This is a genomic window from Gemmatimonadales bacterium, assembly GCA_036265815.1.
In the GTDB taxonomy this organism is placed as follows: Bacteria; Gemmatimonadota; Gemmatimonadetes; order Gemmatimonadales; family GWC2-71-9; genus CAVVWJ01.
In genome coordinates this window covers 113,799-162,405 of the sequence record DATAOI010000064.1, presented here as the reverse complement: position 1 = coordinate 162,405, position 48,607 = coordinate 113,799, and the positions used below count along the sequence as shown (strand labels likewise).

Genomic DNA, 48,607 nt, shown 5'->3' with positions numbered 1-48,607 from the left:
GGTGGGGCCCTGGCCAGCGCCTCGGTGACCGTGGAAGGCACCGGCCTCGCCGCCGTGAGCGGCGGCACGGGCGAATACAAGATTACCGGCGTCCCCGCGGGTCCTCATACGGTCTACGTCCGGCTCATCGGCTATCGGGCTGCGAGAAGTGCGGTGACCGTCCGTGCCGCGGACGTTACCCGGCTCGACTTCACCCTGGTCAAGAGCGCCGTCCAGCTCGCGCCGATCGACGTAGTCGTCGGCTCCCGGGCGCGCCACACCGCCGCGGAGGAGCTGGCGGTCCCGGTGGACGTGTACCCAGCCGAGCGGCTGCAGCAGCAGGGGTCGACCGAGACCAGCATCATCCTGGAGACCGTATCGCCCTCAGTCAACTTTCCACGCCAGTCCGTCAACGACGCGACCGACATCGTGCGGCCGTTCACCTTGCGAGGGTTGAGCCCCGACCACACGCTGGTGCTGGTCAACGGCTGGCGTCGGCACCAGACGGCCCTGGTGAACAACTTCAGCTACGGCAGCGCAGGGGGCTCGAGCGGCGTGGACCTGAACGCCCTGCCCGCCAGCGCGCTCGATCGGATCGAGGTCCTGCGTGATGGCGCGTCGGCACAGTACGGCTCGGACGCCATCGCCGGCGTGGTGAACCTGGTGATCAAGGACGGCACGTTCACCCCGTTCGTGAACGGCGACGTCGGCCGCTACACCACCGACGATTATCCGGACGACGGCACCACGGCGAACGTCAACGGCGGCTGGGGGGTCAAGCTGGGCCGCGGCTCGCTGGGGCTATTCGGCGAGTTCCGCGACCGGCAGCCGACCAATCGCGCCTGGGCCGACCCCGCGGAGACCAGTGTGACCGGCGTGGCCGACTCGATCGACTCGTCCGATGGTAAAGTCATCGAGAAGCGGAACCCGGTGCCTCAGCCCAATTACCACTGGGGTGACGGGCTGGAGAAGGACGTGCTCACCTTCGCCAACTTCCGTCTGCCGCTGAACGAGGCCGGAACCACCGAGGTGTACAGCTTCGGCGGCTACAGCCACCGGAAAGGCAGCGGCAACGGCTACCGCCGCTACGCCGACGGCTCCAACAACTGGCCGCAGATCTATCCGCTCGGCTTCCTGCCGCAGTTCGATGGCCTGGCCAACGACTATTCGGCGGCGGCCGGTCTGCGCGGCGTGGTATCGGGCTGGAACTACGATCTCGGCGGGCAGTTCGGCCACAATGACTTCAAATACGACCTGTCGAACACGCTTAACGCATCGCTGGGCCCCTGCCTCGACGTCCCCTGCGCGCCTGGTCTCGATGGCATTCTGGGGACCGCGGACGATCCGAACATTCCGAATCAAACGTCCTTCGACGCCGGCCGGGTCCTGCGCAGCGAGTTCGTGACCGGCATCAACTTCGCCCGGCCGATCGTCGTGGGACTTCCGGCTCCCCTCAACCTGGCGTTCGGTGCCGCGTTCCGGCGGGAGAACTACAAGATCCGTCCGGGGGAGCCGGCGTCGTACATCAACGGGGGCAGCCTGGACCAGTTCGGTGCCGACCTGGCGCCGAGCGGCTCGCAGGTGTTCGCCGGGTTCAACCCGGGCGACGCAACCGACCGCAGCCGCAACAACTTCGGACTCTATGTCGATGGTGAGACCGACCTCACGCCGAAGCTTTTGGCCAACGCGGCCGCCCGCTACGAGCACTACAGCGACTTCGGCGACCGGCTGACCGGGAAGCTGGCGCTCCGGCTTCAGCCGTCGCGGCGGGTCACACTCCGGGCCGCGATCAGCACCGGATTCCGCGCGCCGGGGCTGAGCCAGGTGGGATTCAGCAAGGTGACGTCGAACTTCATCTTCGATCCCACCCTCGGGGTGCCGGTCCAGGAGAACGTCGGCATCTTCCCGACCGACAACCCTGCCGCGAAGGCACTAGGCGCCGTGCCGCTCAAGGAGGAGACGTCCATCAATTTCAGCGGCGGCGTCGCCGTCACCCCGGTGAACAACCTCACGATCACCGTCGACTACTTCCACATCCGCATCAACGACCGCATCCTGCTCGGCGCCACCTTCGACGACGAGGCGACGGTCCAGATTCTGACCAACGCGGGCTTCACCGACATCTCAGGTGTCCAGTACTTCACCAATGGGCTCGACACCCGCACTCAAGGCCTGGACATCACCGCTGGCTACCGGGCGCCGGCCGGCACGGGCGGGACGCTCGACCTCACGGGCAACCTCAACTACACGAAGAACAAGATCCTTCGGGTGGATCCGCTGCCGCAGGTGCTGCGGGATGCGGGCTCGACCGAGGCAGGGCTGCTGGACGTGGTGACTCGGGTCAGCATCGAGGAGGAACGCCCCGACTGGCGCGCCACCCTCCAGGCCAACTACGGCGTCGGCCGATTCAACGTGCTGGGGCGCACGTCGTACTACGGCGGGTTTGCCTCCGCGCAACCGGGCTTCTGCGACGACTGCCGCGAGACCTACGGCGGCAAGACCCTGTTCGATGCGGAGCTGGGATACCGGTTCAACCTGGTCAAGCTGTCGCTGGGGATGCGAAACATCTTCGACACCTATCCGGACCAGGCCAGCGTGAACAACAGCTTTGACGTTTTCCCCTGGGCGGCCGCGTCGCCGTTCGGGTACAATGGGCGTTTCGTCTACGCCCGGACCGAGCTGCAGCTGTCGCGGTAAGCGACACGCGCTCTAGTTGTGGCTGTGGCTGTCATCCCGAATAGCGCAGCGAAAGGGCTCGGGATGACAGGCAGGCGCTCGGGATGACAATCCGGTCCGGTCGCGCTAAGATTCGCGACCCTGACCCGGAATACCATGTCTACCACGTACGATCTGCTGGTCATCGGTGGCGGTCACAACGGCCTGGTGACCGCCGCCTATGCCGCCCGTGCCGGCCTCTCGGTGCTCGTGCTGGAGCGCCGGGAGGTGCTGGGTGGTGCCTGCGTAACCGAGGAGGTGTGGCCCGGCTACAAGGTCTCCACCGCCGCGTATGTGAACAGCCTGCTCCGGCCCGAAATCATCCGGGAGCTGGAGCTCAAGCGCCACGGCTTCGAGATGCTGCCCCGGAGCCCGTCGTCGTTCACTCCCTTTCCCGATGGCCGGTCGCTGCTGCTGGGGCCGGACAAGGCGCTCACCCAGCGGGAGATCGCCAAGTTCTCCCAGCGGGACGCCGAGGCGCTGCCCCGGTACGAGGCGATGCTCGAGCGGGTGGCCGACTTCCTCGAGCCCACCCTCACGATGACGCCGCCCAACCCGTGGTCGCTCCGGCCGGCGAACCTGTTGCAGCTCGCCCGGCTGGGACTGGCCTTCGTGAAGCTGGGCACCGATGGGCAGAAGGCGGTCGAGATCCTGACCGGGGCGGCGACCCCCATCCTCGACCGGTGGTTCGAGTCGGAGCAGCTCAAGGTGACGCTGGCCACCGATGCCATCATCGGGGCCATGGCGTCGCCCTCGATGCCGGGCACCGCGTACGTGCTCTTCCACCATGTCATGGGCGAGTGCGACGGTGTGCGCGGCGTGTGGGGCTACGTGCGGGGCGGAATGGGCGGGATCAGCAATGCGATCGCCTCCGCTGCGCGGGACGCCGGGGCGGAGATCCGCACCAACGCCGAGGTGGCGCGCATCCTGGTGAAGAACGGAACGGTCCAGGGCGTGGCGCTAGCCGACGGCAGCGAGATCCGCGCCTCTCGGGTGGCCTCGGGGGTCGACGCCAACGTCACCTTCCTCAAGCTGATGAGCAACGGCGATCTGCCGGCGGAGTTCGTGCAGGCGGTGCGCAACATCGACTATGCCAGCGCGAGCTGCAAGATCAACCTCGCGCTGAGCGAGCTGCCCGATTTCAGCGCCGCGCCCGGCACCGCTCCCGGCCCCCAGCACCGCGGCACCATCCACATCTCGCCCACGATGGAGTACATCGAGCGGGCCTACGACGACGCCAAGTACGGCCGCCCGTCCCAGCATCCGATCATCGAGGCCACCATCCCCTCGGTGCTGGACGACACGCTGGCCCCGCCGGGCAAGTACGTGATGTCGATGTTCACCCAGTACTTTCCCTATACGTTGGCGCCGGGCCTGTCGCTGACCGAGGAGAAGGAGAAGTACGCCGACCGCTGCTTCGATCTCATGAACCAGTACGCCCCGAACTTCAAGCGGTCGGTCATCGCCCGGCAGATCCTCACGCCGGTCGATCTGGAGCAGCGCTTCGGCCTCACCGGCGGCAACATCATGCAGGGAGTGATGAGCCTGAGCAGCCTCTCGTTCATGCGGCCGGTGCCGGGGTACGCCGATTACCGGACGCCGGTGCGGAACCTGTACCTGTGTGGCGCGGCCACGCACCCGGGGGGCGGCGTTATGGGGGCATGCGGGTACAATGCGGCGAGGGAGATCTTGCGGGACGTACGGGGGTAGTCGGCGGGGATCGGGGGGGTGGGGGCTGGGGAGGCTCGCTCCGGTCACAACAGGCCGCCCCGGAGCGTACGTAGCTAGACCGCCATCACACGGCCTGACTCCCTGCGCGAGCCTCCCCAGCCCCCCTGGCACGCGCTGATACAGTGGTGGGCGCAACAGCATTGCGCGATGGTCGGGTCGGATGTGCCCGCGGGCCCTGATGCTCGGGCGCAGGCGGCGGGCGGGGATCGCGGAGGGAGTCAGGCCGTGCGATGCCGGTCTAGCTCCGTGTCCCCCGGGACGGGCTGTTGTGACCGGAGCGAGCCCCGCCCGTCGCCGGAGCCGGCGCCCCGATCCCCTCGCCGCAGGAGCCGGCGCGCCCCGACCTCACCCGCCGCGGGAGCCGACGCCCCGATCGCCGCACGCCGCACGCACCGCGGACCACGGAAATCACCGGATGCCCATGTCCAACCATCTTCTGCGCGTTTCCGATGGCTTGTCCCGCCTCCCCGGTCCAGTCGGTGAGCGCTTCGTCGAGCTCTTCCGCCACGGCACTCTGGCAGTCGAGCTCTACGCTCCACGCGGCACTGATCCCCAGACCCCCCACACCCGCGACGAAGTCTACGTCGTGATCCACGGCAGCGGCCAGTTCCGGAACGCCGGCGAGCAGCACCCGTTCGGCCCCGGCGACGTCCTCTTCGTGCCGGCCGGCGTGACCCATCGCTTCGAGGAGTTCACTGACGACCTCGCCGTGTGGGTCTTCTTCTACGGCCCCGAGGGCGGAGAAGCGCCTCGGTGAGCGGCGAGCCCGGGATCGGCTCGCCGCTGGAGCGGACCCTGGACCGGGAGTACTACCTCTCGGACCAGATCTTCGCGCGGGAGAAGGACCGGATCTTCTTCCGGGAGTGGTTCTGCGTCGGCCGCGAAGAAGAGCTGCCGCAGCCGGGGGCGTACACGGTGAAGACCGTCGCCGGGGAGAGCGTGCTGCTGGTGCGCACCCGGGACGGCGGCCTCGCCGGGCACTACAACGTGTGCCGCCACCGGGGATCCCAGCTGGTGCCCGACACCGGCGCAGGCACCTTCGCCGGTACCATCCGCTGTCCCTATCACTCCTGGACCTACACTCTCTCGGGGGCGCTCCGCACCGCGCCGTTCCTCGACGAATCCCAGGGCCTCCCCCGGAGCGAGCTGTCGCTGCACCCGGTCGGGGTAGAGTGCTGGGGCGGCTTTCTCTTCGTGAACCTCACGCCGGCCGACGCGCCCGCGCGCGGTCACACCTTATTACGCCAGCTCGGCGACATCGTGGAGCGGGTGCGCCGCTATCCGCTCGGCGAGCTCCGAGTCGCCCGGCGGCTGGTCTATCAGGTGCAGGCCAACTGGAAGGTCATGCTGGAGAACTACAACGAGTGCTACCACTGCGGGCCGGTGCATCCCGAGCTCTGCCGCCTGGTCCCCGCGTTCAAGCAGCGCGGCGGCGCGGAGCTCGACTGGGAACGGGGCATCCCCCACCGCGAGGGTGCCTGGACGTTCACCCTGACCGGCACCTCCGCCCGGGCGCCGTTCACCGGCCTGGACGATGACGAGCAGGTACGCCACAAGGGCGAGCTGATCTATCCCAACTTCATGCTCAGCCTGTCCGCCGAGCACGTGGCGGCGTTCACCCTCTGGCCGGAGGCACCCGAACGGACTACCGTCGTGAACGAGTTCCTCTTCCATCCCGACGAGATCGCCAAGCCGGGCTTCGATCCGTCCGACGCCGTGGAGTTCTGGGACCTGGTGAACCGGCAGGACTGGGCCATCTGCGAGTCGGTGCAGCGGGGCATGCGGTCGCGGGTGTTTCAGTCGGGGTATTACGCGCCCATGGAGAGCGCCAGCCTCGACATCCGCCGCTACATCCGGGAGCACCTGGGCGGACCGGGAGACGCCCCATGAAGCGCGACTACGAATACATCGTGCTCGGCTTGGGCGGTTGGGGCAGTGCCGCCGCGTACTGGCTCTCCCGGAAGGCGGGCGCCGAGGTGCTGGGCCTGGAGCAGTTCGAGATCGGTCACGTGCGGGGCGAGTCGCAGGACCACTCGCGGATCATCCGCCTCTCCTACCATACGCCGGAGTACGTCGAGCTGGCCAAGCACGCTTATCGCGCGTGGACGGAGGTGGAGCAGGATGCGGGAGAACAGCTGGTCCTCAAGACCGGGGGCCTCGACTTCGCTCCCCGGGAGAGCGCCATCCCGCTCAGCAGCTACAGCGACAGCATGACGGCCGCGGGCGTTCCATTCGAGCGGCTCGACGCCCCGGAAATCCGGCGCCGCTGGCCGCAGTTCACCGTGACCGACGACATCCACGGCCTCTTCCAGCCGGAGAGCGGGATCGCGATGGCGGCCCGGGGCAACGGGGCGCATCTCCGCATGGCCCAGGCGCACGGCGCCACCGTGCGCGACCGAGTCCCGGTGCACGGCCTCACGCCGGTGGGTGACGAGATCGTGGTCGCGGCGGGCGACAGCAGCTACCGCTGCCGCCGGCTGATCATCGCGGCGGGCTCCTGGTCCAATCGCGCGTTGGCCAATTTCGGCGTCCGGCTCCCGCTCCGGGTGACCAAGGAGCAGGTCAACTATTTCGCGTCCCCCTATTTGGAGGAGTTCCAGCCGGACCGGTTTCCCATCTGGATCTGGATGGATGATCCGTGCTTCTACGGCTTTCCGGTCTTCGGCGAACAGGGTCCCAAGGCCGGGCAGGACGCGGGCGGCCTGGAAGTCGATCCCGATACCCGCACCTTCGAGCCGGATGCGGCGGCGCGCCAGCGCACCGTCGACTTTCTCGGGCGCTGCATCCCCCACGCCCTGGGGCCCATCATCTACACCAAGACCTGCCTCTACACGCTCACGCCGGACCGGGATTTCGTGATCGACTTCGTGCCGGGGTGCCCCCAGGCCGTCGTGGGAATCGGCGGCGGGCACGGCTACAAGTTCGCTTCCATCATCGGCCGCGTTCTCGCCGAGCTGGCGCTGGACGGCCGGACTGAGCGGAACATCCAGCCGTTCAGGATCGATCGGCCGATTCTCCAGCTGGAGAATCCGCCGGCGAACTACATGGTGTGACCGGCGTCACCCTGCTCGGCATCCGCTACGACGGCAGCTCCTCGTTCCAGCGCGGCGCGGCCGAGGCCCCGCCGCTCATCCGAGAGGCGCTCTGGTCCCAGGCCGGCAACGCCTTGACCGAGAACGGCACCGATCTCGGCACCGGCGTCGTGCAGGACGCGGGCGACGTCACTCCCTCGGCGGACGAAGAGGGACGAGCTGCGATCGAGGCCGCGACCGAGACGATTCTCGCCTCGGGCCGGCGTCCACTGGTGCTGGGTGGCGACCACTCGATCAGCTTCCCGGTCCTCCGCGCGGTGCGCCGCTATCATCCGCGCCTCGCCGTGCTGCACCTGGATGCGCACCCCGATCTCTACGACGAATTCGAGGGCGACCGCTTCTCCCATGCCTGCCCTTTCGCTCGGGTGATGGAGGCCGGCCTCGCCGACCGGATGGTGCAGGTCGGGATCCGCACCATGACCGCGCACCAGCGGCAGCAGGCGGTCCGGCTCGGCGTCGAGGTGATCGAGATGAAGGACTGGCGTGATGGCCGAGTGCTCCCGTTCGACAGCCCGGTCTACCTCTCCCTCGATCTGGACGTGCTCGAGCCTGGCCTGGCGCCCGGCATGTCCCATCGCGAGCCGGGCGGGCTCACCGTCCGGCAGGTGCTCGGCATCATCCAGTCGCTGGAGTCGCCGCTGGTCGGCGCCGACCTGGTCGAGTTCAATCCCGCCAACGATCCCACCGGCCTCACCGCGGGCGTGTGTGCCAAACTGGTCAAGGAGCTGGCCGCGCGGATCCTTTCGGAGGACTGATGCCGAGACACCCAGGGCATCTGCTGGCTCGCTGCGGCCTGCTCGCGGTCGTTCTGCTCGCCTGGCCGGGTCTCCCCCTCGCGGCTCAAGCTCCCGGGCAGGCGCCGGCGATCGATTTCAGCACGCTGCGCGACGAGGCTGCACGGCGTCTCTCCGAGTACCTCCGAATCAACACCACCAACCCCCCGGGCAACGAGCTCGCGGCGGCGCGGTGGCTCAAGGACGTGCTGGCGCGCGAGGGCATCGAGGGGCAGATCCTCGACACGGCGGAGTTGGGGCCCGGCAGGGCCAACTTCTACGCGCGGGTTCCGGGCGCGACGCCGGGGCACGGGATCGCCCTGGTGCACCACATGGACGTGGTGCCGGTGACCCGGGCGCAGTGGACGGCCGATCCGTTCGGCGGCGAGATCAAAAAGGGATCCGTCTGGGGCAGGGGAGCGCTCGACATGAAGGGGCACGGGATCCTCCAGTTGCTGAGCCTGATCGCGCTCAAGCGGGCGGGCGTGCCGCTGGCCCACGACGTGGTGCTCATCGGCAACGCGGACGAGGAGATCGACGGGCTTGGCACCCGAACGTTCATCCGGCGCCACCCCGATCTGCTGAAGGGCGTGGAATACCTGCTCACCGAGGGGGCCGACACCCGGGTGGAGCACGGCAAAGTGAAGTGGTTCGGGATCGATGTCGGCGAGAAGCGGGCCTACTGGCAGAGGGTGACCGCGCGCGGCACCACCTCCCACGCCTCCGTCCCGCTGGGCGACAACCCGGTGGACCGGCTGGTGGTGGCACTGGGACGGTTGGTCGCGTGGCGCACGCCGGTGCGGCTCACGGCCCCGGTCGACCGGTTCTTCAAGGCGCAGGCACGGTACGAGACGGGCGAGCGTCGCCGCTGGCTGGCCGACGCGGGCGCCGCGCTGGCCACGCGGCGTGGCCGGGCCTGGCTGCTCTCGAGCCCGGAACGGAACGCGCTACTCCGGTCGACGGTCACGCCCACGGTGCTCGCCGGCTCCAACAGGACCAACATCATCCCGGAGGAGGCCTCGGCCGAGATCGATATCCGGCTGCTCCCGGACGAGGACACCACGGCGTTCCGGCGCGAGCTCCTGCGCGTCCTGGCGGACCCCAAGCTCACGGTCACCACCATCGGCGACGTGGGCCCGCGGTTCGACGCCCCGCTCGATACGCCGCTGTTTCATGCGATCGAGCGCGTGGCCGGGCGGATGCTGCCCCGGGTGCCGGTGGCCACGCCGATCAGCGCGGGCGCGTCCGACCGGCCGTACTACGCGGCGGCGGGCATCACCTGTTACGGGCTGGACCCGTGGCTGGTGGAGCTGGAGGAGGACCGGCTGGAGGTACACGGCAACGACGAACGGCTGTCACTCAAGAACATCGAATTCGGACTGCGGCTGTATACCGGGATTCTGCAGGAGATGGCGAAGTAGGACCCGTCGGCCATTCTACTCGGCTTGCCGGCCTCTAGGTTTGCAATCAGGGCGTCGCCTCCGGCTGCGGACGGGATCGGGACGCCGGGATCGGGGCACCGGGATCGGGGCGCCGGGATCGGGGCGCCGGCTCCGGCGGCGGGCGGGGCTCGCTCCGGTCAGAACAGGCCGCCCCGGAGGGCACGGAGCTAGACCGGCATCACACGGCCTGACTCCCTCCGCGATCCCCGCCCGCCGCCTGCGCCCGAGCACGGGTTGCCGGCGGGCATCGTCCGGTCCGACCACCGCGCAACGCTGTTGCGCCCACCACTGTACCAGCGCGGCCCCCACCGCCCCCACCCCACCGATCTCCGCCACCACCCCCCGATCTCCGCCCCCATCACCCCCGCCCCAAACTCCTCAACACCTCTCGGTCGATCTGCACCGAGATCGCCTCCCGCTTGGAGTACGGCCCCGGCCGGTACGCCCGCGACTGCACCCCGAGCTGGCTCTGCTCGCAGATGTGCCAGTCCTGCCGGTTGGTCATGTCCCAGAACTCCACCCCGTCGTCCGGATTGAACGTCGGATCGCTCAGTGTCGCGGGATGGAAAAGCCAGCTGCAGAAGATCTGGGTTCGCCCGGTGCTCTGGGGCCACAGCGTGTGGAACATCACGTAGTCCGGGTGCAGGCTCAGCAGCATGTTGGGGAACAGCGCGTAGTAGTACACCCGGTTCATGTCCTCCTCGGGCAACTCCCCCACCGGCACGCCGCAGGCCCGGCCGCTCATGGTGAGGCTCTCCGCGCCACGTCCGATCACCATATATCCGCCGGTGAAGGGTCCCTCCACGAGATCATTCTCCCCGCTGGTAGGCGGGGTGATCTTGGCCAGCGCCGGATGCACTGGCCCGCAGTGGTAGCACTCCGAGTAATTCTGCAGCAGCAGCTTCCAGTTGGCCTGAACGTCGTACTCGATGGTCCGCCCCACCTTGAGATTGGGCAGGTTGAACCGGCTGAACTTGCCCAGCAGCGGCGCCCACGACTGCTCGAACGGCTCCGGCTGCTCCGCCAGGTTGATGAAGATGAAGCCCTCCCACACCGCGGTCGCCACCGCAAAGAGCGGCCAGTCCGCCTTGTTGAATCCCTCGAGATCGCTGGTGGAGGGCGCCCCCAGGAGCCGGCCGTCGAGCGCGTAGGTCCAGGCGTGGTAGGGGCACTGGATCGTCTCGGAGAGCCGGCCGGTCGACTCCTCACAGAGGCGGGTGCCCCGGTGGCGACAGACGTTGTGGAACGCCCGGATGCTACCGGTCTTGTCCCGCAGAATGAGGACGCTGTCCTGGCCCAACGGCTGGAGCACATAGTCCCCCGGGCCCGGGATCCGGTCCTCCCGGCCGACGCAGAGCCATCGCCGCCGGAAGATCCGCTCCATTTCCTCGGCGTAGATGTCCGGCGCCGTGTAATACTCCCTCGGCAGGGTATGAGCGCCGTCGATGGAAAGCTCGGTGGTCTTGAGGAAGGTGGCCACGGTGGGGCTCTCGAAGAAGGTTGCGCGGAATATGACCTCTGCCGGGGTGGCGTGGAAGAGTCGGAATGTGTGACCCAGACCGCCGACGGCGCGGCCGGATGGCGCCTACCGTAGAGGAGATGTCAGGCAACTCACACGCGGAGAGGATCATGATGCGGACCCAGGCATTTCTGAGACAATCTGTCCTGCTGCTCGCCCTGGCCATGCCGGCGGCGGGCTGCGCGGCCGCGGCTGTCGGCGCCGCCGCCGGGGCGGCCGGCGGAGTCTATCTCACCACCCGCGGCGCCCAGTCGCTGGTCGACGCCTCGATCGACCAGACAGCCGCGCGCACCCAGAGCGTGATGAAGGATTTTGGGATCGTCCCCGATGCGTCCAGCAGCTCGAACGCCGGCGAGAAGCGCGAGTTCAAGGGCAAGAAGGGCGACCTCGACGTCACCGTCACCCTCGAGTCGCGGGGCGCGAGCAGCACCCACGTGGAAGCCACGGCGCGGAAGAACCTGGCTGAGTGGGACAAGAACTTTGCGCAGGACCTCGTGACCCGGATCGTGAAGGCGAGTTGAGCCCGACTGGGGGCGACCGGTCCTCGCCGGCGCCCCCGCCGATCCAGGGCGTGCTGGAGACGGGACTGCACGTCTCCGATCTGGCTCGCTCCCGGGAGTTCTACTCCCAGCTCTTCGGCTTCCCTCTCATGGCGGCCGACGAGCGCTTCTGCGCGTTCGACGTCGCCGGTCGGGACGTGCTCCTGCTCTTTCTCCAGGGAGGCACGCCTGGTCCGGTGCCGACGCCGGGCGGCCAGATCCCGCCGCACGATGGGGCGGGGCGGCTCCATTTTGCGTTCGCCGTCGCCGAGGAGGATCTGGCGCCGTGGGAAGAGCGTCTGGCGTCCGAGGGGATCGCGATCGAGAGCCGGGTCGACTGGCCCCGGGGCCGGAGCATCTACTTCCGCGATCCGGATGGGCACCTGCTGGAGCTGGCGACTCCGGGACTCTGGCCCAACTACTAGTTGATCACCGGCTTGAGGTCGGCGCTGGAGGGCGGGCCGGGGTCGCAGCCTGAGCCCCCCGCGTAACGCCGCGGGTCGGCTTCGTCCCGTGGCATCCCCGCTCCTCGGGCGTGGGCCGGAAGCGATTCTCCGGGTCCACGGCTCCGGCGGGAGGCGATGCTCCCTCCGCGCGCGAGCAGTGCCTGCATCGATCGTTTCGCGGCGTTCGGGGTGGAGCCGCAGTCACTGAGGCGCGCTCCGGGAGCACCGCCTCCCGCCGGAGCCCGAAGATCCAACCACACCTTGGCCGAAGCTCCAGCCAGAAAAGCTGCGGCTCGCCGGGGTTTGGTCCCCATTACGACCACCCGGTCACCACCCCCCGGCACTCCCCGAACCCGATCCGCGCCGCCCCCGCCCGTTCCGAGTATCCTCGCATGATCACCTCGTCCCCATCCTCGAGGAACTTCCGCGTCTCGCCGGTCGGCAGCCCGACGGGCTCCGCCCCACACCACGCGACCTCCAGCAGCGACCCCCGCGCCTCCTTCTCCGGCCCCGAGATCGTCCCACTCGCAAAGAGATCCCCGGAGCGGAGGTTGCACCCGCCGCTGGTGTGGTGCGTCAGCATCTGAGCCGGCGTCCAATAGAGATCCTCCGCCCGGGACCGGCTCAGCCGGACCGGTGCCATCCGCTCGGCCCGCATCCGCGCCGAGGCCAGGTAGACCTCCACGATCACATCCACCCCTCCGCATTCCTGATCCGCAGCGTCCAGCAGATAGGCCAACGGCGTAGGATCCCCCGGCGGCCGCGACGCCGCAGGCACCCGGAACGGCTCCAGCGCCTCCACCGTCACCAGCCAGGGCGAGATCGTGGTCGCGAAGTTCTTGCCGAGGAACGGCCCCAGCGGCTGGTACTCCCAGCTCTGAATGTCGCGGGCCGACCAGTCGTTGACCAGGCAGAAGCCGAAGAGGTGCTCCTCCGCCTCCGCGACCGGTACCGGCTCTCCCATTGGGTTCCCCACGCTCACGAAGCAGCCGAGCTCCATCTCATAGTCCAGCTGCCGCGCCGGCCCGAACTCCGGCGTCTCACTCGCCGGATCCTTCCGCTGCCCGGCCGGCCGGCGCACCGGGGTCCCGCTGGGCACGATCGACGACGATCGCCCGTGATAGCCGATGGGCACCCACTTGTAGTTGGGAAGCAGCGGGTTATCGGGGCGGAACATGCTCCCGACATTGGTGGCATGATGGATCGAGGCGTAGAAGTCGGTATAGTCCCCGATGGTGGCCGGGAGCAGCAGCTCCGCCTCCGCCATCGGGACCAGCAGCCGGTCGGCCAGGCGCGGAGTGGCCTTGTACGCGGGGGAGTCGGCGCTCAGCAGCGCGCTCACCTGTCGGCGGAGCGCCACCCGCGGCGCCCGGCCCCGCGCCATCAGGGGGTTGAGCGAGTCCGCGGCACATACCTCGGCCGCGCGCTCCGCCGCGCCCCTGAAGCGGCCCTCGTCATGACACGCGGTAATGTCGAGGATGCAGTCCCCAATGGCGACCCCGACTCGGGCCGGCTCGTCCTCATCCCGCCGGCGAAAGACACCGAAGGGCAGATTCTGAATCGGGAAATCGGTCGAGCCCTGGGCAGACGGGAGCCAGGAGGTACGCGCGGGATCGTGGGTTTCATCCATTAGAGGAAGGTGACAGGGTGAGGCAGGGTGGGGCAGGGGTGAGGGTCTCAGGGACACACAACCGACCGCTCATAGCGATGCCTCACCATGCTTCCCCGCGCCCCACCTTGCCTCACTCTGCCCCACCGTGCCCCACCTTGCCGTTTCCTCCGTTGGTTCGGTGAACGAGCACGACCCGAACGCCACCACTAGCTCGCGCGCGCGCCGGATCGCCCCGAGGTCGAGCCGGTGTCCCCGCCAGGTAATGGCGTCGTCCGTCACGTCGAAGGCGGCAGGGGAGGTCTCTTCCAGCAGGTGCTTCAGGGTGGCGGCGTCCATGCCGACCAGCGCGTAGGCGCCGGCCAGAAAGACGTTGAGGAAGCCGAACATGCGGCCCCGTGAGCTGTCCGGCGCGTAGGTCAGCGGGTAGTCGCCGCGAAGCGCGTGGTGCAGCCCGGCCGTCGCCTTGAACGGCACGTTCGCCTCGGCGCAGACCCGGATGAAGCGGGCGAGGTCCGCGGTGGTCGGAAAGGCAGCGGCCGTGATCCCGCCGGTCCGGACCTTGGCCCGCTCACCGTGGCGGGCGATCTCCTCCACCAGCGGCGTCGGATCCTGGGTGATGGGGATCTCGACGTAGGTCTGGAGATAGTCCGGGACCGAGCCGAGCAGGCGATCGACTGCCGCCACCGTGTCCGCCTTCGCCTCGATGGCGTCGGTGACGGCGCCGGGCGCGCCGTGCGCGGCATGGCGACAGTTGAACTCACCTACGACACGCGCGTCGGCGGCGGTGTCCAGTCCGACGAGTGCCGTGAGCCGCCACGGCCGCTCCGAGGGCTGCGGTGGCATCAGCCCGGCCGCGCTCGCCTCCAGCTCGGACAGCCGCGACACCGGAATGACGAACCGCCCCAGCGCCCACGATTGCTCGCCGTCCCGGTACGAGGCGTACTGCCGGACGGCGGCCCCGAGCTCCAGCGCGGCGGGGGGAAACAGCCCCGCGTAGTCGATGCTGCCTTCGAGCAGGCGGCTGAGTGCTGTCATGATAGCCCAATCTATGATCCCGGCCCTATTTCCGCTGGCCCATTCCGACAGTAAGATACGGGCATGACCATCGCCACGATCAACCCCGCCACCGGCGAGACCGTTCGTACCTTCCAGCCGCTGTCGGACGCCGAGCTGGACGCGCGCCTGCAATGCGCCGCCGATACCTATCGGCGCTACCGCAAGAGCCCGCTGGCCGACCGAAAGCGCATGCTGCTCCGCGCCGCCGAGATCCTGGAGACAGAGAAGGAGGCGCTCGGTAAGCTCATGGTGCTGGAGATGGGCAAGCCGATCAAGGCCGCTGTCGAAGAGGCGGCCAAGTGCGCCCTCGGCTGCCGCTACTACGCCGAGTACGCCGAGCGGTTTCTGGCGGACGAGTACGTCGAGACCAGCGCCTCGCGGAGCTATGTGAGTTATCAGCCGATCGGGCCGGTGCTCGCCGTGATGCCGTGGAACTTTCCCTTCTGGCAGGTCTTCCGCTTCGCGGCGCCGGCGCTGATGGCCGGTAATGTTGGCCTGCTCAAGCACGCCTCCAACGTGCCCCAGTGCGCCCTGGCCATCGAGGATGTCTTCCGCCGGGCGGGATTTCCCGAGGGCTGTTTCCAGACGCTGCTGATCGACACCGATCACGTCCGCCAGGTCATCGAGGACCCCCGGGTGGCTGCGGTCACGCTGACCGGCAGCACGGGGGCCGGTGGGCACGTGGCCGCGGCCGCCGGCAAGGTGGTCAAGAAGTCGGTGCTCGAGCTCGGCGGGAGCGACCCGTTCATCGTGATGCCAAGCGCCGACTTCGACACCGCGGTGCGGACCGCGGTCAAGGCGCGGGTCATCAACAACGGCCAGTCGTGCATCGCGGCCAAGCGCTTCATCGTGCAGGAGTCGATCGCGGAGGAGTTCGAGCGGCGCTTCGTGGCGGAATTCGAGGCGCTCAAGGTGGGCGATCCGATGGATCCGTCCACCGAGGTCGGTCCGCTCGCCAACGAGAGCCAGGTGAGCACCATCGGCCAGCAGGTGCAGCGCTCGGTGGCCGCGGGGGCCCGGCTCTTGACCGGCGGGCGCCGGCTCGACCGGCCAGGCTTCTACTACGCGCCGACCGTGCTCACCGGCGTGACACCCGACTCGCCGGCGTACCACGACGAGGTCTTCGGCCCGGTCGCGATCCTGTTTCGCGCCCGCGATCTCGACGATGCCATCCGGCTGGCCAACGATACCCCGTTCGGACTCGGCGCCAGCGCCTGGACCAACGATGCGGGGGAGCGCGGCCGCTTCATCGCCGACCTGGAGGCGGGCATGGTGTTCATCAACGCCATGGTCGCATCGGATCCGCGGGTGCCGTTCGGTGGAGTGAAGCAGTCGGGCTATGGGCGGGAGCTCTCCAGCCAGGGCATGCGGGAGTTCGTCAACACCAAGACCGTGTGGATCCAGGAGAGCCCCACCGCCACCCACAAGCTCTCCGAGTCGGAGTGAGCGGACCCGGGGCGGTGAGCTGGCAGCCGGTCGACGGCTCCTTCCGCGACCCCAGCGGCTTCGTCTTCACCCGGGACGGGACCCTCTACCGCCAGGTCAATGCCGGGTTTCGCCCTACCTTCGAGGCGTTTCTCTCCTCTGGACTGTACGACGAGCTCGCCGGTGACGGACTGCTGATTCCCCACACCGACGCCGGTCTGTCCCAGGCGGCCACGGCGGATGCCTTCACGGTGCTTCGCCCCGAGCGGGTTCCCTTCATCTCCTATCCGTACGAGTGGTCGTTCGGCCAGCTGCGGGACGCGGCGCTGCTGACCCTCGACCTGCAGCAGCGGGCGCTCGCCCGCGACTTCGTGCTGCGCGACGCCAGTGCGTACAACGTGCAGTTCCGCGACGGCCGGCCGATCTTCATCGACACCCTCTCCTTCGAGCCGCGGGTGGAGGGGACGCCGTGGATCGCGTACGGGCAGTTCTGCGAGCACTTCCTGGTGCCGCTCGCGCTCATGAGCCTGCGCGACGTGCGTTGCTCCACCCTTCTCCGCACCCACCTCGATGGCGTGCCGCTGGATCTGGGCAGTCGGCTGCTTCCCACCACGAGTTGGGCCCGGCTGGGCCTGCTGCTCCACGTCCATCTGCACGCCAAGGCGCAGTCCCGCTACGCCGGCGCGTCCGTGAGCGCCAAGGGGCGGGGTCGCACGATGAGCAGGAACGCGGTGAGCGGGCTGGTGGCGAGTCTCCGCTCCGCGGTCGAGGGTCTCGCCTGGAATCCGGCCGGCACCGTCTGGGCCGAGTATGCCACCGACAACAGCTATACCACATCGGCGGCGCGCTCCAAGCGGGAGATCGTGACCGAGTATCTCCGTCCGCTCTCGCCCGCGACGGTCTGGGACCTGGGCGCCAACACCGGGGACTACACCCGCGCCGCCCGCGAGGTGGCGCCACAGGTCGTCTCCTTCGATCTGGATCCCGCGGCGGTGGAGCGGAACTATCGCCGAGTGCGGGAAAAGTCGGAGACGGGCGTCCTTCCGCTGGTGCTGGATCTCGCCAATCCCTCGCCGGCGCAGGGGTGGGCCCACAGCGAGCGGCTGTCGCTGGAGCAGCGCGGCCCGGCGGACGCGGTGCTGGCGCTCGCGCTGGTGCACCACCTGGCCATCGGCCGCAATCTGCCGCTGCCCCGGATCGCCGATTTCCTCGCCCGGCTGGGCCGCTCGCTGGTGATCGAGTTCGTGCCTAAGGAGGACAGCCAGGTCCAACGCCTGCTGCAGAACCGCCCGGACATCTTCCCGGACTACACCCGCGAAGGGTTCGAGCGCGCCTTCGCGACGCGCTTCCGCGTCGACACCGTGCGTCCGGTCGAGGAGTCGGGCCGGCAGCTCTATCTCATGACCGCCTGCGCCCCGGACGGTCGTCCACCGACGTGAAGCGGCGGGTCATCATCACTCCCGCCGCGCTCTGGTGGGTGATGAGGCACGCGCTGGCTGGCTGGTGGGACGACAACGTCCCCCGGCTGGGCGCCTCACTCGCCTACTACACCCTCTTCGCCCTCGCGCCCATCCTGCTGGTGGCAATCGCCATGGCCGGACTGGTGTTCGGCCCCGAGGCGGTGCGGGGTGAGATCGTAGGACAGATCCAGGGCCTGGTGGGGAGGAGCGGCGCGGAGGCCATACAGGCGATGCTCGAGGGCGCCGCCAAGCGGTCCTCCAGCACGCTGGCGACGGTGATAGGGATGGTGACGCTCTTTCTGGGATCGACCGGCGTGTTCCTCGAGCTGCAGACTGCGCTGGACGCCATCTGGCGGGTGAAGCCCAAGCCGAGCGCGGGCATCCGGCAGTTGCTGCTACCGCGGGTGATCTCGTTCGCGCTGGTGGTCGGGGTGGGATTCCTGTTGCTGGTCTCGCTCCTGGTGAGCGCCGCGCTCGCCGCACTCGACCAGTACATGGGACACGCATTCCCCGCACTCGCGGTCGTTTGGCAGGCCGCCAACGTCCTGGTGTCGTTGGGCGTTGTGACGCTGCTCTTCGCCATGGTGTACAAGGTGCTGCCCGATGTGGACCTGCGCTGGCGCGACGTATGGATAGGCGGCCTGGTGACGGCGGGACTCTTCAGCATCGGCAAGCAGGTGATCGGGCTGTATCTGGGACAGAGCACCACGGCCTCGAGCTACGGCGCGGCGGGATCGGTCATCGTGCTGTTGCTGTGGGTCTATTACTCCGCGCAGATCGTGCTGCTTGGGGCGGAGTTCACTCGTTTTTACGTGGAACGATTCGGGGGCAGGCCGCCCGCGGAGCATGCGACCAAGGATCCGGCGCCCAAGCTTGCGGTGAAGCCGGAGAAGGGAAGGTGAGGCAAGTTCCGCGGGGCGCATATTTTGCCTCGGTTTGCGCCTTCGATGGCCACCTCCCGAGCCGTATCCAGGTTGTCCGGTCACCTGCCAGCCCTGGACGGGCTGCGGGGCCTGGCCATCCTGCCCGTCCTGTTCGCGCATTTCATGCGCCTCCAGCCGACCAATCCATTCGAACGCCAGCTGAGTCGCGTTGCGGCCACTGGATGGCTCGGGGTGGACCTCTTTTTCGTCCTGTCGGGCTTTCTCATCACGGGCATCCTGCTGGAGGCCAAGGGGGGGCAGCGGTTTTTCCGCAACTTCTATCTGCGGCGCGCTTTCAGGATCTTTCCGCTGTACTACGGTAGCCTTCTGCTGGTCTTTGTCGGCCTTCCCCATCTCCATCTTTTGGGGGCCGAACGGACCCGGGATCTCCTGCACAGCCAGGGCTGGTACTGGAGCTACCTCGCCAACGTGAGGATCGTGCTGGCGGGCTCCTGGAACACCAGCTTCGAGCTGGAACATTTCTGGTCGCTGGCAGTCGAGGAGCAGTTCTACCTGGTGTGGCCGCTGGTCGTGTGGCTGTTGTCGCGGGAGCGCCTCAAAACCGTCTGCCTTGGCGCCGTTCTGGTAAGTTTCGTGCTCCGCATGACCCTTCGTGGCTTGGGGCAACCGGGAGTGGTCTCCTACGTGCTTACCCCTGCCCACCTCGACCCTCTGGCCGCTGGTGCCTGGCTCGCCCTGGTGGCAAGCGAGCCGGGGGGACTCGAGTGGCTCAGGGCCGGAATCCGTCCGGTGTTGGTGGTGGGCTCCGTCGGTGTCACGGTCATAGTCGCCACTGCCCAGGGACCGGTGGTGGGGTCCCTGGGGATGCTGACCATCGGCTACCCGCTCCTCGCCCTCACCTGCGCTGCGCTCCTTGCCGGCGCGCTCACAGCTCCCGCGGGGTCACTGTTCGGCCGGCTATGGCGCAGCCGTGTGCTCGGCTTCTTCGGCCGGTTGAGCTACGGACTCTACGTGCTCCATCCGTTGCTGATGGGTCTGGTGGTGCTGCTGGGGTTCGACGTGCCCTGGTTCGCCCAGCGGGCGGGCTCGCAACTCCTGGGGCAGGCGATCTTCACGGGGATGATGCTCGCTGTCTCAGCGGTCGTAGCTCTGGTCTCCTGGCATGCGTGGGAGCAGCCGTTCCTCCGGCTCAAGGCCCGCTTCCCGATGCGGGGACCGTCGCCGCTGCTGCTGCCGCCCGATCCGGAGCTGGCGGGCTGGACGCCGGAAAAACAAGCATACAAGGTGAGGCAGGGTGGGGCAGAGTGAGGCAAGGTGAGGCAACACCCCCTGTCGCTCACCACCCCTGCCTCACTCTGCCCCACCTTGCCCCAGCTTGCCCCACCCTCCCTCACCTATTCGACCGTCCCATAAGCGGCGCCCCCGTCGGCGCGGTGTAGGCCCGAAGCCGCTCCAGCAGTCGGCGTGGATCGGATTCCACGATGATGGTGGCCCGGTGGGTCTCGGTCAGGAATCCTTCCTTCACGGCGTGGTCCAGGAACCGCGACAGCAGCTCGAAGTAGCCCGCCACATTGAGAATCGCGCACGGTTTGGCGTGGATGCCGAGCTGTCCCCAGGTGAGCATCTCGAAGAACCCTTCCAGCGTGCCGATCCCCCCCGGCAGTGCCACGAAACCGTCGGAGAGGTCGGCCATCTGCGACTTCCGCTGGTGCATCGATGCCACCACGATGAGATCGGGGATGCCGCGGTGGGCCTCCTCCTTCTGGATGAGCTGCTGGGGGATGATGCCCGTCACGTGTCCGCCGCCCTCCTGTACCGCATCGGCCAGGTCGCCCATGATGCCGACGCTGGCGCCGCCGTAGACCAGCTCGATCTCCTCCTCCGCCAGCAGCGCGCCGAGCTGTCGGGCGGCCGCCGCGTATTCCGGGCGGGCGCCGGTGTTGGTCCCGCAGAAGACACAGAGCCGCTTGATGGATCCCTGATTGGCCATGAGACGCCTCGATACTGGTCGCGGGAACGTCACGAGACTTGAAATTACTCGCCCATGCCCCTAGCTGTCATTCCAGGAGACCATCACCTGAGGGGAGCGTGCGATAATGGAGATGCAGCGGCGCGGGCTGGGAAGTCAGGGGCTCACGGTCTCGGCACTCGGACTCGGGTGCATGGGGATGTCGGAGTTCTACGTGGACCCCACGGAGGCCGCCCGGAGCGACGCCGAGTCGATCGCGACGATTCATCGAGCTCTCGAGCTGGGCATCGACTTGCTCGATACCGCCGACATGTACGGGCCGTTCACCAACGAGCGGCTGGTAGGCCGGGCCGTCCGAGGGCGGCGCGACGGGGTGGTGCTGGCCACCAAGTTCGGCAACCAGCGGGGTGAAGACGGCAGCTACCTCGGTATCAACGGCCGGCCGGAGTACGTCCGCCGCGCCTGCGACGCCTCGCTCCAGCGGCTCGGCGTGGACCACATCGACCTGTACTACCAGCACCGCGTCGATCGCACGGTGCCGATCGAGGAGACGGTCGGGGCCATGGGTGAGCTGGTGGGGCAGGGAAAGGTGCGCTACATCGGTCTCTCCGAGGCGGCGCCGGCCACCATACGTCGGGCGCATCGGGAGTTTCCGGTCTCCGCGCTCGAGAACGAATACTCGCTCTGGACTCGGGACCCCGAGGACGAGATTCTGCCTCTCTGCCGTGAGCTGGGCATCGGCTTCGTCGCGTACAGTCCACTGGGGCGTGGCTTTCTCACCGGCCGGTTCCGCAGCATCGACGACCTTCCGCCGGGCGACTGGCGCCGCGGCTCGCCGCGGTTTCAGGGGGAGAACTTCCAGAAGAATCTCGACCTGGTGGCGCAGGTGGAGCGGATCGCGCGGCGGAAACGGTGCACCCCGTCACAGCTGGCGCTCGCGTGGGTGCTGGCGCGGGGCGACGACGTCGTGCCGATCCCGGGCACCAGGCAGCGTCGCTACCTGGAGGAGAACGTGCGCGCGCTGGAGGTCGAGCTCACCGAGGCGGACTTGGAGGAGATCGACGGGGTGGCGCCGCAGGGCGCGGCCGCCGGCGAGCGCTACAACGAGGCATCGATGCGGCTCATCGGCGGCTGAGTTAATATCCGGCCATGCCGTCCCTGTCCCTGCTGGCGCCACCTGCCGTCTCCTCTCTGGCGCCGCCGTATCGAGAGTTCACGGCAGTGCCGGAGCTCGCCGCTCTCCGTTCCAGCGATCTCGCCGCTGGCAGCCTGCTGGCCGTCGGGCTCTCCGCGCCGCGCGAGGAGTGGTCCGCCATCACCGCCCTGGTCCCCCGACTCCGCGCCCGATTCCCCGCGGCGCCAGTGGTGCTCCGGGTCGAGCGGCGCGCCTCGCCCGAGGACCTCGACTGGGTGCGCCGGGCGGGCGGACTCCAGGTGCGGGCGGTGCTCTTCGAGGGCGAGGCGGTGCGGGACCGGCTGGAGCGCACGATGACCGATACCACCGACCTGCCGGAGCAGGTGGAGCAGTGGCTGGCGGTCCGGCTGCCCGCTCTCTCGCCCGCGGTGGCCCAGCTCATCGGGCAGATCTTCCGTCTGGCGCCGCTGCACCACGAGCTGGGTGATCTGCTGGTTCGGCTGGGCCGCGCCGAGCGGACGACGCGGACCTGGTTCCTCCGGGCCGGGGTGCCGGGGCCGGCCAAGTGGCTCGGCGCGGCGCACGCCGTCCGCTCGGCGCTCCGGCTCCAGGCGGACCAGAGCGTGCCGCTCCTCACCGTGGCCGTCGAGGGCGGCTACAGCGACCACAGCTCGCTCAGCCGGCAGAGCCTCAGGCTCTTCGGGGTGCGGCCCGGAGCGATCCGGCCGACGCTGGGCTGGGAGTGGTTGCTGGACCGGTGGCTCCGCCGCGCTTCCAGAGAGCCGACCGAGTAAGTTTGGCTCATGCTTCGCCAACTCGAGCGCCGGTTCAACCGCCTGGAGCGGCAGCGCGCCGCCATGCTGCGCGAGCTCAACGCCATGACGCCGGGACGCCTGGTCTTCCATCCGGCGCCCGGGAGCTGGTCGGCGCTCGACCTGGTGGAGCATCTCGTCCTGGCCGAGGAGGAGGTGCTGCGCGGCATTCCTGACCGTCCTCCGACCCGCAGCCTGGCCGACAGCGCCCGCGCCGCCGTGGTGCTGCCGCTGCTTTCGTTGAGCTTCGCGCGGGGCAGCCGCCTCCGCGCCGCGGCGCCGGGCACTCTGCCGTCGGGCGGCAGCAGCCTGGGGCAGCTCGAGGTCCGCTGGAGCCGCGCCCGCGCCAATCTCCGCGCCGTGCTCGGGCTCATGGGACCGGAGGACCTCTCCCGTCCCTTCTTCCGCCACCCGGTCGTCGGCTGGCTCACCACACTCGAAGGACTCGGCTTCCTCGAGCGGCGCGACGCGCACCATCTGAACCGGGTACGGCGCCTCCGGGCGCTTCCGAGCTACGTGGCGTTGGCGTCGTGAAAGGGAGGCAAGGTGGGGCAGGGTGGGGCAAGGTGAGGCAGGGTAACGGCAACACACCCACTCGCTCACAGCCCCTTGCCTCACTTTGCCTCACCCTGCCTCACCTTGTCACTTATCGTGTTGTAGAGCAGCCGCGTGGTTCCGTGGGCTCGGTTCCGCAGAGTCCTGATGTCATCCCAGGGTAGGTCCGACTCGATCTTTGCGTCGCAGGCAAATCGGAAGGCGTATTCGAGCTCCGCAAGCGAGCCGAGGGAGATGTCGAGATAACGCCGGAACTCGCGAGGACCTCGCTTAGTGGATCCCTCGACCATGTTCGCCGCGGCGGAGAAGGCAGCCCGGCGTATCTGGCTCCCCAACCAGCTGTCTTCTTTGCTCCATCCTTTGGTGAACTCCCGCGACCTGAGCGCAAGCTCATGACAGAACCGCCACGCTGCGAGCCTCTCATAGGGCGGAGACATACTCCAAGATCATTGGATCCACCCCAGTCCCGTAAGCAATCCACCGCCCAACCAACCCTGCCTCACCTTGCCTCACCCTGCCCCACCCTGCCTCACCCTGCCTCACCCTGCCCCACCTTGCCCCACCCTCCCCCGTGACCTGCATCACCGCTCCGAGAACGCTCTCTGCCGTCTACTTCAGCGATGAAACTGGCGATGCCGGTGCTCGCCGCGATGCTCCTGGCCGGGTGGGCCGATGTGGCGCCGCCACCGGCGATACGCACGCTTCGCGTCTGCGCGGATCCCAACAATCTCCCGTTCTCCAACCGACGCGGTGAGGGCTTCGAGGATCGGATCGCCGCCCTGATGGCGGATGAGCTCCACGCGCGGTTGGCGTTCACCTGGGCTCCGCAGTGGCGCGGCTTTGTCAGGAAGACGCTCGGTGCCGGCCGCTGCGATGTGATCATGGGGATGCCCGTGGGGAGCGACCGTGTCCTCACCACTCGGCCGTACTACACATCGACCTACGTCTTTCTCACTCGGCGGGACCGGGGGCTCCGGATCCAATCGCTGGACGACCCGGCGCTCCGGCGGGTCCGCATCGGGATCCACTTCATCGGCGACGACTACACCAACCCGCCCCCGGCCCACGCGCTGGGCCGGCGCCACATCGCGGAGAACGTGGTCGGCTACAGCCTGTACGGCGACTATTCCAAGCCCAACCCGCCGGCCGAGCTGATCCACGCGGTGGCCAGGGGCGACGTCGACGTGGCGATCGTGTGGGGTCCGTTCGCCGGCTATTTCGGTAGCCGGGAGAAGGTGCCGATGACGCTCACGCCGGTGAAGCCCGCCATCGACCCGCCGGGGCTCCCATTCACCTTCGCGATCTCGTTGGGGGTACGGCGGGAGGATACCACACTCCGAAACCAGCTCGACGCGGCGCTCGTGCGCCGGCGAGCGGAGATCGAACGGATCTTGCGGCAGTACGGGGTGCCGGAGGTAGGGGGGTAAGGTGAGGCAGGATGGGGCAGGGTGGGGCAGGGTGAAGGCAACATACCCAGTCGTTGAGCGCCGTGCCCACCTTGCCCCACCCTGCCCCACCTGCCCCACCCTGCCTCACCTTTCCCCGGAGCCTCAACTCATGCCCGTCACCTTCCCCAACGAGTCCCCGCAATACCGCACCGCGCGCGACCGGCTGTTGCGGATGGAGATCGAGCTCCGCCACGCGATGGAGGCGGTGGCGGCCGCAAGGCGCGAGCTGCCGCCCGGCGGGGTCGTTCCGGAGGACTACGTCTTTGCGGGCGCGGGTGCCGATGGTGCTCCGGTCGCGGTGCGGATGTCCCAGCTATTTGCGCCGGGCAAGGATTCGCTGGTGATCTACAGCTTCATGTTCCCCCGCGACCCCGGCGATGCGCGGCCGGGAGCACCGGCCGGCCGGACGGCGCGGCTGCCATTGGCGGAGGCCCCGTGCCCCTCGTGCGTGGCGCTGCTCGACCAGCTGGATGGCGCGGTCGAGCACGCCAGTCAGCACCTCAACTTCGCCGTCGTCGCCAAGGCGCCGCTGACACGCCTGCTGACCTTCGCCCAGGAGCGCGACTGGCGCCGCCTCCGGCTCCTGAGCTCGGCCGCCAACTCCTACAACCGCGACTACCTCGCCGAGACCGCGGGGGGATCGCAGCGGCCGATGCTCACCGTGTTCCACCGCCAGGGCGCGGAGATCCGCCACTTCTGGAGCTCAGAGCTCTTCTACGCCCCGACTGATCCCGGCCAGGACCCACGCCACGTCGGCACGCTGGAACCGCTCTGGAACCTGTTCGATTTCACCCGGGAAGGGCGGCCAGGGGAATGGGATGAGCAATTGGGGTACTGAAGGTGGGGCAAGGTGGGGCAAGGTGCGGCAGGGTGAGACGAGGAGCGCGTTCCTTCACCCTGCCTCACCCTGCCTCACCTTGCCCCACCTTGCCCCACCCTCCCCCACCACCGTGAGCGCGTCATTCGCCGTCAGCCTGCCCACCTTGCCGCTCGAATAGACCGCGTGCACGATGGTCCCGTCGGGCGCGAGGATGAAGTCGGCGGGTTGAATGTGTGGGCGGCCGTCGTGAGTGCCGGCGTAACAGCCGATCGCGCGGGAGGTCGCCTCTGGATCGAGGCTGTGGAGCACGGTGAACGAGAGCCCCAGCCGCTGGGTCATCTCCCAGGCGTCCTGCTCGCTGTCCGCCGAGAGCGCCACGATCTGAACGTCCAGCGCGTTGAACTCGGCAAAGTGCTGCTGAAAGTCAGCCAACTGCTGACGGCAGTGGCTTCACCAGTGGCCGCGGTAAAAGAGCAGCACGGCGGTGATCCCCTGCAGCTCCTCGGGAATCCGAAGCGTGCTGCCGTCGACCGCCCGTGCCTGGAGCTCGGGGAAGCGGGTGCCCGGGGAAAGGGTCATCATGGGGCATGCTCAGGTGAAGGTGGCAAGGTGGGGCAGGGTGAGGCAGGGTGGGGCAGGGAGCCCTTGCCTCACCCTGCCTCACCTTGCCTCACCCTGTCTCTGCTACCCTAGTTTCCTCAGCCACCCCCCCTTCTTCCGCTTCCGTTTCCGGGCGACGGCCACACCGGCCACGGCGGCTACGGCGGCGGCGCCGGCGGCAGCGGCGACCTTCGCCCTGGTTCGCTTCTTCGCCTTCCCCGTGAGCTTCTTGGAGACCCGTTTCGCCAGCACTTTCCCTCTGGCGCGCACCAGCTCGGCTGTCTTCCGCACGCGTTTGGCCGCCTTGCTCTTCACGCGCTTGGCCGCCTTCGCGGCAGGCTTCTCGTTTCTGGCCATCCTCGGTTCCTCCTGAAAGCGCATCGCCTTGGTGGAGACCTCATCCCAATCTACCTCGGACGGCGCTGGTCGACGCGCCCGCCGACCCCCAGCGTCTCACCGCCATGCCGAGCTACGCGGCGGATAGCGACGAGCCGGGAGAGGAGCGCAGGCGGCCGCTGGCATTTGTCCTCCTGGTGGTGGCCCTTTCGCTCCCGTTCTGGCTCATCGGCGCGCTGCTGCCGCTCGAGCCCCTCCCGGGGCTGTAGCTCCCTCGTCGCCGGCGCTCCTCGGGATGACAGCCGCGGCAATCAGCTCGCCACGTCGACAGCCCGGCGCTCCGCTTCGCTGCCGTGGCGCGGGGCGATATTTTTAGCGAGAGACGTCAGCACGCGAGTCCCGCCGGGCCCGCGGGCCGGGAGCGAGACCGGGACAGCGGAGGGATGTATGAGCGCAGGTAAAGCAACGAACAGCGGGAATGGTGACGGCCGGGCGACGACCCGGATCGTGGTGCTGGGCAGCGGATTCGGCGGGCTGGCGGCCGCACGCCACCTGGACCGGCTGTTCCGAGGGCGGCCGGGAGTCGAGATCACCCTGGTGAGCCGGGACAACTTCTTCGTACTCACGCCCCTCCTGTTCGAGGCGTGCTCCGGGCGGCTGGAGTTGCGGCACTGCGCGCAGCCCGTCCGTCCCACCCTGCGCCGGGTGCGCTTCCTGGAGGCCATGATCGAGCAGGTGGACGTCGAGCGGCGGGTAGTCCGGGCCATGGCGGGCGACGGCGCCCGCGAGCTCCCCTACGACCAGCTCGTCGTCGCGCTCGGCGCCGAGACCAACGAGACGTTGATCCCGGGCTCGCCGCGCGCCTTCACCTTCAAGACGATGGCGGACGCGCTCCTGCTCCGGAACCATGTGATCGAGCAGTTCGAGCGCGCTGATGCGGCCGCCGACCCCGAGCTTCGGCGACGGTGTCTCACCTTCGTCGTGATCGGCGGAGGCCTGGTGGGGGTCGAGCTGTTGGGCGAGCTCACCGCGTTCGCCGAGGACGTCCTGCGCTACTATCCGCGGCTCCGGCGCGAGGAGCTGCGGTTCCACCTGTTCGAGGCCACCGAGCGCATCCTGCCGGAAGTCGACCCGAAGCTGGCGGCCGTGGCCATGCGGGTGCTCCAGCGGCGGGGTGCCGACATCCGGGCCTCCACGCCGGTGCGCGCGATCGAGCCGGGGCGGATCCACCTGGCGGACGCGACGCTCGAGACGGAGACCGTAGTCCTGGCGGCGGGGACCGTGCCGACCGCGGCCGCCACCCGCATCCCGGTGGCGCACGACCGGCGGGGCCGGATCGACGTCGACGGGACCATGCGGAGCCGGAGTCATCCCGAGGTGTGGGCACTGGGCGATTGCGCCGCGATTCCAGGACCGGACGGCCGCCCCTATCCGGCGCTCGCGCAGCACGCGGTCCGGGAGGCTCGACAGGTGGCGCGAAACGTGGCCGCCGCCGTCCAGGGGCGAAGCCCGACGCCATTCGTGTTCGGGGGGCTCGGAATCATGGCCTCGCTGGGCCACTCGCGGGCGGTGGCCCAGGTCCTGCGCGTGAGGCTCACGGGCTTCCCGGCCTGGTGGTTCCGGCGGACGTACTACCTGCTGCAGATGCCGCGGTGGGACCGGCGGCTGCGGATCGTCCTCGACTGGACGGTGGCGCTGTTCTTTCGGCCGGACATCACGAAGGTCGAGATCGGAGGGGAGGAGAGAGGTGGGGCTGATCCAGAGGCGCCCTCTCGAAGTGAAAGCGCGGCGCCAAATGCATGGAGGTTTGCAGGTCGTCCGTGACGCCGCGCCTCCTTCGCGGCATCTACCCTGAGCGCATCAAAACGGCCTCGGAATGACACCCGGTGCTCGGAACAGCGGCGTTCCCTTCACCCTGCCCCACCTTGCCCCACCTTGCCTCACCCTGCCCCCATCCCCACCACATCCAGCACAAACGCGTACTTGAACGCCACCTCCCGCAAATAATCCCACCGTCCCGACGCGCCGCCGTGCCCCGCGCCCATGTTGGTCTTGAGCAGCAGTCGGTTGCCGTCGGTCTTGCGGGCCCGGAGGCGGGCCGTCCATTTGGCGGGCTCCCAGTAGGCCACCCGCGGGTCGTTGAGGCCCGCCGTCACCAGCATGTGGGGATAGTCCTTGGACTCCACGTTGTCGTACGGCGAGTAGGAGCGGATGCAGGCGTACGCCGCGGGGTGGTTGGGATTGCCCCACTCGTCGTACTCGATCACCGTGAGCGGCAGCGTGGCGTCCAGCATGGTGTTCACCACGTCCACGAACGGCACCTCGGCCAGCACCGCGCGGAACAGGTCGGGCCGGAGGTTGGCCACGGCACCCATCAGGAGACCGCCCGCGCTCCCGCCGGTGACCACCAGCCGGTCGGCCGAAGTGAAGCCGGCGGCAATCAGGTGCTCGGCGGCGGCGATGAAGTCGGTGAAGCTGTTGGGCTTCTTGAGCAGCTTCCCCCCCTCGTACCAGGCCCGCCCCATCTCCTCGCCCCCGCGCACGTGGGCGATTGCCACGATGAACCCCCGGTCGAGCAGCGACAGGCTGCTCGAGGAGAACGCCGGGTCGAAACTCACCCCGTAGGCGCCGTAGCCGTTGAGCAGGAGCGGCCGCCGCTCGCCCGGCGCCAGCGGCAGCCGGTAGACCAGGGACACCGGCACTCGCTCGCCGTCCGGCGCCGTGGCGAAGAGCCGCTCGGTCCGGTACTGGCTCGGGTCGTAGCCCCCCAACACCTCGGTCTGCTTCCGGACGGTCCAGGTGCGCGCCGCCATGTCCCAGTCGACCACAGCGTTGGGCGTGACCATCGAGGTGTAGGAGAAGCGGAGCAGACTGGTGTCGAACTCGGGGTTCTCGTGCTGCCGGATGGTGTACACCGGCTCGGGGAAGGGGATGAGATACGCGCCGCCCGCGAGCGGCAGCACGCGGATCTGGCGCAGTCCCGCCTCCCGCTCGTACACCACCAAGTGATCGCGGAACGCATCGGTCGAGTCCAGCTTGACCGCCGGCCGGTGTGGCAGGACTTCGGTCCACGCCGCCTTGCCGGGGTTCTCCACCGGGGCGGAGACGAGGCGGAAGTTGGGAGCGTCGTCGTTCGTGGTGATCAGGAAGCGGGAGCCGTGGTGGGTCACGGTGTACTCGATGCCGGCGCGGCGCGGCTCGACCACCCGGAACGACTCCTCCGGACGGTCGGCGCTGGCATAGCGGACCTCGGAGGTAGAGTGGCTGCCCAGGTCGAGCAGCAGGTACTCCCGGCTGCCGCTCCGGCTGATGTCGAGAAAGAAGGCCTCGTCCGGCTCGAAGTGGACCAGCACGTCCTCGACCGGGTTCTCCCCCAGTCGATGGCGGTAGAGTCGGCAGGGCCGGCGCGCCTCGTCCAGCACCACGTAGAACAGAGTCCGGCTGTCGTTGGCCCAGGCGACGCTGGGCGACACGTTGCCGATGGTCTCTGCCAGCAGTTCGCCGGTCGCCAGGTCTTTGACGTAAAGGGTGAACGCCTCCGCGCCGCTGGTGTCGACGGCATAGGCCAGCAGCGTGTGATCCGGACTCACCTCATGAGTGCCCAACCGGAAGTAGGCGTGCCCCTCCGCCAACGGATTCTGGTCCAGCAGCACCTCTTCGGCGCCGTCGTCCGTGGCGTCCCCCTCCGCGGCCGGGCGGCGGCATAGCATGGGATACTGCGCCCCTTCCATGGTGCGAGAGTAGTAGAGCCAGCCGTCGAGCCGTTCCGGCACCGAGAGGTCGGTCTCCTTGATCCGCCCACGCATTTCCCGGAAGAGCCGTTCCTGCAGCGGCTCGGTGTGCCGCATCATCGCTTCGGTGTAGCGGTTCTCCGCCTCGAGGTAGGCGAGGACCTCGGGATCCTCGCGATTGCGGAGCCAGAAGTACTCGTCGATCCGCACCTCGCCGTGCACCGTGTCGACCCGCGCCGCGGCGCGCGCCACCGGCGGCAGCGCCGGCTCGGACGGGACCAGTGTGGGTTTCGGCCGTTCGAGCTCCAGTGGTCCGCCGGGCGCATGGGCGAGCGCGGGCAGAGCGCGGCTGGGATTGCTGCGGGTTGGCTGGGACGACATTCCGTGCTTTCGGTTGGCGGTTCAGCGGACCAGCGGTGCAGGTCCTGGCCGGAATAACAGGGGCCGACTGAGGCAAGTCAAGGCTGGATTAAGACCATGTGTAGCAATATCTTACGCGTCGGACGGAAGGGCGGACGGCAAGGGCGGTAAGGACGGGAAGGGCGGTAAGGTTCGTAAGTGCAGGCATGGGATTCCCTTGCCGCCCGTACTGCCCTTACCGACCTCACCGTCTTTACCGCCCTTGCCTCACCCGCAGCTCCGGATCTCCTTGCGCTCCACGAAGGTCCAGCGTTTCACTCCGGCGGCGGGCAGTGCCACCACCTGGGTGGGGTGAGTGATCACTTCGGTGGTCATGCAGTCGGGCCCGGGTGACCGCTCGAGCACTCCGATCGTCAGCGCGTCGCCCGACCGGACCGCCCGCTCGACCTGCACCTCGACGCCCCCGTGAGGCTGCCGGCCCTGGGTCACGGCCACCAGCAGCTCGCGTTTGAAGTCGATCACCGGCTGGGCGCCGTCGGCGCCGAGCTGGTTCCAGAAACGGGTCCAGGTGACCGGATCCTGGATGACCAGCCGCCGGGGCTGGTCGTCCACCTGGGCGTATTGCCAGTGGCCGATCTCCCGGATGGGGAGGCTGTCGCCCGGAGGGATTCCGGCAGAGGCGGGTGAGGGGCTGCCCGGAGCGACCGGCGGTGTCGGAGCGGGGGCCGAGGTGGGGCCAGGCGACGTGGTGACCGGGCCGTTGCCGCCGGCCGGCGCATCGGGGGCGGGTCCACCCGCGGGCGTGATCTGTCCGCTGTGGCAGCCGGCGAGAAGGAGTACCAACGGGGCAAGCTGTCTGGCGGCCATGTCCCCAAGCTATCGGATTTGGTCGGCCGGCGCACGCTGCCGCGCGGCCCCCGGGGGGGCAGTGTCACCCGGGTCACAGCTTCGATTCCGGTGAGAGGGTTACCCCTGAGTATGGGCCGAATCCAACCACCGCCCGATGACGAGTCGCGGCTACCCGTACGCGAGGCCAGGTTGCGCCTGGAGGCGGCAGCGCTCTACCCGAAGCTCGTGCCCGAGCGCTGGGTGCGGGCGGCGGCCCTGGTGCCGGTCGTGATGCGCGAGCGGGCGCGAAATGGAGTACCCTGGCTGGGGGAGGGACGCTTGCTGCCCGAGGAGCACTTCGAGTTCCGCGGCACGGAGCCGCGTGGAACGCTGTGGACGGGACTTTTGACCCGGCTGACCGACTGATGGCGGAGCGGCGCGAGGCGCGGCTTCGGCCGGAGTTCGCCCAGAGCTACCCCGGGCTCACGCCTGGCGTCTGGGAAGCCGCTTCCGTGATCACCGAGAAAGTGATCGCATGGCGCCTCATGCACCGGGTGGCCGGCATGTTCCTCTGGGATCGGGTACTGAACCCGGACCACTTCGAGTTTCGCGGCCGGCCGGACAGCCGACCGGACCCGCCATCACGGAGCACCGACGCCGCTGAGTGACGTAGCGGCTACGGGTGACCGACCGGCAGAGGGGCGATCGAGGGCAAATCTGGTGGCTCGGCGCGGCCCGGCGGATCCAGCGAGGCCAGCGCCAGGATCAGACCGAATCCCGCGGTCACTGCCCAGAATAGTACACGGGCGGTGACCCGGACTTGGTACTGGTTGGTACCACAGCCGGTGCAGAGGACGGTGTATTGCGGAAGCGGGATGCCGCAGCGGACGCAGGCCATCACGGCTCTCCTGGTCGGTGGTTCGTGATCACACGATCGATCGTCGGCCGCCAGCAATAGACACAACCCCCTACCTAACTCCGGCACTCCACGATCACCGTGCGCATCATCACAGAGGGTCCCGCCTTCCCACCCTTCCCACCGCTACTGCCTACACCCCCCATTCGGATCCGGCTTCGGCTTGTCCACCACCACGGCGTGGTCGAGATCCGCCACGGCCAGCGCCACGTCCTGGATGAGCCCCGCCACCCGGGCCATCTTGGCGTAGTCGATGTACTGCGGCTCGTCCGTCACCTCGTGGTAGTCCATGTGCGCGCCCGTCGTAAAAAAGGTGATCGGGATGCCGAATCGGGCGTACATGTAGTGGTCGCTGCGGCAATAGTAGTTGTGGGGCTCGCCGTCGGCGTCGTAGGTGTAGTCGAATAGGAAGCCGTGCTTCCCCTCCCGATTCACCCGCTCCACGATGTCGCCCAGCTCGGTGGAAAGCCGGCGGCTGCCGATGAGCTGGAGGTAGCCGGGGCCGCCGCCCTGGATGTCAGTCGCGTCGCCCCGGCCGACCATGTCGATGTTGAGCTGGGCCACGATGGAGTCGCGGGTGACCGTAGGATGGCGGGTGAACCAGTCGGAGCCGAGCAGGCCGAGCTCTTCGCCGGTGTGCCAGACGAAGAGGACCGAGCGCCTGGGGTGGGCCGGGCCCTGGGCCATCGCCTCGGCGATCTCCAGCACGGTCACCGTGCCGCTGCCGTCGTCGTCGGCGCCGTTGGCGATGGAGTCCGGGCGAGGCGGGCGGAGCTTGCGCAGGCTGTCGAGCATGGCACGGATCCGGGTGGTCTGGGCCACCGTGGGCGTGCCCGGCGAGCTGCCGATGCCTTCGGGGCGCATCACGGTGTTCCAGGCCCGGAGCGAGTCGTGATCCTCAGCCAAGGGCTGGATGCCGATGTGATCGTTGTGGGCGCCGATGGCCACCAGCTCGTTGCCCAGCTTGGGGTCGGTGCCCGGCAGAATCGCGACGACGTTCCGAGCGGGCGCGGGGGCCGGCATGTCGGCGAAGTGGAGGTTGCCGTGCACCGTGGCCCCGGGATCGCCGGGCTTGGCCTCAGCGACAGGCTCGCCCAGGAGCGTGCTGGCGGCCTTGGAGGTCACGTAGAAGAAGGTGGGCGTCGGCTTGGCGTCCGACACGGCGAGCTGGGCGCCCGCCTCCCGCAACGACGCCCGCTCCGAGGCGGCGATCGCGTCGAGTGTCGTCACCGCGATTCCCGCCGCGGTGGCGAACTGGCTGGTGACCGCCGCGCGGTTGACGGCGCCGGTGGGCGCGCCACCAGGCTGGGGCGCCGCGGAAATCACCACCAGCTTCCCGGCGGCCTCGTCCGGCGAGATGATCGGCGCCGAGCTGTCGCCCACGGTGCCGCCGAAGACCGTCTGGACGCCGTCGAGCGCTCGGGCCCCCTTTCCCTGGTCCCGCGGGAGGACGTCGGTCCAGATGGCGAGGGGGACGCCTTCGACCGAGAGCCGGGAGTCGGAGGTCACCATCCGACGCACCAGCGGGACCGTCTGGAAGAAGCTCCCGTTGTCGCCCGCGGGCGTGAGCCCCAGTCGCTCGGCCTCGGCGGCGATGTAGTCCGTCGCCTTCACGTCGCCCACCGTGCCGCTCAACCGGCCTTCCATCGAGTCGTCGGCGTAGATGTAGAGCCGAGTCTTGAGGTCGGCGGGGGTGATCTCGGTGGCGGTAGCGGCGGCAGGGGCGGGCACCTCGGCGCCGGGCGCGGCGTGGCCACAGGCGAGGAGGGGGAGGAGCGCTATCGCGGCGGCAGCGCGCACGACGGCGTTCGGCAGACGGGGCAGGGGCACCAGGGTCTCCGAGTCGGGGGTCAGCAGCTGGGAAAGATCTCTCCAACCTACGCCGGGCTCAACCGGTGGGTTTCCTGGAGGGACGTGGGCGCCTCTTTACGACGCGGCTCCGCCGCCGCACTATACCTGCTCCCACCTGTCAGTGTTCACCAACGCAAGGAGCCTCCAATGGCCCTGATCGACCGCGTCAAGGCGATCCTGCTGACGCCCGCAACGGAGTGGCAGGTGATCGACGGCGAGGCCACTACACCGGGTCAGCTCTACGCCGGGTACATCGCCCCGCTGGCGGCGATCGGGCCGATCGCGGGGGTGATCGGATTCTCGGTGTTCGGGTTCCGGGTGCCGTTCACCGGCACCGTGTGGCGGGTGCCGATCGGGACTGCCCTGGCCGGGGCGGTGGTGCGCTACGTCCTCACGCTCATCGCGGTGTATGTTCTGGCACTCATCATCGACGCGCTGGCGCCGACGTTCGACGGGACCAAGAGCCAGATGCAGGCGCTCAAGGTGGCAGCGTACTCCAGCACGGCAAGCTGGGTGGCGGGAATCTTCGCGGTGCTGCCTGCGCTCAGCGTGCTGGGGATCCTGGGGCTCTACAGCATCTATCTGCTGTACCTGGGGCTGCCGGTGCTGATGAAGGCGCCGAAGGAGAAGGCGATGGGGTACACGGTCGTGGTGATTCTCGCGGGCATCGTGCTGTTCATGATCATCGGGGCTGTGGCGGGGCGGTTCGTGGGGATGCCGATGGGGGGGATGATGGGACGGTGAGGGTGAGCTGGCTAGTGGGTGATCGTGCTTGGCTAGTCCGCGCCGCGAACGTCGTTCTCGGAACAGGGGTGTTGGCGTACCTGGTGGGTTCCGCGCTCAGCCCTGGCGTGTCGCGCGCCGATCATCATGCAAGCATCGCCTGGGAGAATGTCTCACGGGCCGATCTGGTCACTGCAGCGCTGTATCTGGATGTCCAGGAGGGTGGACCCGCGCTCGCCCTCGCTCACTTGGGTCAGCTCGCGAGGCGAGACACCGCGGTACATGCCTCGAGACACATGTACGCCCATGCGGTTGGACGATATGCCGTTCAGCGCCAGTGGGATCCACGAGTATTTGCGGCATGCACTCCGGGCTTCGAGTCGGGATGCTTCCATGGAGTGATCGAATCCTATGTCTTGCACCTTCCCCACCTCAGCGTAAAGCAGATCGCCGCGCTCTGCGATAGTATTTCTGGCGGGAGCTTCCGCCGCGTCGCGCGACGGGAGTGCGCTCACGGACTCGGCCACGGCCTTTGGTTCCGGGTCGGGGAACAGGCGCTCGGCTTCTGCGACGGGCTCACTAATCCAGCGGCTCAAGAGGAGTGTAGAGACGGAGTTTTCATGCAGCGTGCCAATGAGCGGATGGCACTTCGGGGCGCACCGGCCGAACACCAGCATCATACTGATCAGTCCGCCGCGCATGGATCCGCCCAAGCAAAGGGAGGCGGTACCGCATCGTTCGTCTGTCAGGATGAAGCTTCGCAGTACCGGCATGCATGCTGGCATTACGAAGGCCGTCTTCTGCTGCTGGATGCTGGCCAGGATTACTCGCGTGCTTTTGAGGGATGCGATCGTGCTCCGGACTCCTACCGGTCAGTCTGCTACTGGGGCCTGGGCAAGTGGATAGCCGGCCATGTCGCTCGCACCCCCGACACGGAGGAGCAGATCATTCAGCGTTGCGGCATGGGCCGTGAGGCACTTCAGGGCGCATGCTTGGCCGGGGCAGCCGAGAACCTCATTGACGAGGAGGGGACCTTCGAGGCTGCCTCCCAGCTTTGCCGGTCCGTGCCCGAAACTGCGAAGCTTCCGTGCTACCAGAAACTCGGGGAGCGAGTCGGGATCGTTGCCGCTGACGGGGGAGAGGTCACATCGTGCGCGTTGCTGGCACCGCCGGAGTTCAGGTCGACTTGCCAATCGGCGGCAGTCCACGAACGCTCCCGTGATGGGGAGGTGCCGCGCCTCGGTGCATTGCCGGCGGTGAGGTAGGCATCGTGGTACCTTTTCTCCCAGTCCCTGACGACTATCGACCCAGCTGCTGCCGTCTGGCCCCGGGTGGCTACCCTCCGGGCACGAGATGTGCACTTGCCTGGTGGCTTCAATGAGAGATTCCGCCGCGGTCTCCGTCATCATCCCCGCCTATGAGGAGGAGTTGCGCCTCCGTCGCACGCTCCTGGAGATGGTGGAGTACTTCCGCTGCCGGGAAACATCGGCGGAGATGATCGTGGTCGACGATGGCAGCCGGGACGGTACCAGCGCGGTCGTCCACTCGCTGTCGCGCAGGTATGCCGAGCTGCGTCTGATCCGTCTGGCTCAGAATCACGGCAAGGGCTACGCGGTGCGGACCGGCGTCGTCAACGCCCGGGGCGCCTGCGTGCTGGTCGCGGATGCTGACGGCGCCACGCCCATTGCCGAGATCGAACGTCTCGAGCGCGCGTTGGAGGAAGGCAGCGATGTGGCCGTGGGGTCGCGGGCCAGCGTCCCCGGGGCCGACGTGCGAGTCCAGCGCCGCTGGTACCGCCACGTCATGGGCCGCACATTTCATGGCCTAGTCGAGCTGCTCACCGTGAAAGGCATCCGCGACACTCAGTGCGGTTTCAAGCTCTTTCGAGGGTCTATCGCACACGACCTCTTTTCCCGCATGCGAATGGAGGGCTTCAGCTTCGATGTCGAGCTGCTTTTGATGGCTCAGCGGCGAGGCTACCGGGTCGCCGAGGTGCCCATCAACTGGGTGCACCAGCCCGGCTCCAAGATTCGGGTGGTGCGGGACTCGATCCGGATGGCGGCCGATCTCGTCGCGATCCGAACCAACTGTCTCAAAGGGGAATACGATCGGCCGCGCATCACCCCATATGATGACGCGGCCGAGTCGGTGCTGGAGACTCCCTGAGCAGCCCCGACGTCGCCCGGCCGAGGCTGGCGATCATTTCACCGGTCTATGATGACTGGGCTTGCTTGCCGGTGCTCCTCGGGCGCCTCGACCAAGCTCTGCGTGAGATCCGGGCCACGGCGGACGTCTATCTGATCGACGACGCTTCGCCGCTGCCGCGCCCGCGAGATCTGCAGGATTCGTCCTATGAAGCGATTCGAAGTGTGTGGGTCGTGCGTCTGAGGCGCAACCTCGGGCACCAGAGGGCGATCGCGGTTGGCTTGGGGCTGGTCAGCACGCTCGAAGGATACCAGGCCTCTCTGGTGCTGGACTCCGATGGAGAGGACCGCCCCGAGGACATTCGACAGCTCCATTCCGCGATGCGGCAGACCGATTACGGCGCGGTCGTCTTCGCTGCCCGCACCAAGCGAACCGAAGGCTGGTGGTTCAGATCCATGTACTGGCTATTCCGCTGGTCTCACCGCATGCTCACGGGCATTCCAGTCCGGTTCGGCAATTTCAGTCTCATCCCCACACACCTGGTTCGCTCCCTCGTTCTCGTCTCTGATCTGTGGAATCACTATGCTGCGGCGGTGGTCAAGGCACGACTACCCCATACGACCGTGCCGTGTGTGAGGGGGGGGCGAATAGCGGGAAGCTCGCAGATGAACCTGGTGACGCTCACCACGCATGGGCTTCGGGCCTTCTCCGTGTTCAGCGAGGAGATTGGAACCCGCGCGTTGCTCGCCTGTCTTGCGTTGTGCGCTGTGTCGATCGTTGGCGCCGTGCTCATCCTGGTCATCCGATTCGGTACCGCACTGGCCGTCCCCGGCTGGGCGACAACAGCGTTGGCGTTCGCTGTTGTGATTACTCTGCAATCTCTCACCCTGGCGGCCGTCTTCGTCTTTTATATTCTCTCGTCTCGGAGCTTCTCCGCGACACTGCCGGTGCGTGAGTTCGAGTTGTTCGTCGAATCGCGAGAGGCACTGTACACCGCCCCGATTGGTTGACCGGTGGGCATTTCTCTCCTGACCCAACCACCTCAGTCGCCCGCAGTATCTCAGCGCTGGACCCGTGCCTTGATCGCCACCGCCGTAGGCGTGGGAGGATTGGCTCTCGTGGCAGAAGCCGTCGCCCCCCCCAGTCCGGACGTCGCGTTCTACATGTTCGGGGCACAGCGGGTTCTGCAAGGAAGCCGCCTGTACCGGGATCTGATCGACCTCAATCCCCCACTCATCTTCTGGCTCAACATCCCACCGGCGCTGATGGCAGGAGCACTGCACTTGTCCCCCCTAGCGGTCTACCGTTTCTCGGTGACGTTGGTCCTGATCAGTGTGTTGGCAGTGTCCCAGGACAGTCTGCGGCGAATCTGCCAGGATTCAGGGGAGCTCTCCCGGGCATCGATCAACGCCATGCTGGTCTTCGCACTCTTGGCGCTTCCGGGTGAGGCGTTCGGGCAACGCGAGCATCTCATGTTTGCTCTTGCGCTGCCGTACATCTTGTGCGTCGTAGCTCAGGCGAGCTCTCCCGAACCGGTACGCAGTGGGTGGCTCATCGGCCTGCTGGCCGGCATCGGCTTCTCGCTCAAACCTTACTTCCTGATCCTGTGGGTGGTATTGGAGGTTTGGCTCCGCCGCAAAGCGCCGGCGACGCGCCTAGCCAGGAGCGAACTTCTCGCCACGGCACTCGTCGTCCTGGCCTATGGCCTTGCGGTCTGTTTTCTCACGCCGGAGTATTTCACGGTCGTCCGAGTGCTGGGCGAGGCGTACAGGAAGTACATGAGTCTGCCGGTCGTGAGTACGCTCGTTGTCGGTGAGGGCTCCACCATCCCGTTGCTCACGCTGCTCGTATACGCCACTGTCTCCCGTCGGGCAGCCAACCCGGTGTTGGTTCAGGCCCTCGCGTTGGCTTTAGCTTCTCTGCTCCTCGCCGCAGCGCTCCAGCAGAAGGGATGGTGGTATCACTTCTATCCCAGTTCGGCGGTCTCGGTTGTTCTGTTGGGCATCATGGTAATCCGTGCCAGAGCTGCAAGAGCCCGGTTTGCCTCGGGGGTATACGGCCTCACCGCGGCCGCCGCACTCGCCTTTCTCTGCATCACAACTGTAGTGAGATCGGTGTCGGTGGCGCTTCATCCATTCGCCGAGGACGTGACCAGGTATCCTGGCTTCCATGAGCTGCTGGCGCTGGTGCGGCAACGGGCGCCAGGCGGAACGCTCATGATCTGGTCGTTCAACATCCGATCCGCATTTCCCCTGGTGACCTTGTCCGGGGCCAGGTGGGGTTCTCGTTTTCCGAGCATGTGGCTCGTGCCGGCGTCCTACTGGGACGCGATGCCAAAGCCTGGCCCCGCGAGATTTCGGCCACTCTCAGAGCGATCGGCCGCGGAGCGCCTGCTCGATTCGGCGATGGTGACCGACATGCGGAGTCACCCGCCCGAGATGTTGCTCATCCTCAGCCCTTCCCGGGACAGCGGCGCGAACGGCTTCGAGCGGCTCGATCTTCGGTCGTACTTTGCGATGGATCCAGAGATTGCACAGATGCTGACCTGCTATCGCTATGTCGAGCTCATCGGGGTTCACGAAGTCTACCAGCGGTCGGATGCAGGAGCGTGCCGGCAATGATCGGATGAGACCGTGCTGGAGCTGATATACGGGGGGACCCTCTTCGTGGGAGCGTTCCTGCTTTTCGTGGTCGAACCGATGTTCGCCAAGATGGTGCTCCCGCTGTTGGGCGGGAGCCCTGCAGTGTGGAACACCTGCGTGCTCTTTTTTCAGAGCATGCTCCTCCTCGGATACCTGTACGCTCATCTCGGCCCCCGCCTGCTCGGAGCGCGGCGGCATGCCGCCTTCCACCTGGCGGCCGTCCTGCTGTCGATCTTGGCCTTGCCGATCACGTTGCACCGCGTGGGAGCCCCTCCGACCTCGGGCAGTCCGGTCGTGTGGCTGATCCAGGTTCTGATGGTCTCGCTCGGGTTCCCCTTTCTGCTGCTCTCGAGTACGGGGCCGCTGGTGCAGCAGTGGTTCGGCGCCGCCGATCGCGCGCGGAATCCGGATCCCTATTTCTTGTACTCAGCCAGTAACGCAGGTAGCCTGCTTGGCCTGCTGGCCTACCCCGCGATCATCGAGGCCGCGCTCCCTTTAACCGCCCAAGCGCGGGTGTGGACTCTCGGCTACGCGCTCTTCATCGCACTCATAGCCGGTTGTGCCTACCTGCTCTGGGCCTCCCCTTCGGAACAGCTCGCGATCTCGGTTGGAGCCGAGTCAGTTGCTAGTCGCGACGGGCCGGCTGGGACTACACGGTCGGCCTGGTTGGAGCGCGTGATGTGGGTGGCGCTCGCCTTCGTCCCCTCCAGCTTGCTGCTTGGACTCACGACCTATGTGACCATGGACATCGCGGCGATTCCCTTGCTCTGGGTCGTGCCCTTCGCCGTGTATCTCCTGACCTTTGTGATCGCTTTCGCCCGTACTCCGCTGTTCCGGCGAGAACGAATGGTCCGGGCCCAGCCACTGTTCGTCGTGCCGGTGGTGGTCCTCATGTTCTGGGGGCCGTATGTGGCGACACCTGCATTTCTGCCTTTCCATCTCACGGCATTCTTCCTCACCGCGATGGTCTGCCATGGAGAGTTAGCCGCGCGCCGCCCTCGCCCCGCGCGATTGACCGAGTACTACCTCTGGCTGGCCTTGGGGGGCGCGCTCGGTGGGGCGTTCAACGTCCTCATAGCTCCGAACCTCTTCACCTCGGTGTTGGAATACCCGTTGCTTCTGGTGCTCGCGTGTTTGCTCAGGCCCAGTGCCGAACGGCCTTCGACCAAACTCGTGAGGAACCTGCTAGTCGCCCTGATGGCGGCACTGATTCTCGTGGCCGCGCGACATGTGTTGATCAGGTACGACGAATCGGGCGCGCGCGCCCCTGTGCTGGTGTGGGTCGCAGAGATCACGGCTTCATGTTTCGCGGCGGTGGTGTGCTATCGAGCGCGGAATGAACCTCTCGCCCTTGCGGGCAGCCTGGGGGCCATCGTCGCTGCCTGGGTAATCGCCGACGCCACTCAGAATGATTTGATCTTGAATGAGCGGGACTTTTACGGGATCCATCAAATCAGGAACAACGATGCCGATTCGACCCATCTCTTGCTCAACGGCACGACCAAGCACGGGGCTCAGTCCCTTGCGTCGGGGCGTCGCCGTGAGCCGCTGAGCTATTACACTCGCACGGGACCGTTGGGAGATGTGTTCCGCGAGATCGCGGCAACTCCCGGGCGGTCCATAGCGGTCGTGGGCTTGGGAACCGGAGCCACGGCCGCGTACGGCCTCAGCGGCGAACGGTGGACGATCTATGAGATCGATCCGGCCGTGGAACGCATCGCCCGAGACCCCGAGTACTTCACCTACCTCGCCGACAGCCCCGCCCGAATGCAGGTTGTCCTGGGAGACGGACGCCTATCCTTGACGCGAGCAAGGGATGGTGCCTTCAGCCTGATCGTGCTTGACGCCTTTTCCTCCGATGCGATTCCAGTGCATCTGCTCACCAGGGAAGCCCTGACATTGTATTTCCGAAAGCTGGCGCCTGGCGGAGTAGTGGCGTTTCACTTGAGCAACAGGTACTTGAATCTCGAGCCGGTGGTGGCTCGACTGGCCCGAAACATTGGTGCTGCGGCCCGAATCCGGGTGAATACGACTCACAAGCGAGTCGACGGGCCCACTGGTGAAGACTCCTCCGTCTGGGCGGTTGTCGCGCCCGACCTGGGCTCGTTGGGCGGACTTTCCAGCGACCACAGGTGGAGGCCGCTCAGGCAACTTCCTGGGGTGGACACCTGGACCGACGACTTCTCCAATGTCCTGCAGGTCCTGACCATAGCGAGACCCTTTTGATGCGCACCTCAATCCGGGTGCTCTCCGATACCGGTCGCTTCCTTCGAGTCTGGTTTTCTCGCCGCTCGGAACACGCCGATGCCCGACAGATCGTCGGCGTTACCCTGGTGGCCGCGGAGCACGAGCCAAAGCATGGGGATATACACGGCGAGTAGCATGGCCGGCCAGATGGTACCGATCATCGCAGCGAGATCGTTCGTCTTGAGGAGCGCCGGAAAGGCGAGCACCTGAAATACCGCCACCCACGTTCCCACGACGTAGATTGCCGTCTGGCGCCCATTCTGTGGGATGAGCGCGAGCGCCACGGTTTCGTGGGGCAGGAGATTCTGCGGAATCAGGGACAGGGCGAGCAAGAGCCTCGCGCGCGGGTCTCGCCACCGAACCACTGCCAACAAGAGAATCCAGCCGTAGGGTCGCATGATGGGCGAGGCGATGTGTGGCGAATCGCGGATGACTTGAAGCCACTCGCGCGGCCACTGTGGCAGCAAGATAAGACTCACCAGGAGTATCACGCCGCCGCCGAGGACAGCCCCGCGCGACGGGTACGCGGCGAATAGGGCTAGTCCGGAGTTCGGCTTTGTGATCAGGAGTCCGCCGAGTGCGGGGATCAATGTCGCCGCGACCAGCAGGGGGGTGAGCTGGCCGTTTGCCAGCGCATGGATTACTGCGCCGCTGCCGAGCGCAAGAAGCGCCCACCAGCCCCGGCCGGCCATCGCATAAGTGAAGATCCCCGCGATCAGCCCCACCCAGAGCGTGCTCGCCACCGGGAACGAAAGCCAACTGAACGGGAACGCGAGCAGCACCGCCGGGAGCGGATAATACAACGGCCAAATGGAATGGGTATGCGCCAACGGATAGGGATCGAGCCCGCGGCGAAGATCCGCACAGGCAAACCACAGGATCTCAATGTCGTTGCTGCGGTCAGGAACGAGCCGGAAGGTCAGGGCGGTCAGCGCGCCAAACACCAGGGCGGCGCCTATGGCCAGGCCCGCTCGCGCACGGTGAGATGGGATGGGGCCTGACATGGAGTCGAGGCGGAATATGTGCTTAGGGTGATCGGCCCACAACGTCGCCCGACCCGCGACACGGCATCTCAATTGACTCGCGAGAACCGGTACGGAAAGGCCCAGCTTGACCAATAGGTCTCATCGTGGAGAGGAGGGAGGTCCGCAGCGAAATAATGGCGAAGGACCAATCGGGTCACATTCACCGGTGAAATGCTGTCCCACAGCTCGGACCTCGGAGTGCCCGGAAGCGCGTAGGCGGCAAAGACGGCCGTGCGTTCCGCAATTTGAGTCGGCGTTGCCCTGATCATCGGACCAGGCCCACGCCGGCCGAAGCGGCCATGTCCGTGATCCGCCTGGATGAGGATGATCGGCGGTGTCGCAGAACGGCTTTGGATCGAGTCAATCAGCGCGAGCAGCTTGTGATTCAAACACTGAATTTGCTCCACGTACGCTCGCTTGACGCTGTCAGGGCGGTCGTCCGCCGGCCAGAAGGGATCCCGATGGCGACAGTCACGCCGGTACAGGTACGGCTCATGAGGGAGCGCCAGGTGAGCGAACACAAACACCGGCTTCGGGCGGCCACCCATCCGGGCGAGCCGCCGAAACTTCCAGTCGAGGAGAGTGGCGGACTCGGTCGCATAGGGGAGACTGTCGAAAGCGTACCCGGTCGCTGCCGTGATCACTCTCTGCGCGGCTCGAACCGGTGTCGTGCTCACCCACGCCGCCTCGAACTCCGGGTGGATCATGGACGGCGATGGGATCTGTTCATCGGCGAGCCGGCTTTGCCGCGTGGGCCAGAATCCAGTGGGCAAGAAGATGTAATGGTAGCCGAGTCCCTTCAGGGTGAGGGCGAACCGATTGTTCTCGATGATCGGGTAACTCAGGCTCCAATCTCGATTATCGGCGCCGAACTGTTTGGGGAAATCCTCGAGGTATCGCAGGTTGAGCATGGCCGCCAGGGCCAGCATCGTGTGCACGTAGTTTGCGCGAGCGGCCTGAGGCACGAAGAAGCCCCGCTTCTGGAGCGCCTCCTCAAAGGAGCTATTATCGAAATCGTAGTTCCGCGCGAGCTCTCGTGAGGCCTCATACTTGTCCACTATGATGAGGAAGACGTCGGGGGGCCTAGACCCGCTCGTCATCGCGTTGACTACCTTGACCGGGGCAGGGGCCGAGGTCACTTCGTCGACCGAGGGCCGGCCGAAGCTCCGGACTGCGCCTGCCGCGGCGAACGCAGCGAGGAGGGTCGTGACGACGTTGAGGTAGCGGGAAATCCCCTTGAGATCGCCCTGGTATCGCCACAAGCCGAACGTAATGATGACCAGCAGCCATGCTTCGACAAACAAGAAAGTCACTTGCTCGCCGCGAGCGGCCAGGAAACCATCCAATGGATCGTAGGCCACCCGGAAGGTGCCGAACGCGAAGACAGTAAGGAATGCAATCAGAGCGCCCTTCTGAGCATTCCAGGTAATGACCGCGGCGATGATCCAAACGGAAATGGTGAGGGCCAGCGAGGCAAGCAGCGGGCGCGTGAGATCGCTCGGCCGGATCAGCTGCCCCCCATTCCCGGCCGCGAGCGCGAGCACGAAATACATGCTGATCAAGAACGGGTAAGCGGGCACCGCTCTGCACGACTTGACCCTCAAGTCGCACCTGCTGCGCTGAGCTGCCCGGTCACGTGACTCTCACCGTCCGGAGGAAGCAAACCAAGCCGACGTTTCTCTTGCGTTCACCTGATCCTCGTAAAGGCGTACGGATGGTGGGAGGAGGACCAGAAGGTCCGCTCGGGCAATGGGGGCAGCGGCAACCGGTAGTAATGCCGCATGATGGCCCGGACCGCATTGACGGGACCGATGGAGTCTGAGAGCAACCCTGCAGGATGATCGGGCAGGTAGTACGCCGCGAAGATGTCCGTTCGCTCGGCTACTTGCCAGGGCAAAGCGTCCTTCAAGGCGGGTTGATCGTGGCCCATGCGCCCATGCCCGTGGTCCGCTTGCAGGATGATGATCGTCTGCCGATGTGCCCGATGGAGGATATCCGTCACCAGACGCTCGACCCGCTGGTTGGTGCACTTGACCTGGTCCACGTACGCCGCCACAACCCGAGACGCTTCGGGGCCGTCGTCCCTTTCCGGTATGTACGGATCGCGATGCCCGCACATGGCATCGTAGATATATGGCTCGTGAGGCACGGTGAGATGGGCGAACACAAAGATCGGCTCTCTGCTTCCCGCGAGCTCGGCAATCCGCTGGAATTTCCAATCCATGAGCGTCGCTGACTCAGGGACATACTTTCCGGTTGAGCAACCGATGAGGGGGCAGAGGCCTTCGAGGAGCGGGCGTAGCAGTGTCGTTCGAAGCCAGACCGACTGAAATTCGCGAGACGCACTGGTGGGCTCAGGGAGCTGCTGGTCCGCGAAGCGGTTACGCTTTGTCATCGGGAAAGCGGAAGGGAAGAAAACGAACCGGTAGCCTTCCTGCTTGAGCGCGCGGGACACTCGATTGTCTTCTATAACCGGGTAGGCTGCTCGCCAGCTCTGGTTGTCACGGCCCAACGCGGTAACCAGCGTATCCAGGTATTGCCAATTCAGCATGGCCGCGAGGGCAAGAAAGGTGTGATTATAGTTTGCCCGCGCATTCCGAGGGACGAAAAATCCTTCGTGCGCCAGGAACTGGAGGAACTCGGTGTCGTCCAATCGAAAGTTCGCGGCCAGGCTTCGGGGTCCGGTGTATTTGTCCAGAATGACGAAAAAGAAGTCAGGCTTCGCGTCCGGTGGGTGGCCTGCCTCCGCATGAGCCTGAGGGAGGCTGCTCATGGGCAGCGCGTCTCTGGCGGTGGTGTTGTTCCAGATAAATTGGCCGCTGGACCACAACAGCAGCATGGCCGCGACGAGATTGAGATAGCGGAGCGTCGGGAGAAAGGAGTGTGACGAGCGGCGGACGAGATCGGTGAACGCAACCAGAAGAATGACGATCAGCGTCAGGGCCACGATGTCCGTGGCGAGCTCCGCGACCGGTGGCCAGCTGCGGACAACGACGATCGCGCGACCGGATGCCCCGAAGACCAGCACTGCGGCGAGCGTAAGCAGGGCCCGTTTGCCGGGTTCCTTCGTGACCAGACCGTTGAGAAACCAGGCTGTGGTGGCGAGTAATAGGCTTATGAGGATCGGCCAGAGGAGATCGCCGGGGCCCACCAGTTCCCCACCGTTTGCCGCAGCCAAGGCCACCACGAGATAGGCGCTGGCGAGAAATGGATACCAGGGCGGAGCTGAACCGATGTCAGCTGCCATTGGTCTGAGAGAGACGGACGCCGCGCATCAACGGCGTGTCGCTCGGTCCCGCAGTTGCCGCACGGCTGTCGCGACCCGCCCCCACCACTGTCGGGCGGTGAAGGCCGCGCCAAGGACGCCGGCAACCAGCACCTGGAGCAACATGCTTCCGGTCGAAGGGTCCACATAGGCGTGGGCGCTTCCCGGTACTAAGATTGAAACCAGCGCAAGCCAGCAGAGCAGTCGCAGAACTCTGCCCCGGTGCCTGTGCCGGGCTGCATCGGTCATACCCCCCTCCGGATGTCTTGGGAACCGGGATAAGAATTGTAACCAGTTCGACCGAAGCTGGTTAGCTACATGGTTGCTGCTTGCTCGCTTGAGGCCGCCCGCCTGAAAACGACACGGCCGTGTACGGGCCGGCAACGCTGCAGCAAGTATCTAGCCAGACGGGGCGCGAGAATTCCACTGAGACGGCCACCGCCAGCGAAAATCATAAACTGATGCCCAGGAAGGCGCAGATCGAACAGAACGTGGTCGCTGGACTGACCACTGGCCGCAGGGCAGTCGTCGCTCTCGCGATCGGATGCTTTGCCGCCGCGGTCGTTCACGCGGGTCATCAGCCACCGGTCCCGAAGTCGGATTGGGACGAAACCTGGGCGGCAGGGCGAGCCCTCCTGGAGGGATTGGATCCTTACGCCGCCCTGGCATCGGGCTATCATTTCGGTCAATTCAACTACCCGCTGGTGTATCCGGCGCCGGCCATACTCGTGGCGGCGCCCTTTGCAGTGCTGCCTCTGCAATCGGCACTGTGGCTCTGGGCGGGCATCGGAACGGCCGCGTTGGTGTGGACGCTTTTGGCGCGGGGCTGGTGGGGGCTGCTCGGTCTCGGTTCCGCTTTCTACCTCCATGCCCTGATCTCGGTCCAGTGGTCTCCCTTGCTGACGGCTGCGGCCGCAGTGCCGGCGCTCGGCTTCGTGTGGGCAGCGAAACCCACCATCGGGGCGGCCCTTTTTGCGGGCTGGCCATCTCGGGCCGCCCTCATCGGTGGGGTGGTCCTTACGCTGCTTTCCTTCGTGCTGGTACCAGGGTGGGTTCGACCATTTCTTGCCGCATCTTTGGCGATGCCCCACACGACACCACCAGTCGGCCGAGCAGGAGGATTCCTTCTGCTGCTGAGCTTTCTCCGCTGGCGCCGACCCGAGGCGCGCATGCTCGGAGTGCTTGCCCTGGTGCCCCAGACGACTCTGCTGTACGAGATGGTTCCCTTACTGCTGATCCCAAGGACCTTGCGTGAGATGCTGATACTCGTGGGTCTCTCGCTCATAGCTGGCGCATTCGCTATCCAGGCGGACCCGAGCCATCATCTGACCGCGGCAATCGGAACGCTCTGGCCCGTCTTTCTGCTGCTGGTCTATCTGCCCTGCCTTGTTCTGGTTCTCCGTCGCGACAATGAGCTTGAGACGATCCAAGCACCCAATGAGGAATGAGCACACGCCCTGTGCTCACCCGAGGCGTCGCGGAGCGTGAGCAGGCGTCCAGAATCCCCGGGCCAGGATCAGACGCCCTGTCCGACACCAGGGCCGCCAACGGCGTCGTCACCTTCGGTCGGTTCCCTTTTCACAGGGTGTTTCCTTGCTGACGGTCGGAGCACGCAAACCAGCATTGGGAGGTAGACCGCTCCGAGCAACCATGGCCAGACCAGCCTTTGGGCGGCTTCGAGCGTGGGCGCTACGAGGCGTGCTTCCATCGTCGCGGCGGTAGCGATCCAGGTGCCTAGACAGTAGATCGCCATCTCCGCCCCGCTGGCTGGGATGAGACACAGGGCCAGGGTCTCGTGTGGCAGTGAATTCAGGGGGACGACGGCTAGCGCCGCCAGGAGCCGTCCGCGCGGCTCGCGCCACCGGACGAGGCCAAGGAGGAGGAGCCACCCCCACGGCCGCTGGATGGCAGGTTGAATGACCAGCGTGCCGTGCACGGCCTGATGCCATTCAATTGGCCAGCGGGGCAGGATTGTCAGACTCACCGCCAATATTGCGATGCTCCCCACCACCGCTTTGCGCGACGGGTACGCCGCAAAGAGCACGAGGCCGCTGTTGGGCTTCATGGTGAACAGGCCCCCAAGCGTCGGCATGAGGGCCGCCGCAAGTAGGGCCTGGTTCGGCTGGGCCCGAAGCGCGGCGTAGACGTAGGCACCGCTCAAGAGGACCGACCAGCGCCACCACGGCTGGCCCTGGAGAGCCGCCCCGAACAACGCTCCAACGGCAACTCCGTAGACGGTGCGCGCTAGGACGAGCGGCAGCCATGCGAACGGCACGGCCATGAGGACTGCCGGAAGCGGATAGTAGAGTGGGTATTTCCAATGCTCGCGCCAGAGAGGGTAGGGGTCACGCCCGTTGACGAGATGCCGTGCGGAGTACCAAAGCAGGTCGAAGTCGCTTTCGGAGCGGTGAATCGCCAACAGTAGCACACCTGTAGCGACCGCGCCTAGAAGCGCCCCAAGCAGCCGCCGACGTGAAAGCGAAGCCACCATGGGGGCGGAGCATACCGATGGTGCCGCCGGGTGGC

Annotated in this window: 44 protein-coding genes and 1 pseudogene; 28 read left to right on the top strand and 17 right to left on the bottom strand. The window is 67.1% G+C overall.

Annotation, left to right across the window (positions count from 1 at the left end):
- From VHR41_14830 to VHR41_14800, 7 genes are all read left to right on the top strand, one after another.
- Positions 1 to 2,676 (top strand): TonB-dependent receptor (locus VHR41_14830; GenBank protein ID HEX3235471.1); only part of this gene is annotated, 2,676 nt, incomplete at its 5' end.
- 135 nt (positions 2,677 to 2,811) lie between these two features.
- Positions 2,812 to 4,404 (top strand): NAD(P)/FAD-dependent oxidoreductase, encoded by a 1,593-nt coding sequence (locus VHR41_14825; GenBank protein HEX3235470.1) that lies wholly within the window; start codon positions 2,812 to 2,814, stop codon positions 4,402 to 4,404.
- A gap of 442 nt (positions 4,405 to 4,846) precedes the next feature.
- Positions 4,847 to 5,182, top strand: a complete 336-nt coding sequence (locus tag VHR41_14820; GenBank protein ID HEX3235469.1) for a cupin domain-containing protein — start codon at positions 4,847 to 4,849, stop codon at positions 5,180 to 5,182.
- Positions 5,179 to 6,315: an aromatic ring-hydroxylating dioxygenase subunit alpha gene (locus tag VHR41_14815; protein HEX3235468.1), complete on the top strand. Its 1,137-nt coding sequence runs from the start codon at positions 5,179 to 5,181 to the stop codon at positions 6,313 to 6,315. Before VHR41_14820 ends, VHR41_14815 begins: the two co-directional genes overlap by 4 nt.
- The gene (gene solA, locus VHR41_14810; GenBank protein ID HEX3235467.1) at positions 6,312 to 7,478 is read left to right on the top strand and encodes an N-methyl-L-tryptophan oxidase; all 1,167 of its coding nucleotides are present in this window, start codon (positions 6,312 to 6,314) and stop codon (positions 7,476 to 7,478) included. Before VHR41_14815 ends, solA begins: the two co-directional genes overlap by 4 nt.
- A complete protein-coding gene (gene speB / locus VHR41_14805) occupies positions 7,475 to 8,272 on the top strand; it encodes an agmatinase (GenBank protein HEX3235466.1) in 798 nt (265 codons plus the stop codon). Before solA ends, speB begins: the two co-directional genes overlap by 4 nt.
- Positions 8,272 to 9,711 (top strand): M20/M25/M40 family metallo-hydrolase, encoded by a 1,440-nt coding sequence (locus tag VHR41_14800; protein HEX3235465.1) that lies wholly within the window; start codon positions 8,272 to 8,274, stop codon positions 9,709 to 9,711. The genes speB and VHR41_14800 overlap by 1 nt, the downstream gene beginning before the upstream one ends.
- A gap of 379 nt (positions 9,712 to 10,090) precedes the next feature.
- On the opposite strand, the gene VHR41_14795 is transcribed toward VHR41_14800, so the two are convergent.
- Entirely contained in the window at positions 10,091 to 11,212 is a 1,122-nt protein-coding gene (locus VHR41_14795; protein ID HEX3235464.1) for an aromatic ring-hydroxylating dioxygenase subunit alpha, read from the bottom strand.
- Positions 11,213 to 11,361: 149 nt separating this feature from the next.
- Between VHR41_14795 and VHR41_14790 the strand changes: the two genes are divergently transcribed.
- On the top strand, positions 11,362 to 11,772 hold the full coding sequence (locus VHR41_14790; protein ID HEX3235463.1) for a hypothetical protein: 411 nt from the start codon (positions 11,362 to 11,364) through the stop codon (positions 11,770 to 11,772).
- The gene (locus tag VHR41_14785; GenBank protein ID HEX3235462.1) at positions 11,769 to 12,215 is read left to right on the top strand and encodes a VOC family protein; all 447 of its coding nucleotides are present in this window, start codon (positions 11,769 to 11,771) and stop codon (positions 12,213 to 12,215) included. Before VHR41_14790 ends, VHR41_14785 begins: the two co-directional genes overlap by 4 nt.
- A 334-nt stretch (positions 12,216 to 12,549) precedes the next feature.
- On the opposite strand, the gene fahA is transcribed toward VHR41_14785, so the two are convergent.
- Positions 12,550 to 13,866, bottom strand: a complete 1,317-nt coding sequence (fahA, locus tag VHR41_14780) for a fumarylacetoacetase (GenBank protein HEX3235461.1) — start codon at positions 13,864 to 13,866, stop codon at positions 12,550 to 12,552.
- Positions 13,867 to 13,935: 69 nt separating this feature from the next.
- On the bottom strand, positions 13,936 to 14,883 hold the full coding sequence (locus VHR41_14775) for a hypothetical protein (GenBank protein HEX3235460.1): 948 nt from the start codon (positions 14,881 to 14,883) through the stop codon (positions 13,936 to 13,938).
- Positions 14,884 to 14,946: 63 nt separating this feature from the next.
- Between VHR41_14775 and VHR41_14770 the strand changes: the two genes are divergently transcribed.
- The 4 genes from VHR41_14770 to VHR41_14755 all read left to right on the top strand — a co-directional run bounded on the left by VHR41_14770 (position 14,947) and on the right by VHR41_14755 (position 19,981).
- A complete protein-coding gene (locus tag VHR41_14770; GenBank protein HEX3235459.1) occupies positions 14,947 to 16,350 on the top strand; it encodes an NAD-dependent succinate-semialdehyde dehydrogenase in 1,404 nt (467 codons plus the stop codon).
- Entirely contained in the window at positions 16,347 to 17,768 is a 1,422-nt protein-coding gene (locus VHR41_14765; protein ID HEX3235458.1) for a hypothetical protein, read from the top strand. The genes VHR41_14770 and VHR41_14765 overlap by 4 nt, the downstream gene beginning before the upstream one ends.
- Positions 17,765 to 18,691 (top strand): YihY/virulence factor BrkB family protein, encoded by a 927-nt coding sequence (locus VHR41_14760; protein ID HEX3235457.1) that lies wholly within the window; start codon positions 17,765 to 17,767, stop codon positions 18,689 to 18,691. The genes VHR41_14765 and VHR41_14760 overlap by 4 nt, the downstream gene beginning before the upstream one ends.
- A 72-nt stretch (positions 18,692 to 18,763) precedes the next feature.
- A complete protein-coding gene (locus VHR41_14755) occupies positions 18,764 to 19,981 on the top strand; it encodes an acyltransferase (GenBank protein HEX3235456.1) in 1,218 nt (405 codons plus the stop codon).
- 82 nt (positions 19,982 to 20,063) lie between these two features.
- On the opposite strand, the gene VHR41_14750 is transcribed toward VHR41_14755, so the two are convergent.
- Positions 20,064 to 20,663 (bottom strand): TIGR00730 family Rossman fold protein, encoded by a 600-nt coding sequence (locus VHR41_14750; protein HEX3235455.1) that lies wholly within the window; start codon positions 20,661 to 20,663, stop codon positions 20,064 to 20,066.
- Between the two features lie 112 nt (positions 20,664 to 20,775).
- Here VHR41_14750 and VHR41_14745 point away from each other — a divergent pair, with 112 nt between their 5' ends.
- The 3 genes from VHR41_14745 to VHR41_14735 are packed head-to-tail and all read left to right on the top strand — an operon-like array spanning position 20,776 to position 23,123.
- Complete coding sequence (locus VHR41_14745) at positions 20,776 to 21,777, top strand: aldo/keto reductase (protein ID HEX3235454.1); 1,002 nt, start codon at positions 20,776 to 20,778, stop codon at positions 21,775 to 21,777.
- Positions 21,778 to 21,791: 14 nt separating this feature from the next.
- Positions 21,792 to 22,571, top strand: a complete 780-nt coding sequence (locus VHR41_14740) for a hypothetical protein (protein ID HEX3235453.1) — start codon at positions 21,792 to 21,794, stop codon at positions 22,569 to 22,571.
- 9 nt (positions 22,572 to 22,580) lie between these two features.
- Positions 22,581 to 23,123: a DinB family protein gene (locus VHR41_14735; protein HEX3235452.1), complete on the top strand. Its 543-nt coding sequence runs from the start codon at positions 22,581 to 22,583 to the stop codon at positions 23,121 to 23,123.
- Between the two features lie 80 nt (positions 23,124 to 23,203).
- Here VHR41_14735 and VHR41_14730 read toward each other — a convergent pair whose 3' ends face one another.
- Entirely contained in the window at positions 23,204 to 23,581 is a 378-nt protein-coding gene (locus VHR41_14730; GenBank protein HEX3235451.1) for a four helix bundle protein, read from the bottom strand.
- A 195-nt stretch (positions 23,582 to 23,776) separates the two neighbouring features.
- Here VHR41_14730 and VHR41_14725 point away from each other — a divergent pair, with 195 nt between their 5' ends.
- Entirely contained in the window at positions 23,777 to 24,571 is a 795-nt protein-coding gene (locus tag VHR41_14725; GenBank protein ID HEX3235450.1) for a substrate-binding domain-containing protein, read from the top strand.
- A 130-nt stretch (positions 24,572 to 24,701) separates the two neighbouring features.
- Positions 24,702 to 25,430 (top strand): DUF899 family protein, encoded by a 729-nt coding sequence (locus tag VHR41_14720; protein HEX3235449.1) that lies wholly within the window; start codon positions 24,702 to 24,704, stop codon positions 25,428 to 25,430.
- Between the two features lie 54 nt (positions 25,431 to 25,484).
- On the opposite strand, the pseudogene VHR41_14715 reads toward VHR41_14720, so the two are convergent.
- The 3 genes and pseudogenes from VHR41_14715 to VHR41_14705 form a co-directional block, all read right to left on the bottom strand.
- Positions 25,485 to 25,847 (bottom strand): annotated as a pseudogene (locus VHR41_14715) (redoxin domain-containing protein).
- A gap of 15 nt (positions 25,848 to 25,862) precedes the next feature.
- Positions 25,863 to 25,994, bottom strand: a complete 132-nt coding sequence (locus tag VHR41_14710) for a hypothetical protein (protein HEX3235448.1) — start codon at positions 25,992 to 25,994, stop codon at positions 25,863 to 25,865.
- A gap of 102 nt (positions 25,995 to 26,096) precedes the next feature.
- The gene (locus tag VHR41_14705; GenBank protein HEX3235447.1) at positions 26,097 to 26,369 is read right to left on the bottom strand and encodes a hypothetical protein; all 273 of its coding nucleotides are present in this window, start codon (positions 26,367 to 26,369) and stop codon (positions 26,097 to 26,099) included.
- Positions 26,370 to 26,473: 104 nt separating this feature from the next.
- Between VHR41_14705 and VHR41_14700 the strand changes: the two genes are divergently transcribed.
- A complete protein-coding gene (locus VHR41_14700) occupies positions 26,474 to 26,617 on the top strand; it encodes a hypothetical protein (GenBank protein HEX3235446.1) in 144 nt (47 codons plus the stop codon).
- Positions 26,618 to 26,795: 178 nt separating this feature from the next.
- A complete protein-coding gene (locus VHR41_14695) occupies positions 26,796 to 28,172 on the top strand; it encodes an NAD(P)/FAD-dependent oxidoreductase (protein HEX3235445.1) in 1,377 nt (458 codons plus the stop codon).
- A 116-nt stretch (positions 28,173 to 28,288) separates the two neighbouring features.
- On the opposite strand, the gene VHR41_14690 is transcribed toward VHR41_14695, so the two are convergent.
- Both VHR41_14690 and VHR41_14685 read right to left on the bottom strand, forming a co-directional pair.
- Entirely contained in the window at positions 28,289 to 30,460 is a 2,172-nt protein-coding gene (locus VHR41_14690; GenBank protein HEX3235444.1) for a S9 family peptidase, read from the bottom strand.
- 246 nt (positions 30,461 to 30,706) lie between these two features.
- Positions 30,707 to 31,306 (bottom strand): protease complex subunit PrcB family protein, encoded by a 600-nt coding sequence (locus tag VHR41_14685; protein HEX3235443.1) that lies wholly within the window; start codon positions 31,304 to 31,306, stop codon positions 30,707 to 30,709.
- Positions 31,307 to 31,477: 171 nt separating this feature from the next.
- Here VHR41_14685 and VHR41_14680 point away from each other — a divergent pair, with 171 nt between their 5' ends.
- A complete protein-coding gene (locus VHR41_14680) occupies positions 31,478 to 31,693 on the top strand; it encodes a hypothetical protein (GenBank protein HEX3235442.1) in 216 nt (71 codons plus the stop codon).
- Positions 31,693 to 31,935, top strand: a complete 243-nt coding sequence (locus tag VHR41_14675) for a hypothetical protein (GenBank protein ID HEX3235441.1) — start codon at positions 31,693 to 31,695, stop codon at positions 31,933 to 31,935. Before VHR41_14680 ends, VHR41_14675 begins: the two co-directional genes overlap by 1 nt.
- Before the next feature lie 8 nt (positions 31,936 to 31,943).
- Here VHR41_14675 and VHR41_14670 read toward each other — a convergent pair whose 3' ends face one another.
- The gene (locus tag VHR41_14670; GenBank protein HEX3235440.1) at positions 31,944 to 32,165 is read right to left on the bottom strand and encodes a hypothetical protein; all 222 of its coding nucleotides are present in this window, start codon (positions 32,163 to 32,165) and stop codon (positions 31,944 to 31,946) included.
- A 144-nt stretch (positions 32,166 to 32,309) separates the two neighbouring features.
- The gene (locus VHR41_14665; protein ID HEX3235439.1) at positions 32,310 to 34,013 is read right to left on the bottom strand and encodes a M28 family peptidase; all 1,704 of its coding nucleotides are present in this window, start codon (positions 34,011 to 34,013) and stop codon (positions 32,310 to 32,312) included.
- A gap of 168 nt (positions 34,014 to 34,181) precedes the next feature.
- Here VHR41_14665 and VHR41_14660 point away from each other — a divergent pair, with 168 nt between their 5' ends.
- The gene (locus tag VHR41_14660) at positions 34,182 to 34,778 is read left to right on the top strand and encodes a Yip1 family protein (GenBank protein HEX3235438.1); all 597 of its coding nucleotides are present in this window, start codon (positions 34,182 to 34,184) and stop codon (positions 34,776 to 34,778) included.
- 152 nt (positions 34,779 to 34,930) lie between these two features.
- Here the strand turns inward: VHR41_14660 and VHR41_14655 are convergent, their stop codons facing one another.
- Positions 34,931 to 35,437 (bottom strand): hypothetical protein, encoded by a 507-nt coding sequence (locus VHR41_14655; protein HEX3235437.1) that lies wholly within the window; start codon positions 35,435 to 35,437, stop codon positions 34,931 to 34,933.
- A gap of 697 nt (positions 35,438 to 36,134) precedes the next feature.
- Between VHR41_14655 and VHR41_14650 the strand changes: the two genes are divergently transcribed.
- The 4 genes from VHR41_14650 to VHR41_14635 all read left to right on the top strand — a co-directional run bounded on the left by VHR41_14650 (position 36,135) and on the right by VHR41_14635 (position 41,770).
- Complete coding sequence (locus tag VHR41_14650; GenBank protein ID HEX3235436.1) at positions 36,135 to 36,923, top strand: dolichyl-phosphate beta-glucosyltransferase; 789 nt, start codon at positions 36,135 to 36,137, stop codon at positions 36,921 to 36,923.
- On the top strand, positions 36,920 to 37,912 hold the full coding sequence (locus tag VHR41_14645) for a glycosyltransferase (protein HEX3235435.1): 993 nt from the start codon (positions 36,920 to 36,922) through the stop codon (positions 37,910 to 37,912). Before VHR41_14650 ends, VHR41_14645 begins: the two co-directional genes overlap by 4 nt.
- 108 nt (positions 37,913 to 38,020) lie before the next feature.
- Positions 38,021 to 39,523, top strand: a complete 1,503-nt coding sequence (locus tag VHR41_14640; protein HEX3235434.1) for a hypothetical protein — start codon at positions 38,021 to 38,023, stop codon at positions 39,521 to 39,523.
- Between the two features lie 12 nt (positions 39,524 to 39,535).
- On the top strand, positions 39,536 to 41,770 hold the full coding sequence (locus tag VHR41_14635; protein ID HEX3235433.1) for a fused MFS/spermidine synthase: 2,235 nt from the start codon (positions 39,536 to 39,538) through the stop codon (positions 41,768 to 41,770).
- 8 nt (positions 41,771 to 41,778) lie between these two features.
- Here the strand turns inward: VHR41_14635 and VHR41_14630 are convergent, their stop codons facing one another.
- The 3 genes from VHR41_14630 to VHR41_14620 form a co-directional block, all read right to left on the bottom strand.
- Positions 41,779 to 42,735, bottom strand: a complete 957-nt coding sequence (locus VHR41_14630) for a hypothetical protein (protein ID HEX3235432.1) — start codon at positions 42,733 to 42,735, stop codon at positions 41,779 to 41,781.
- Between the two features lie 128 nt (positions 42,736 to 42,863).
- Positions 42,864 to 44,378, bottom strand: a complete 1,515-nt coding sequence (locus VHR41_14625) for a hypothetical protein (GenBank protein ID HEX3235431.1) — start codon at positions 44,376 to 44,378, stop codon at positions 42,864 to 42,866.
- Between the two features lie 125 nt (positions 44,379 to 44,503).
- Positions 44,504 to 46,063 carry a sulfatase-like hydrolase/transferase gene (locus VHR41_14620; protein ID HEX3235430.1) on the bottom strand — a complete coding sequence of 520 codons (1,560 nt, stop codon included), beginning with the start codon at positions 46,061 to 46,063 and terminating at the stop codon, positions 44,504 to 44,506.
- A gap of 386 nt (positions 46,064 to 46,449) precedes the next feature.
- Here VHR41_14620 and VHR41_14615 point away from each other — a divergent pair, with 386 nt between their 5' ends.
- The gene (locus VHR41_14615; GenBank protein ID HEX3235429.1) at positions 46,450 to 47,529 is read left to right on the top strand and encodes a hypothetical protein; all 1,080 of its coding nucleotides are present in this window, start codon (positions 46,450 to 46,452) and stop codon (positions 47,527 to 47,529) included.
- 68 nt (positions 47,530 to 47,597) lie between these two features.
- Here the strand turns inward: VHR41_14615 and VHR41_14610 are convergent, their stop codons facing one another.
- Positions 47,598 to 48,500, bottom strand: coding sequence for a hypothetical protein (locus tag VHR41_14610; GenBank protein HEX3235428.1), 903 nt, complete (start codon positions 48,498 to 48,500; stop codon positions 47,598 to 47,600).
- Positions 48,501 to 48,607: the final 107 nt, after the last annotated feature.

Coding starts and splice junctions, on each gene's coding strand:
- solA (HEX3235467.1), top strand. CDS start 6,312: ATGAAGCGCGACTACGAATACATCGTGCTCGGCTTGGGCGGTTGGGGC.
- VHR41_14745 (HEX3235454.1), top strand. CDS start 20,776: ATGCAGCGGCGCGGGCTGGGAAGTCAGGGGCTCACGGTCTCGGCACTC.
- VHR41_14735 (HEX3235452.1), top strand. CDS start 22,581: ATGCTTCGCCAACTCGAGCGCCGGTTCAACCGCCTGGAGCGGCAGCGC.
- VHR41_14655 (HEX3235437.1), bottom strand. CDS start 35,437: ATGATGCTGGTGTTCGGCCGGTGCGCCCCGAAGTGCCATCCGCTCATT.
- VHR41_14685 (HEX3235443.1), bottom strand. CDS start 31,306: ATGGCCGCCAGACAGCTTGCCCCGTTGGTACTCCTTCTCGCCGGCTGC.
- VHR41_14720 (HEX3235449.1), top strand. CDS start 24,702: ATGCCCGTCACCTTCCCCAACGAGTCCCCGCAATACCGCACCGCGCGC.
- VHR41_14750 (HEX3235455.1), bottom strand. CDS start 20,663: ATGGCCAATCAGGGATCCATCAAGCGGCTCTGTGTCTTCTGCGGGACC.
- VHR41_14650 (HEX3235436.1), top strand. CDS start 36,135: ATGAGAGATTCCGCCGCGGTCTCCGTCATCATCCCCGCCTATGAGGAG.
- fahA (HEX3235461.1), bottom strand. CDS start 13,866: ATGGATGAAACCCACGATCCCGCGCGTACCTCCTGGCTCCCGTCTGCC.
- VHR41_14690 (HEX3235444.1), bottom strand. CDS start 30,460: ATGTCGTCCCAGCCAACCCGCAGCAATCCCAGCCGCGCTCTGCCCGCG.
- VHR41_14700 (HEX3235446.1), top strand. CDS start 26,474: ATGCCGAGCTACGCGGCGGATAGCGACGAGCCGGGAGAGGAGCGCAGG.
- VHR41_14790 (HEX3235463.1), top strand. CDS start 11,362: ATGATGCGGACCCAGGCATTTCTGAGACAATCTGTCCTGCTGCTCGCC.
- VHR41_14705 (HEX3235447.1), bottom strand. CDS start 26,369: ATGGCCAGAAACGAGAAGCCTGCCGCGAAGGCGGCCAAGCGCGTGAAG.
- VHR41_14740 (HEX3235453.1), top strand. CDS start 21,792: ATGCCGTCCCTGTCCCTGCTGGCGCCACCTGCCGTCTCCTCTCTGGCG.
- VHR41_14775 (HEX3235460.1), bottom strand. CDS start 14,883: ATGACAGCACTCAGCCGCCTGCTCGAAGGCAGCATCGACTACGCGGGG.
- VHR41_14825 (HEX3235470.1), top strand. CDS start 2,812: ATGTCTACCACGTACGATCTGCTGGTCATCGGTGGCGGTCACAACGGC.
- VHR41_14620 (HEX3235430.1), bottom strand. CDS start 46,063: ATGGCAGCTGACATCGGTTCAGCTCCGCCCTGGTATCCATTTCTCGCC.
- VHR41_14770 (HEX3235459.1), top strand. CDS start 14,947: ATGACCATCGCCACGATCAACCCCGCCACCGGCGAGACCGTTCGTACC.
- VHR41_14695 (HEX3235445.1), top strand. CDS start 26,796: ATGAGCGCAGGTAAAGCAACGAACAGCGGGAATGGTGACGGCCGGGCG.
- VHR41_14820 (HEX3235469.1), top strand. CDS start 4,847: ATGTCCAACCATCTTCTGCGCGTTTCCGATGGCTTGTCCCGCCTCCCC.
- VHR41_14660 (HEX3235438.1), top strand. CDS start 34,182: ATGGCCCTGATCGACCGCGTCAAGGCGATCCTGCTGACGCCCGCAACG.
- VHR41_14675 (HEX3235441.1), top strand. CDS start 31,693: ATGGCGGAGCGGCGCGAGGCGCGGCTTCGGCCGGAGTTCGCCCAGAGC.
- VHR41_14730 (HEX3235451.1), bottom strand. CDS start 23,581: ATGTCTCCGCCCTATGAGAGGCTCGCAGCGTGGCGGTTCTGTCATGAG.
- VHR41_14710 (HEX3235448.1), bottom strand. CDS start 25,994: ATGATGACCCTTTCCCCGGGCACCCGCTTCCCCGAGCTCCAGGCACGG.
- VHR41_14800 (HEX3235465.1), top strand. CDS start 8,272: ATGCCGAGACACCCAGGGCATCTGCTGGCTCGCTGCGGCCTGCTCGCG.
- VHR41_14670 (HEX3235440.1), bottom strand. CDS start 32,165: ATGGCCTGCGTCCGCTGCGGCATCCCGCTTCCGCAATACACCGTCCTC.
- VHR41_14725 (HEX3235450.1), top strand. CDS start 23,777: ATGCCGGTGCTCGCCGCGATGCTCCTGGCCGGGTGGGCCGATGTGGCG.